The 54363-nt window shown below is 61.9% G+C and carries 60 protein-coding genes and 1 tRNA gene (2 of these 61 running past the window's edge); 24 read left to right on the forward strand and 37 right to left on the reverse strand.

Annotated elements, in window-relative coordinates:
• Nucleotides 1-450: the 5' portion of an ABC transporter permease gene (locus AC07SZ_RS27380; protein WP_494916705.1), read on the reverse strand. It extends 303 nt beyond the left edge of the window; only the first 450 of its 753 coding nucleotides appear in the window; the start codon lies at nt 448-450; the stop codon falls past the left edge of the window.
• A 13-nt stretch (nt 451-463) separates the two neighbouring features.
• Nucleotides 464-1123, reverse strand: coding sequence for an ABC transporter permease (locus AC07SZ_RS27385; protein WP_494916834.1), 660 nt, complete (start codon nt 1121-1123; stop codon nt 464-466).
• Between the two features lie 271 nt (nt 1124-1394).
• Here AC07SZ_RS27385 and AC07SZ_RS27390 point away from each other — a divergent pair, with 271 nt between their 5' ends.
• Complete coding sequence (locus AC07SZ_RS27390) at nt 1395-2342, forward strand: LysR family transcriptional regulator (protein WP_494916706.1); 948 nt, start codon at nt 1395-1397, stop codon at nt 2340-2342.
• Nucleotides 2343-2499: 157 nt separating this feature from the next.
• On the opposite strand, the gene AC07SZ_RS27395 is transcribed toward AC07SZ_RS27390, so the two are convergent.
• Entirely contained in the window at nt 2500-3594 is a 1095-nt protein-coding gene (locus AC07SZ_RS27395) for a site-specific integrase (protein WP_494916708.1), read from the reverse strand.
• Between the two features lie 128 nt (nt 3595-3722).
• Here AC07SZ_RS27395 and dusA point away from each other — a divergent pair, with 128 nt between their 5' ends.
• Nucleotides 3723-4718 carry a tRNA dihydrouridine(20/20a) synthase DusA gene (gene dusA, locus AC07SZ_RS27400; protein ID WP_494916710.1) on the forward strand — a complete coding sequence of 332 codons (996 nt, stop codon included), beginning with the start codon at nt 3723-3725 and terminating at the stop codon, nt 4716-4718.
• A 15-nt stretch (nt 4719-4733) separates the two neighbouring features.
• Here dusA and AC07SZ_RS27405 read toward each other — a convergent pair whose 3' ends face one another.
• Nucleotides 4734-5441, reverse strand: coding sequence for a TIGR02281 family clan AA aspartic protease (locus AC07SZ_RS27405; RefSeq protein ID WP_494916711.1), 708 nt, complete (start codon nt 5439-5441; stop codon nt 4734-4736).
• A 10-nt stretch (nt 5442-5451) separates the two neighbouring features.
• The gene (locus AC07SZ_RS27410; protein WP_010909481.1) at nt 5452-5682 is read right to left on the reverse strand and encodes a DUF1289 domain-containing protein; all 231 of its coding nucleotides are present in this window, start codon (nt 5680-5682) and stop codon (nt 5452-5454) included.
• Between the two features lie 201 nt (nt 5683-5883).
• On the opposite strand from AC07SZ_RS27410, the gene AC07SZ_RS27415 reads away from it, so the two are divergent.
• Nucleotides 5884-6882, forward strand: coding sequence for a nicotinate-nucleotide--dimethylbenzimidazole phosphoribosyltransferase (locus AC07SZ_RS27415; protein WP_056577161.1), 999 nt, complete (start codon nt 5884-5886; stop codon nt 6880-6882).
• A 21-nt stretch (nt 6883-6903) separates the two neighbouring features.
• Here the strand turns inward: AC07SZ_RS27415 and AC07SZ_RS27420 are convergent, their stop codons facing one another.
• Both AC07SZ_RS27420 and AC07SZ_RS27425 read right to left on the reverse strand, forming a co-directional pair.
• On the reverse strand, nt 6904-7431 hold the full coding sequence (locus tag AC07SZ_RS27420; RefSeq protein ID WP_494916712.1) for a GNAT family N-acetyltransferase: 528 nt from the start codon (nt 7429-7431) through the stop codon (nt 6904-6906).
• Between the two features lie 53 nt (nt 7432-7484).
• Entirely contained in the window at nt 7485-9005 is a 1521-nt protein-coding gene (locus AC07SZ_RS27425) for a sensor histidine kinase (protein WP_056577164.1), read from the reverse strand.
• A gap of 76 nt (nt 9006-9081) precedes the next feature.
• Here AC07SZ_RS27425 and AC07SZ_RS27430 point away from each other — a divergent pair, with 76 nt between their 5' ends.
• The 4 genes from AC07SZ_RS27430 (at nt 9082) to AC07SZ_RS27445 (ending at nt 11562) form a co-directional block, all read left to right on the forward strand.
• Entirely contained in the window at nt 9082-9705 is a 624-nt protein-coding gene (locus AC07SZ_RS27430) for a thermonuclease family protein (protein ID WP_056577167.1), read from the forward strand.
• A gap of 31 nt (nt 9706-9736) precedes the next feature.
• Nucleotides 9737-10348, forward strand: a complete 612-nt coding sequence (locus tag AC07SZ_RS27435; protein WP_494916714.1) for a glutathione S-transferase — start codon at nt 9737-9739, stop codon at nt 10346-10348.
• Nucleotides 10288-10962, forward strand: coding sequence for a uracil-DNA glycosylase family protein (locus AC07SZ_RS27440; protein ID WP_056577173.1), 675 nt, complete (start codon nt 10288-10290; stop codon nt 10960-10962). The genes AC07SZ_RS27435 and AC07SZ_RS27440 overlap by 61 nt, the downstream gene beginning before the upstream one ends.
• Before the next feature lie 108 nt (nt 10963-11070).
• On the forward strand, nt 11071-11562 hold the full coding sequence (locus tag AC07SZ_RS27445; protein WP_006205209.1) for an Lrp/AsnC family transcriptional regulator: 492 nt from the start codon (nt 11071-11073) through the stop codon (nt 11560-11562).
• Between the two features lie 11 nt (nt 11563-11573).
• Here AC07SZ_RS27445 and AC07SZ_RS27450 read toward each other — a convergent pair whose 3' ends face one another.
• The 13 genes from AC07SZ_RS27450 to moaA form a co-directional block, all read right to left on the reverse strand.
• Complete coding sequence (locus tag AC07SZ_RS27450) at nt 11574-12140, reverse strand: DUF3299 domain-containing protein (RefSeq protein ID WP_056577176.1); 567 nt, start codon at nt 12138-12140, stop codon at nt 11574-11576.
• Between the two features lie 44 nt (nt 12141-12184).
• Complete coding sequence (locus AC07SZ_RS27455; protein WP_494916715.1) at nt 12185-12568, reverse strand: GNAT family N-acetyltransferase; 384 nt, start codon at nt 12566-12568, stop codon at nt 12185-12187.
• A 150-nt stretch (nt 12569-12718) separates the two neighbouring features.
• Nucleotides 12719-13423, reverse strand: coding sequence for a DNA alkylation repair protein (locus tag AC07SZ_RS27460; RefSeq protein ID WP_494916717.1), 705 nt, complete (start codon nt 13421-13423; stop codon nt 12719-12721).
• 8 nt (nt 13424-13431) lie between these two features.
• Nucleotides 13432-14301: an NAD(P)-dependent oxidoreductase gene (locus AC07SZ_RS27465; protein WP_056577186.1), complete on the reverse strand. Its 870-nt coding sequence runs from the start codon at nt 14299-14301 to the stop codon at nt 13432-13434.
• Between the two features lie 215 nt (nt 14302-14516).
• Complete coding sequence (locus AC07SZ_RS27470; protein ID WP_056577189.1) at nt 14517-15338, reverse strand: ABC transporter permease; 822 nt, start codon at nt 15336-15338, stop codon at nt 14517-14519.
• Nucleotides 15335-16054 (reverse strand): ABC transporter permease, encoded by a 720-nt coding sequence (locus AC07SZ_RS27475; RefSeq protein WP_056577192.1) that lies wholly within the window; start codon nt 16052-16054, stop codon nt 15335-15337. Before AC07SZ_RS27475 ends, AC07SZ_RS27470 begins: the two co-directional genes overlap by 4 nt.
• 80 nt (nt 16055-16134) lie before the next feature.
• Nucleotides 16135-16920, reverse strand: a complete 786-nt coding sequence (locus AC07SZ_RS27480; RefSeq protein ID WP_056577195.1) for an ABC transporter substrate-binding protein — start codon at nt 16918-16920, stop codon at nt 16135-16137.
• A 157-nt stretch (nt 16921-17077) separates the two neighbouring features.
• A complete protein-coding gene (gene mobB / locus AC07SZ_RS27485) occupies nt 17078-17581 on the reverse strand; it encodes a molybdopterin-guanine dinucleotide biosynthesis protein B (RefSeq protein ID WP_065005081.1) in 504 nt (167 codons plus the stop codon).
• On the reverse strand, nt 17578-18204 hold the full coding sequence (mobA, locus tag AC07SZ_RS27490) for a molybdenum cofactor guanylyltransferase MobA (RefSeq protein ID WP_056577201.1): 627 nt from the start codon (nt 18202-18204) through the stop codon (nt 17578-17580). The genes mobB and mobA overlap by 4 nt, the downstream gene beginning before the upstream one ends.
• Before the next feature lie 50 nt (nt 18205-18254).
• On the reverse strand, nt 18255-19175 hold the full coding sequence (locus AC07SZ_RS27495; protein WP_494916718.1) for a DMT family transporter: 921 nt from the start codon (nt 19173-19175) through the stop codon (nt 18255-18257).
• Between the two features lie 181 nt (nt 19176-19356).
• Nucleotides 19357-19716, reverse strand: coding sequence for a hypothetical protein (locus AC07SZ_RS27500; RefSeq protein ID WP_056577206.1), 360 nt, complete (start codon nt 19714-19716; stop codon nt 19357-19359).
• A 137-nt stretch (nt 19717-19853) separates the two neighbouring features.
• Nucleotides 19854-20327 (reverse strand): hypothetical protein, encoded by a 474-nt coding sequence (locus AC07SZ_RS27505; RefSeq protein WP_494916719.1) that lies wholly within the window; start codon nt 20325-20327, stop codon nt 19854-19856.
• A gap of 55 nt (nt 20328-20382) precedes the next feature.
• Nucleotides 20383-21378: a GTP 3',8-cyclase MoaA gene (gene moaA, locus AC07SZ_RS27510; RefSeq protein ID WP_056577212.1), complete on the reverse strand. Its 996-nt coding sequence runs from the start codon at nt 21376-21378 to the stop codon at nt 20383-20385.
• Nucleotides 21379-21573: 195 nt separating this feature from the next.
• On the opposite strand from moaA, the gene AC07SZ_RS27515 reads away from it, so the two are divergent.
• Nucleotides 21574-21927, forward strand: coding sequence for a gamma-butyrobetaine hydroxylase family protein (locus tag AC07SZ_RS27515; protein WP_056577214.1), 354 nt, complete (start codon nt 21574-21576; stop codon nt 21925-21927).
• Nucleotides 21928-21990: 63 nt separating this feature from the next.
• Entirely contained in the window at nt 21991-22602 is a 612-nt protein-coding gene (locus AC07SZ_RS27520; RefSeq protein WP_494916720.1) for a pyridoxamine 5'-phosphate oxidase family protein, read from the forward strand.
• 147 nt (nt 22603-22749) lie between these two features.
• Here AC07SZ_RS27520 and AC07SZ_RS27525 read toward each other — a convergent pair whose 3' ends face one another.
• The gene (locus AC07SZ_RS27525) at nt 22750-23202 is read right to left on the reverse strand and encodes a MarR family winged helix-turn-helix transcriptional regulator (RefSeq protein WP_027028975.1); all 453 of its coding nucleotides are present in this window, start codon (nt 23200-23202) and stop codon (nt 22750-22752) included.
• A 47-nt stretch (nt 23203-23249) separates the two neighbouring features.
• Between AC07SZ_RS27525 and AC07SZ_RS27530 the strand changes: the two genes are divergently transcribed.
• Entirely contained in the window at nt 23250-24161 is a 912-nt protein-coding gene (locus AC07SZ_RS27530; protein WP_494916721.1) for an alpha/beta hydrolase, read from the forward strand.
• 69 nt (nt 24162-24230) lie between these two features.
• Here AC07SZ_RS27530 and AC07SZ_RS27535 read toward each other — a convergent pair whose 3' ends face one another.
• A complete protein-coding gene (locus AC07SZ_RS27535) occupies nt 24231-24626 on the reverse strand; it encodes a rhodanese-like domain-containing protein (protein WP_056577222.1) in 396 nt (131 codons plus the stop codon).
• Nucleotides 24627-24687: 61 nt separating this feature from the next.
• Nucleotides 24688-25302 (reverse strand): TetR/AcrR family transcriptional regulator, encoded by a 615-nt coding sequence (locus tag AC07SZ_RS27540; RefSeq protein ID WP_056577225.1) that lies wholly within the window; start codon nt 25300-25302, stop codon nt 24688-24690.
• 98 nt (nt 25303-25400) lie between these two features.
• Here AC07SZ_RS27540 and AC07SZ_RS27545 point away from each other — a divergent pair, with 98 nt between their 5' ends.
• On the forward strand, nt 25401-26147 hold the full coding sequence (locus AC07SZ_RS27545; protein ID WP_494916723.1) for a 3-oxoacyl-ACP reductase family protein: 747 nt from the start codon (nt 25401-25403) through the stop codon (nt 26145-26147).
• 210 nt (nt 26148-26357) lie between these two features.
• On the forward strand, nt 26358-28238 hold the full coding sequence (locus tag AC07SZ_RS27550) for a L,D-transpeptidase family protein (RefSeq protein ID WP_494916724.1): 1881 nt from the start codon (nt 26358-26360) through the stop codon (nt 28236-28238).
• A gap of 4 nt (nt 28239-28242) precedes the next feature.
• Here the strand turns inward: AC07SZ_RS27550 and AC07SZ_RS27555 are convergent, their stop codons facing one another.
• The 4 genes from AC07SZ_RS27555 to AC07SZ_RS27570 all read right to left on the reverse strand — a co-directional run bounded on the left by AC07SZ_RS27555 (nt 28243) and on the right by AC07SZ_RS27570 (nt 30254).
• On the reverse strand, nt 28243-28725 hold the full coding sequence (locus AC07SZ_RS27555) for a hypothetical protein (RefSeq protein ID WP_056577231.1): 483 nt from the start codon (nt 28723-28725) through the stop codon (nt 28243-28245).
• A gap of 223 nt (nt 28726-28948) precedes the next feature.
• On the reverse strand, nt 28949-29206 hold the full coding sequence (locus AC07SZ_RS27560; RefSeq protein WP_056577234.1) for a PepSY domain-containing protein: 258 nt from the start codon (nt 29204-29206) through the stop codon (nt 28949-28951).
• Between the two features lie 150 nt (nt 29207-29356).
• Nucleotides 29357-29431 (reverse strand) — tRNA-Val (locus AC07SZ_RS27565).
• 139 nt (nt 29432-29570) lie between these two features.
• A complete protein-coding gene (locus tag AC07SZ_RS27570) occupies nt 29571-30254 on the reverse strand; it encodes a phosphoglycolate phosphatase (protein WP_172373771.1) in 684 nt (227 codons plus the stop codon).
• 210 nt (nt 30255-30464) lie between these two features.
• Here AC07SZ_RS27570 and rpiA point away from each other — a divergent pair, with 210 nt between their 5' ends.
• The 3 genes from rpiA to gor all read left to right on the forward strand — a co-directional run bounded on the left by rpiA (nt 30465) and on the right by gor (nt 33294).
• Nucleotides 30465-31196, forward strand: a complete 732-nt coding sequence (rpiA, locus tag AC07SZ_RS27575; RefSeq protein WP_494916725.1) for a ribose-5-phosphate isomerase RpiA — start codon at nt 30465-30467, stop codon at nt 31194-31196.
• Nucleotides 31183-31785, forward strand: coding sequence for a DUF2059 domain-containing protein (locus AC07SZ_RS27580; RefSeq protein ID WP_494916727.1), 603 nt, complete (start codon nt 31183-31185; stop codon nt 31783-31785). Before rpiA ends, AC07SZ_RS27580 begins: the two co-directional genes overlap by 14 nt.
• A 120-nt stretch (nt 31786-31905) precedes the next feature.
• Entirely contained in the window at nt 31906-33294 is a 1389-nt protein-coding gene (gene gor, locus AC07SZ_RS27585) for a glutathione-disulfide reductase (protein ID WP_494916728.1), read from the forward strand.
• A 116-nt stretch (nt 33295-33410) separates the two neighbouring features.
• Here the strand turns inward: gor and mgtE are convergent, their stop codons facing one another.
• From mgtE to AC07SZ_RS27605, 4 genes are all read right to left on the reverse strand, one after another.
• Nucleotides 33411-34775, reverse strand: a complete 1365-nt coding sequence (mgtE, locus tag AC07SZ_RS27590) for a magnesium transporter (RefSeq protein ID WP_494916729.1) — start codon at nt 34773-34775, stop codon at nt 33411-33413.
• Nucleotides 34776-35046: 271 nt separating this feature from the next.
• Nucleotides 35047-36939, reverse strand: a complete 1893-nt coding sequence (locus tag AC07SZ_RS27595) for an ABC transporter ATP-binding protein/permease (protein WP_056577250.1) — start codon at nt 36937-36939, stop codon at nt 35047-35049.
• 492 nt (nt 36940-37431) lie between these two features.
• Nucleotides 37432-38112: a DsbA family oxidoreductase gene (locus AC07SZ_RS27600; protein WP_494916731.1), complete on the reverse strand. Its 681-nt coding sequence runs from the start codon at nt 38110-38112 to the stop codon at nt 37432-37434.
• Nucleotides 38113-38128: 16 nt separating this feature from the next.
• A complete protein-coding gene (locus tag AC07SZ_RS27605; protein ID WP_056577256.1) occupies nt 38129-39946 on the reverse strand; it encodes an extracellular solute-binding protein in 1818 nt (605 codons plus the stop codon).
• 233 nt (nt 39947-40179) lie between these two features.
• On the opposite strand from AC07SZ_RS27605, the gene AC07SZ_RS27610 reads away from it, so the two are divergent.
• Nucleotides 40180-40809, forward strand: a complete 630-nt coding sequence (locus AC07SZ_RS27610; RefSeq protein ID WP_140773822.1) for an invasion associated locus B family protein — start codon at nt 40180-40182, stop codon at nt 40807-40809.
• Nucleotides 40810-40915: 106 nt separating this feature from the next.
• On the opposite strand, the gene hspQ is transcribed toward AC07SZ_RS27610, so the two are convergent.
• Nucleotides 40916-41239, reverse strand: a complete 324-nt coding sequence (gene hspQ / locus AC07SZ_RS27615; protein ID WP_056577259.1) for a heat shock protein HspQ — start codon at nt 41237-41239, stop codon at nt 40916-40918.
• 148 nt (nt 41240-41387) lie between these two features.
• Entirely contained in the window at nt 41388-42602 is a 1215-nt protein-coding gene (locus tag AC07SZ_RS27620; RefSeq protein ID WP_494916733.1) for a UbiH/UbiF family hydroxylase, read from the reverse strand.
• A 70-nt stretch (nt 42603-42672) separates the two neighbouring features.
• Between AC07SZ_RS27620 and AC07SZ_RS27625 the strand changes: the two genes are divergently transcribed.
• The 8 genes from AC07SZ_RS27625 to AC07SZ_RS27660 all read left to right on the forward strand — a co-directional run bounded on the left by AC07SZ_RS27625 (nt 42673) and on the right by AC07SZ_RS27660 (nt 50922).
• Nucleotides 42673-43620 (forward strand): DUF2182 domain-containing protein, encoded by a 948-nt coding sequence (locus tag AC07SZ_RS27625; protein ID WP_494916735.1) that lies wholly within the window; start codon nt 42673-42675, stop codon nt 43618-43620.
• Nucleotides 43617-44231, forward strand: a complete 615-nt coding sequence (locus AC07SZ_RS27630) for a DUF1326 domain-containing protein (RefSeq protein WP_494916736.1) — start codon at nt 43617-43619, stop codon at nt 44229-44231. Before AC07SZ_RS27625 ends, AC07SZ_RS27630 begins: the two co-directional genes overlap by 4 nt.
• Complete coding sequence (gene pcsA, locus AC07SZ_RS27635; protein ID WP_056577267.1) at nt 44228-45046, forward strand: phosphatidylcholine synthase; 819 nt, start codon at nt 44228-44230, stop codon at nt 45044-45046. The genes AC07SZ_RS27630 and pcsA overlap by 4 nt, the downstream gene beginning before the upstream one ends.
• A gap of 22 nt (nt 45047-45068) precedes the next feature.
• On the forward strand, nt 45069-46046 hold the full coding sequence (locus AC07SZ_RS27640; RefSeq protein WP_172373781.1) for a quinone oxidoreductase family protein: 978 nt from the start codon (nt 45069-45071) through the stop codon (nt 46044-46046).
• Between the two features lie 133 nt (nt 46047-46179).
• Entirely contained in the window at nt 46180-47757 is a 1578-nt protein-coding gene (locus tag AC07SZ_RS27645; protein ID WP_494916739.1) for an ABC transporter ATP-binding protein, read from the forward strand.
• A complete protein-coding gene (locus AC07SZ_RS27650) occupies nt 47754-48884 on the forward strand; it encodes an ABC transporter permease (RefSeq protein ID WP_494916741.1) in 1131 nt (376 codons plus the stop codon). The genes AC07SZ_RS27645 and AC07SZ_RS27650 overlap by 4 nt, the downstream gene beginning before the upstream one ends.
• On the forward strand, nt 48884-49804 hold the full coding sequence (locus AC07SZ_RS27655) for an ABC transporter permease (protein ID WP_056577279.1): 921 nt from the start codon (nt 48884-48886) through the stop codon (nt 49802-49804). The genes AC07SZ_RS27650 and AC07SZ_RS27655 overlap by 1 nt, the downstream gene beginning before the upstream one ends.
• A 50-nt stretch (nt 49805-49854) precedes the next feature.
• Nucleotides 49855-50922: a BMP family ABC transporter substrate-binding protein gene (locus tag AC07SZ_RS27660; RefSeq protein WP_056577282.1), complete on the forward strand. Its 1068-nt coding sequence runs from the start codon at nt 49855-49857 to the stop codon at nt 50920-50922.
• Nucleotides 50923-51002: 80 nt separating this feature from the next.
• Here the strand turns inward: AC07SZ_RS27660 and rimO are convergent, their stop codons facing one another.
• The 4 genes from rimO to AC07SZ_RS27680 form a co-directional block, all read right to left on the reverse strand.
• Nucleotides 51003-52316 (reverse strand): 30S ribosomal protein S12 methylthiotransferase RimO, encoded by a 1314-nt coding sequence (rimO, locus tag AC07SZ_RS27665; protein ID WP_056577286.1) that lies wholly within the window; start codon nt 52314-52316, stop codon nt 51003-51005.
• 164 nt (nt 52317-52480) lie between these two features.
• Nucleotides 52481-53167: a TerC family protein gene (locus tag AC07SZ_RS27670; protein WP_056577290.1), complete on the reverse strand. Its 687-nt coding sequence runs from the start codon at nt 53165-53167 to the stop codon at nt 52481-52483.
• A 186-nt stretch (nt 53168-53353) separates the two neighbouring features.
• Nucleotides 53354-53761: a DUF930 domain-containing protein gene (locus tag AC07SZ_RS27675; RefSeq protein WP_056577293.1), complete on the reverse strand. Its 408-nt coding sequence runs from the start codon at nt 53759-53761 to the stop codon at nt 53354-53356.
• Between the two features lie 56 nt (nt 53762-53817).
• Nucleotides 53818-54363 carry the 3' portion of a DUF2161 domain-containing phosphodiesterase gene (locus tag AC07SZ_RS27680; RefSeq protein WP_056577296.1) on the reverse strand. The gene runs 153 nt beyond the window's last position, so 546 of the gene's 699 nt are visible here — the last part of the coding sequence; the start codon falls outside the window, past its right edge — the gene reads right to left on this strand; its stop codon occupies nt 53818-53820.

The raw sequence follows: 54363 nt of genomic DNA on the forward strand, positions 1-54363 counted from the left end.
CCTGAAAGCGATCGGGAAGGTGACCAGGCGAGCGATCTGGAAGCGTTTCAAGCCGAGAGACGTGGCCGCCTCGGTGACACCTTTAGGCACGGACTGGAGACCTCGGCACAGGATCTCGGTGGTGTGTGCCGCGCTGTTCAATGAAAATGTCAGCAGGGCGCACCAGAAGGGGTCTCGCAGGATCACCCAGAATATGCTGGCTCGCACCGCCTCGATCTGAGCGAGGCCGTAGTAGAGCAGGAAGAGCTGAACAAGCATCGGCGTCCCGCGGATCACATAGGTGTATGAGAGCACCGCGAGCGAGAGGCCGGGACGCCCAAACGCGCGGATGAAGGCCAGCGGCACGGACAGAAGAAATCCGGCCGTCAGCGACAAGACCGTCAGGGTCAATGTGAGACCAACGCCCGAAGGCAGAACAACCATTGCGTCGAACATCAAGCCGAGGTTCATGGGTCGCTCCCTCCTACCGGCCGAGTGCCGGATAGCGCCGCTCAGCCAGCCGGATCGACAGCAGCGTGACGGTGGTCAGCGAGAGATAGAGAGCGGAGGCCGCAAGGTAGAAGGTCAATGGTGCGCGCAAGGATCCGGCCCCCACATACGCAACGCGCATGATGTCGGTCAGGCCGACGATCGAAACCAGCGCGGTATCCTTGAAGAGCGAAATCCAGAGATTGCCATAGGCAGGCAGCGCCAGCCGCAGCATCTGCGGTCCGATGACGAACATCCAGCGCTGCCAGGCGTTCAGGCCAAGCGACTTTGCCGCTTCGGTCTGACCCGCTGGCACCGCCGCAATCGCGCCGCGAAACACTTCGGTCGCATAACCGCTGAAGACGACCGAGAGCGCGATAACGCCTGCGGTGAATGCGTTCACCTCCACGTACCGGCCGGCGATCTCGCTGGCGAGCGTGGTTCCGCCGAAGTAGATGAGCAGGATAATGAGAAGTTCTGGTACACCACGGACAACCGTCGTGTAGGCCGTCACCACTGCGTTGACGCGGGGCAGGGCCGTGCCCTTCGAAATGGCCAGAAACAGCCCAAATGCCGTACCCAGGCAGCCGCTCACAAGAGCCAGGCTGATGGTCACGGTGAGTGCGACAAAAAACTGAGTAGTAAAACCACCCATGGGGCGCTTTCCTCGACTCGCAATACCGCAGGATACGCCGGCCTTTGTCACTCAGACCAAGCCTTATAACTCAAGGTTGCGAATTGTTATATTTGTAATTTGGAGTTAATTCGAGATATTGTCTAAATTCTAGCGCTTGAATTTACACACTCAATCTATAACTTTTATTATTTTATCTATAACGCACCGTTATATACTGAGGCTGTTTGTTGCCCTCCAGGTTGGCGCTATCCGCATCCCGGGTGGCGTTATAGGGAAAGGAGCGCGGGGAATGGAGTTGCTGCAGAGCGACCTGAAGCTCCGTCAGCTGAAGGTCTTCCGGGAAGTGTTGCGGGCCGGTTCGACAAGGCGAGCAGCGGTTGCGCTCGGGATAAGTCAGCCGGCCGTCAGTCAACATGTGAAGCAACTCGAGACCACGCTCGGCATCACACTCTTCAAGAGATCAGCCAATCGCATCGTTCCCTTGCAGGAAGCCTGGGAACTCCTGCGAAACGTAGAGCTTGCCCTGACGTCCCTGGATCGGCTGGAAGCGTCGATCTTTGCAATGAAGAACGAGGAAAAGCAGAGGATTGCGATTGCAGCGCCTTCTGTTTTCGGTTTCGTGACCTTGCCCAAGGTCGTGGCGATCATCCACTCAAAGACCGCCTCGAATGTCCGGTCACTTTCGGGAAGCTACGAGCAGATCGGCGAGCACATCCTGGCAGGGCGTGCCGAAATCGGAATCTCGAGGCTGCCCCTGGATCCAAGTCTGTTTGAGTGGGCGCCGCTTGGGTCGGCACGAAACGTATGCATCTTCCATCCCGACCATCGGTTCTCAAAACAGACCTGTATCGAGGCTCAAGACCTGGCAGGCGAAACGATCGTCGATATCGATCCCCAGTTCGCCGCCCACCAAATGAACTTCAATGCCTTGCGCTTCGCCGGCGTTGAGCCAGACATACTGGTGGAATTCGACTGCAACGGTCACGAAGCCGGATACGTTTCGGCTGGCCTGGGCATTTCGATAACCAACGAGATCATCGCGCGTGAGTACGCTGCGTTTCACTTGGGAATAAGGCCAGTGGAGCCGTCCGCGCTCTATCACTACGTTGCGATTTGGCAGAAGGGCCGGACCTTTTCCAGCGCATTGAATGTCTCGCTCGAGGCGATCATCGCTGCGTTTTCCACGGAGCCGCCTGCGGTTTCCTTAGGAAGCGCCAATCTATTGGCGGTCGGCTAGGCTGCCCTCGCAACTCGGATCGTGTGCAGGGTTTCCGGCTGAGATGCGTATATCAACGCAACATCTTCCAATCCTTGCGACCCGTGACAACACCGCTCAATCCATCCTGGATTCGTCGTTGTCCTCCCAGCAACGGCGGATGTCTGGCAAAGTGGTATTAGCCGATTGCTTGCCGCAACTCCGTATGTGGCGGTGTCTGTTGAAGCCTCGCCGCGATCACATGAAGTTGCTCCGGCCTCAAGTGGGTATAGCGGCGGAGCATCTTCCAATCCTTGTGCCCGGTGACCATGGCGACCTGCTCGATGGTGAAGCCAGCTTCAAACAGGCGGCTTGTGCCTTCGTGACGCAGGTCGTGGAAGTGCAGGTCCTCGACCTTAAGTTCATGACAGGCACGTCGGAAGGCGGTTCCGGCCGACTTCCCATTGTAGGGGAAGATGCGTCCCTTTCCCTCAGTGGAGAAACGCTGCTCTTCGAGGATCGCGCGGGCGTCGTAACCACTCACATCGAGGAGCGGGATACGCATGTGATTGCCCTTTTTGTGGCGTGGGTCCTTGCGATCTCGTATCAGCAGGGTGTTGTTGCGGTCGTTCAGGTCCTCCCACGTGGCGTTGCAGATTTCCCCGAGCCGCATGGCGGTGGCGATCGCAAAGCGGATGATCTTGTCGACGGGGATAATCTGGAAGTTGTTTTCTCTGAAGTACCGGATCAGGGCCTCTATCTCGCCAAGTGTCGGCCGCCGATCGCGTTCGTTGCCCTTGCCAACAAGACCCAAGCGGGCGAGGGCGACACGACCAAGTTCCACCGGCTCCGCTGAATAAGGCAGTCCATGCACAGCCGCGCCGTGCACCAGCAATGTCCGGATGTATCCGATGTCTATTCCAACGGTGACAGGTCCGGCGCCTTCCTCGGCTCGTTCCTTGCCGAACTTTATGACCTGTTCGCGACTGAGATCCGCGATGTTGAGCCTTCCGAGCCTGGCTCGTAGCAGGTCCAGGCTGAATGCCTTCGAACGCCCGATCAACTTGCCAACTTCCGTCATATCGGCGATATGCAGGTCGATCAGGTCGGAGACCGTTTTGATCCCGTCCTTGTGCTTGGGAGCAGGCTTCTGACCCAGGTCGATTTCTCGCTCAATTCGGCGCGCCCACATCTCGGCGTCCTTGCGGAGCGAGAAGCTGGTGCTGAGGTAGTGGCCCTTGCAGCGAACCTGCACACGCCACTTGCCGGAAGCCAACTTGTTGATGGTTGCCATGGGTGGTCTCTTTTTCGTGCACGCTGTGTGCACAGGGAGGGGTACAAAATGCGAAAACTGACGGATATCGTGTCGTACAAACGGCGAACGTGTGCACGTTTTAAGGCCCTGAAAATACGAGAAAAAGCGTGATAAATCAAGCCCATAGGATTTCCGTTGCGCCTATGATGGACTGGACAGACCGGCATTGCCGGTTCTTCCACCGCCAGCTAACGAAGCGTGCGCTGCTTTACACCGAAATGGTGGTGGCGGACGCGGTCATCCATGGCGCGCGCGATCGGTTGCTTGGCTTCGATGCGGTGGAACATCCGGTCGCTTTGCAGCTCGGCGGCTCCGATCCGGCGAAACTTGCCGAGGCGGCGCGCATTGGCGAGGCCTTCGGCTATGACGAAATCAATCTCAATGTCGGCTGCCCATCCGACCGCGTCCAGTCGGGGACGTTCGGTGCCTGCCTGATGAAGGTGCCCAACCTTGTCGCCGAGTGTGTCGCGGCGATGAAAGCGGCGGTGACGATTCCCGTCACCGTCAAATGCCGCATCGGCGTCGACGAACAGGATCCCGAGCCAGCGCTCGATACGCTGGCCGACGCGGTTTTCGATGCCGGCGCCGACGCCTTGTGGGTGCATGCGCGCAAGGCATGGCTGGAAGGGCTGAGCCCCAAGGAAAACCGCGACATTCCGCCGCTCGACTTTGACAGGGTTTATCGGCTGAAGGCTGGAAAACCGAGCAAGTTCATAGGCATTAATGGCGGCATTCAGTCGCTTGAAGAGGCGCGGGCGCATCTCGATCAGGTTGACGGCGCCATGCTTGGACGCGCCGCCTACCACACGCCAGGCATTCTGGCCGGCGTCGACGCCGGCTTCTACGGCACAAAGCCCGAGGCGTTCGACTTCGCAGCGCTTATCGACGCGATGGCCGGTTATGCCGCGCGCCACATCGAACAGGGCGGGCGGCTCGGTCATGTCACCCGGCATATGGTCGGGCTGTTCCACGGCCTGCCCGGCGCGCGCCGCTACCGCCAGATCCTGTCGACCGACGCAAACCGGCCCGGCGCCGGGCCTGACGTGCTGAAGACGGCTTTCGCGGCAGTCGGTTTTGGTGGGGCAGCCGCCGAAGCCGCCTGACGGGTTGGGTTAACCTCAGTCCCTGAGGATCATCCGGTCGCCGCGCACGTCGAAGCCTGACAGCGAGCCGATGAAGTTCATGCCGAGCAGGCTTTGGCTCAGCATGCCGGGGGCCGCGACCATCACCGACATGTCCTTGCGCACGATGCCGCCGATCGCCACCGCGTCGGTTTTGACCGCCGCGGCGCGCGCCATGCCGTTGGCTGTCGAAACCGGTATCGTGTAGTTGAGCGCCGCCGGGTTGAAGCCGGCGGCTTGCGCGTCTTCCGATGTCAGCACCGTGCTGGTCGCGCCGGTGTCGACAACGGCGCGCACCGGATTGCCGTTGACCAGGATGCGCGCTTCGAAATGGCCATTGTCGGCCTTGTCGAGGGTCACGGTGGCGTGGCCGTCTTCGATGCCAAGCGCCAGCGGACTGCCGGGAACGAGGCCCGCCGTCACCCGGCTGGCGACGTCCTGCAGTTCGTAGCGATACTGGTAGCCGGTGATCAGGGCGAGCACGATTGCCGCCCAGGCGCCAAGGTTGCGGGCCATCGCGCCCAGCGGGCGACCTGACCGCAGCAGGCCGGCGCCGATCAGCGCGCCGAAGGCGCCAAGCCAGATCAGCCGGCCGAAATCGTAATTTTCCACGCCAAGCGTGCTGCCAGTGGAATCGTTGAGCATGAGCAGGACCGCGCCCACGCCGATCACCGCCATCATAATCCAGAACAGCCGGCTGCTCATCCGTGCCTCGCTAAAGTGCGTCGCGTTCGCGCGCCATGCGGGTGCGGCGCGTTTCCCGGCGCGGCCGGCGCTCGACCGTTTCCAGCCGGGCCGGCAGTTCGGCCATCACATTGCGGCGCGTTTCGGGCGTCATCCCCATCCAGGCGCCGATTTCCTCGCGCGTGCGGCCGCAACCGAAGCAGAAGCCGGTTTTCATGTCGATCGAACAGACAAGGATGCAGGGAGATTCGATGGCCGTCATGACTTTCTCACGAGCGACCCGTTCGGATTCCGCTCTTCCATCTCCACATGGTGCAACGGCAAAGCCAATGCAAGCCCTCGCGATCGCGTCTTCTCAGGCCATCTTTGCGGCAATCAAGGCGGATGTTTGGGGGAGGTTGTGCCGATCACCCAACGCGGCTATGCCGCTCACCAACTCTAGGAATGAATGATTGCTCACGACATGACCAGCGCGCTACCTTTTGACGATTTTCGCAACCTGCTCGACAATTTGCCAGCAGCCGACCTCAAGGCGCAAGCGCGCGTGCACGCGCTGTTCGCCAAGGCGGACAAGCCAGCGCATTCGCTCGGCCGCATCGAGGAGATCGCCGCGTGGCTTGCTGCCTGGAGCGGTAGGGCTCCGCCCGCCGTGACAAGGCCGCTGATGGCCGTCTTTGCCGGCAATCATGGCGTGGTCAGACATGGCATTTCGCCACGCCCGGTGGCGGCGACAGCCAATGCGGTCGAGCTCTGCGCGGCCGGTGGTGCGGCGATCAACCAGATCTGCATCGCCAACGATCTCGGACTGAAGGTGTTCGATCTTGCCTTGCACATCCCCACAGGCGACATCACCGATGATGCCGCGCTTGATGAGCGCGGTTGCGCGGCGACCATGGCCTTCGGCATGGAAGCGATCGCCGGCGGCACCGACCTGCTTTGCCTCGGCGATCTTGGCGTCGGCAATTCCACTGTCGCCGCGGCGTTGTTTGCGGCACTGTTCGGGGGCAGGGGTGTCGATTGGGTCGGCCCGGGATCCGGCGCGGACGCGGCCATGCAGGCGCGCAAGGCGGAGGTGGTCGATGCGGCGCTGGCGTTTCACAGCGACCATCTAGAGGACCCGCTGGAGGTGTTGCGCCGGGTCGGCGGCCGCGAGTTCGCGGCGATAGCCGGCGCCATCCTCGCCGCGCGGATGCAGAAGATTCCCGTGCTGATCGACGGATTTGCGGCAACGGCCGCCGCGGCGGTGCTTTATGCCGCGAACCCCGCAGCGCTAGAGCATTGTCTTCTTGCCAGCCTGTCGCCCGAGCCCGCGCATGCAAGAGCCGCCGAGCTCCTTGGTTTGCGCCCGCTGCTTGACCTCGGCATAAGCCACGGCGAGGGGGCAGGAGCAGCGCTTGGCGCAGGCCTCGTCAAGGCGGCGGCGCTGACCAGTTCGGGCATGGCGGCAGCTGTTCGGGGCTAAGCTCTTTCGGTCGTCGGCGAGTCAACGCCTGAGATTGGGGATACGATAGACGAGCGAGGCATATTTCGAATTGGAGCGGGTCCCTACTACCCGGCCGCCAAGGCCTTCTGCGATTCTTCTGCTTGCCACATTCTCTTCGGCGACAGGGTACTCGAAGCAATCCGGATTGAGTTCCTCGGACGCCCATGCCGCCACGGCAGCAACAGCTTCCCGGCCGATGCCGTTTCCATGAACGTCCTCCCTTATCCAAATTCCGATCTCGGGACAGGCCGTCTTCGCCGCGTGAAGGCCGACAAGCCCCAGGCAGCGATCGTCCGCCAACGAACGCGCGACGAAATGCAAATCCGACCCACTACGGATCGGCTTCAGCCAGGATCTCCATACCTCCGCGAAGGCCGCCGGTGATCGAGGTGGTTCCCATTGCATGAAGCGGGTGATTGCGGGCGTGATGGCGCCAAAGACCTCGTTCGCATCGTCAGCCGTAAACAATTTCAGGCAAAGTCGCTCCGATCTGATTTCAACGCCTCGGGCATCCCAATCTGCGGTCATTGCGGTCTGCGTTCCTCTTCCGGCCGGGCGCCTCACAGGTCGGCAGGGTGTATCTATCGCCGTCGCGCCGCCACTGCCGCGGTCGGCAGTGCCGGCAGCTCTTCCATCACCCGGCTCAGCGGGAAGATGGCAATCGCCTCGGTGCCTTCGCGCAGCTTGGAATGGAGCTCGAATTCGCCGCCATGCATGGCAAGCAGCCCTTGCACGATCGGCAGGCCAAGCCCGGTGCCTTGCTCGGCGCTCTTGATGGCGATCGAGCCCTGGCCGAAGGCTGAAAGCACGATCGGAATCTCGTCCTCGGGAATGCCGGGGCCATTGTCCTTGATCGAAATGTATTGCCCGCCGCCAGCCGTCCAGCCGACGCGGACGCGGATTTCGCCGCCGGTGGCGGTGAATTTTATGGCGTTGGACAAGAGGTTGAGCGCGATCTGGCGCACGGCGCGCTCATCGGCGAACAGACGCGGCAATGTCTGTTCGAAATCCTGGATGACGCGGATGTCCTTGTTGCGCGCCCTCAACTCCATCATATGGCAGCAATCCTCGACGATGTTCAGCAACATCACCGGCTCTTCGTTGAGTTGGTAGCGGCCGGCCTCGATGCGCGACAGGTCGAGGATCTCGTTGATCAGGTCGAGCAGATGCTGGCCGGAATCGTGCACGTCATGGGCGTAGTCGCGATAGGTGGGGTTGCTCATCGGCCCCAGCACTTCGTTCGCCATCACCTCGGAAAAGCCGAGAATGGCGTTGAGCGGCGTGCGCAATTCATGGCTCATCGAGGCAAGGAAGCGCGACTTCGCCAGATTGGCATCCTCGGCCCGCCGCCGCGCCTCGTCCGACATCGATTTGGCCGTCTCGAGTTCGGCGATCAGTGCATCTTTTTCGGAGCGGAACGATAACAGCATCAGGGAGGAGCGGTTGAGTTGACGGGCGACATAGGCGAAGAAAGGCAGTGACACGACAAGCAGCCCGGTCATGATCACCTCTACCGGCATCCACAATTTGGTGCCGACATAGGCATAGAGCGCGACAGGCACGGCAAAGGTCGCCAGCAGTGCTCCGCTGAGCGACGAGGCCATGAGAGCCGTCCCGGCCATGGCAAGCAGCATCACCACCGCCTTGACCACCTGGAACTGGTCGACCTCGCAGGCGGCGCAGCCGAGCAGGACGAACCAGGCCCAGCCGAGGCCGCAAAGGAAGTGGCCGACCAGGAATTCGCGTCGCGTTTGCAAGGGGTTGAGCTCGGAAGCTTCCGTGCGCTCAATGCGCCGGGCCATGAAGGCGACGATGGTATAGCAGGTGAGCGTGAACAGCGCCCAGAGCCCGATCTCGTTGCCGACGCCGGCGAGCCGGCCGGCCGCGGCGATCGCCAGGACCAGCAGCGGGATGGCCACGGCACCGCTTGTCATGGCGCGGGCGTGGAGATTCAGCAGTTCACGGTCGAAATCGGGATTGCCCGCCTGCTGCGAAAGACGGTCGCGCGTCTTGCGCACCGCGCGCGCCACATCGCTGTTGCGATGAGGTTTCCTGCGGTCCACAATGAACTTGTCCGCTGTGTTCGAGCGTTGCAAGGGCATCAAAAACTTCAATTTATGCGTGCAGCGGTTCCAAGGTGTTAAGCTACGTTCGAATGATTAACCAACCGTTTGCCATATGAGCCGTTCCTGGTCGCCAAGATCGCGCAGGCGGTACGCGGCGCCGCGCCCGAGAAGCCTGTGGCGCAAGCTCATGGACTACGGGCTGGCCATCATCATTCTGGGGTTGCTGATCCTGCTGGCGGCGCGCCTCGACCGGGTCGAGACGCGCCAGACAAAAGGCGCGGCCGTCATCAATGACGGCGATTCGATCACGCTCGGCGCCGAGCGCATCCGCATGCGCGGCATCGACGCGCCTGAATACACCCAGACCTGCCGCAGGAACGGCGCCGACTATGCCTGCGGCACGCTCGCGCGCCAGTCGCTGGTGCGCCTAATCGCCGGCAGGCCGGTCACTTGCAGCGGCTGGCAGCGGGATCGTTATGGGCGGCTGCTTGGCGACTGCAAGGCGGGTGACACGGATCTCAACCGCGCCCAGGTCGAGGCTGGCTGGGCGGTTGCCTATGGCGATTTCGAAAGCGAGGAAGCGATTGCTCGCACGGCAAAGGTCGGTATCTGGGCGGGCACGTTCGATCGGCCGCAGGACTGGCGCGACAGCCATCACGGCGAAGTCGTGGAACGAAAACACGGCACGCTGGCGTCGATCGGTGATGCCGTGCGGGAGATTTTTCGCTTCTGGTGAAACGCATCTGGCGGAAGGGAAGGAGGATCGAATGAAGCTGTTCGACGGTGGCCGGGCGCCCAACCCGCGGCGGGTTCGCGTTTTCCTTGCCGAGAAGGGGATCGCGGTTCCAATCGTGTCTGTCGACATGGGCGCGCTGGAGCACAAGAGCCAAACGGTGAGTTCGCGCAACCCTTTACAACGCCTGCCGGTGCTGGAACTTGACGATGGCACCATCATCACGGAATCCGTCGCAATCTGCCGCTATTTCGAGGAGTTGCAGCCCGAGCCGGCCCTGTTCGGACGCGGCGCGCTCGGCAAGGCGCAGGTCGAGATGTGGCAGAGGCGGATGGAGCTCAATCTGCTGAGCAGCGTCGCGCAGGCCTTTCGCCATATCCATCCAGCCATGAAGGAATGGGAAATCCCGCAGATCCCGGAATGGGGCGAGGCCAACAAGCCGAAGGCGGTCGAGTTCCTGAAGATACTCGACCGCGAGTTGGCGAGCCGCGAGTTCGCCGCCGGCGACAGCTATTCGATTGCCGATATAACCGGCCTGATCGCGATCGACTTCATGAAGCCGGCCCGCATCAAGGTGCCGGAGGAATGCACCAATGTGTTGCGCTGGCATCAGGCGACCTCCAGCCGGACGAGTGCCGCCGCTTGAGTGTGGAACTGGATAGCTTTGCCGCGACGGTCCGGGCCTGCCGTATCTGCGTCGAAAATCCCGTCGGCAAACCGCTGCCGCATGAGCCAAGGCCGGTCCTGCGGCCGTCGTCCAGCGCGCGCATCCTGATCGCGAGCCAGGCGCCGGGAACCAAGGTGCACCTGTCAGGCATGCCGTTCACCGATGCCTCCGGCGACCGCCTGCGCAACTGGCTTGATGTGACCCGCGACGAATTCTACGACACCGAGAAATTCGCCATCGTGCCGATGGGCTTCTGCTTTCCCGGTCAGGATGCCAAGGGCGGCGACTTGCCGCCAAGGCGCGAATGCGCACCGGCATGGCGCACGCCCTTGATGGCCCTGATGCCGCGAATAGACCTCGTGCTGACGATCGGCATCTATGCGCAGTCCTGGCACATGGGCGCCGCGCGCCGACCCTCGCTGACGGAAACGGTGATGGACTGGCGTGCCATCTGGGAGAATTCGGTCGGTGCGAAAGTGCTGCCGCTGCCGCACCCGTCATGGCGCAACACCGGCTGGCTGAAGCAGAATCCATGGTTTGAAATGGATTTGCTGCCTTTCCTTCGGTCGGAAATCCGCTATCGCATTGGCTAGGCATTCAGCAAGAAATCACTCGCTTTATTGGCGATTGGCAGAATTTCTTTCTTGTGAAAGCCTCGAATAAGAGGGAATATAGATAAACTATTCCCTCAGGAGCCTCCGATGGACCGCCTTGACCGAAAAATTCTACGCCTCCTGCAGGAGGACGCGACGCTCGCGGTCGCCGATGTCGCCAAGAAAGTCGGCCTGTCGACCACGCCGTGCTGGCGCCGGATCCAGAAGCTCGAGGAGGAGGGCGTCATCAAACGGCGCGTCGCCATTCTCGACCATGAAAAGGTCAATGTGCGGGTCACCGTCTTCGTCTCGATCCGCACCAACTCACACAGCCATGAGTGGCTGCGGCGGTTTTCCGAGGTCATCCAGGAATTTCCCGAGGTGGTCGAGTTCTACCGCATGAGCGGCGACGTCGATTATCTCTTGCGCGTCGTGGTGCCCGACATCGCCGCCTACGACGCCTTCTACAAGCGGCTGATCGCCAAGATCGAGATCCGTGACGTGTCGTCGTCCTTCGCCATGGAGCAGATCAAGTACACGACCGAAATCCCGCTCGACTACATGGTGCTGGACAAGGAATCGGGTGCCAATGCCGCGTGAGCGCCAACCCGTTAGTTCTTCTTCTTGTTGAGGAAACTCCAGGGCGAGGTCACCGGTAGGGCAATGGCGTCCGGCACGGTGTCCACGCCGACAACCTCCGCCTTGCGCACGCTATAGCCGGACTGGATGATGCTGACGCCATCCAGAATGAACAGCTGGCTTTTTTCCATGTCCGGCCTCAGGGCGCCGGTGACGGCTACCGCCTGGTAGGCTTGCGACATCGTGTAGGGGTGGGCTGGCGTGACAAGCACGATCTGGTTGGGCGGTGGCGTCGGCATGTGGCTGCAAGCGCCCGTCCACGGCACCAGCAGGAACTGATAGACAAGGTCACCGTCGCGATCGACCGGCAATGCATAGCCGGCTAATTGTATCGTCTTGTCCTGCAGGCCAAGCGACAGCGTCTCGCCATGGTCGGGCAATTTTGCCGCGATCATCGGCAGGCCGGCGTCTTCGGCAACCGCCTGGCTCGCCGGGCGCAGATCCTTCCAGAAGATGTGAATGGTCTCGGCCGAGGCGCCGGCGGCGCAGAGAGACAGCGCGGCCGCGAGCGTCAGGATTGATTTGAAATGGATGCTCATGCCGCTTCCTTTGCGGGCGAGTAAAGACGCCGTGCCCAATGACGTCAATGCTCGAGCCGCATGACATGTCGGCGAGAACTGGCCATGCCGGTCTCGCGGAAGCCACGCGACGCAAACATGTCGCGAAAACCCATGAAACGGTAGCTCGGCGACGCCTCGGCCACTGGATAGGCCTCAATGACACGGGCGCCCTTGGCGAAGGCATGATCAATGGCGGCATCGAGCAACGCCGAAGCAAGGCCACCGCCGCGCAAGACCCTCGGCACATAGAAGCAGACGATCGACCAAACGCCGCTCTCGCCGTCATCCTGCTGCTTTGAAAGCTTGCGATAGGTCCCGCGTGGCGCGACCGAGCACCAGCCGATCGTCTTGCCGTCGAGCTCAGCGACGATGCCGACCGGGGTGCTCGCATCGATGAGCGCCATCATCTGCCGCTTCTTCCCGTCGCCCTGGACTCGCGGCCGGACCGCCGCCAGGCCATGCACCAGCAGTATTTTGGCGCGCCCGGCCGCTCGAACAAAGTCTCGAAGCTGCCACGGGTCGCCCGCGTCACCTCGGTGAAGCGGATGTTGGCGAGTTCAAACGTTTCTGGCGGCGATCCGCGCGAGCGTTTTGGCATCGGTCAGTTCCTTCACGGCATTCCTACCGTTCCAGCGTGCCGTCTTGTCGGTCGACCGCGCGAGCCTTTCGGCGACAGCAAGGGCAGCGCCGTGCATGGCCATCGATCGCTTGCCGATCGAACGAAGCGCCCAGTTCACGGCTTTCTTCACGAAATTGCGGTCGTCGGTGGCATGCGCCTCGATGATCGGCAGGAAGGTGAGAAAGGTCGCCTCCGGCTCTTTTTTCCGGTGGACGACAGACCAGGCCATCATGGCAAAAGCCGTGCGTCGAACGAATTCCCTTTCATCGGCCGCGAACTCGCTGATCAGTTCCTTCCAGGCGTCGGTGTCGACGAAGAGGTCAGAGACACCGTCGACGATATCCCAGGAATCGAAACTCGACGCCCATTGCCTTGCGTTCGCGGCAGAAAACCGGTTCGGGTCGGCCGTGACGGAAGCGATGAATTGCGCCTCCATAATGCCTGACTCCCACAGCTCAAAAGCGCGCTCATGGTTGCGTTTGATCTTCCGAGCGATCTGCCGCTGGACGCCATGTGGAATTCCAAGCGCGCGTTCGATCCTGATACCGTAGCGCAGCATGCCAAGGCGATTTTCCTCCGAGCCGATCAAGCACAGATGCGCGACGATTTCGTCGGCACTGGACTGGGGCGAAAGCTCGGCCATCGCAAATCCTACTTCTCCAGCCGCGCCAGCAGCGAGGACGTGTCCCAGCGCTTGCCGCCCATGGCCTGCACGTCCTTGTAGAACTGGTCGACAAGCGCGGTCACCGGCAGCCTGGCGCCGTTGCGATCGGCCTCCTCCAGGCAAATGCCGAGATCCTTGCGCATCCAGTCGACGGCAAAACCGAAATCATATTTTCCCGCATTCATGGTCTTGTGCCGGTTTTCCATCTGCCAGGATCCGGCCGCGCCCTTGGAAATCACCTCGATCACCTTCTCGATATCGAGCCCGGCCTTCTTGCCGAAATGGATGCCTTCCGACAGGCCCTGCACCAGCCCGGCGATACAGATCTGGTTGATCATCTTGGTCAGTTGGCCGGCGCCCGCCGAGCCCATCAGCCCGACCATGCGGGCATAGGCGTCGATGACCGGCCTGGCCCTGTCGAACGTGGCCTGGTCGCCGCCCACCATGACGGTCAGCACGCCATTCTCGGCGCCGGCCTGGCCACCGGAGACCGGCGCGTCGAGAAACGAGAAGCCGCCGGCTTGCGCGGCCTGCGCCAATTCGCGCGCGACCTCGGCCGAGGCCGTGGTGTTGTCGATGAAGACCGAACCTTTCTTCATCGATTTGAAGGCACCATCCGGGCCTGTCGTAACCGAGCGCAGATCGTCGTCATTGCCGACGCACGAAAAGACAAAGTCCTTGTCCTTGGCTGCCTCCGCCGGCGTAACCGCAAGGCTGCCGCCATGCTGGCCAACCCATTGCTCGGCCTTGGCCTTGGTACGGTTGTAGACAGTGACGTCGTGGCCACCCTTGTTCCTGAGGTGCCCGGCCATCGGATAACCCATCACGCCAAGACCGAGAAATGCCACGGATGCCATAAGCTTGTCCTTCAGACTGAAAATGGAATTTGCTGCGAAAGCTCTAGAGCAATTCCTGGAAAAATGTGAAGCGGTTTCCCACAGGAATTGCGTCAAAACAAAGAGATAGAGCGGTCCGCCGTTATCGCGAAACGATGAACCGTTCTAGACACTGCGTTCAATTCGTCAAGACGCCCGGCACCCGATCGACTGGTGCAGCCGAAGCCGAGAGCGGCTCAGCGTTTCAGGTGAATGGTGATCCGACGCTCGATCCATTCAACGCCATGGCGCAAGATCTCGACCATCACCAGATAGACGATGGCGACCCAGATATAGGCTTGAATGTCGAAGCTGTTGGCGAAGGCGAGCTTTGCATTGCCCATCAGATCATAAACCGTGATGATGGCGACGATGGCGGACGCCTTGACCATCAGGATCAGTTCATTGCCATAGGGTCGCAAGGCGACAATCAAGGCCTGCGGCAAGACGATCTTGCGCAGCGTTTGCAGTTTGTGCAGGCCAAGCGAGGCTGCTCCTTCCCATTGCCCTCTGGGCACGCTCTCGATTGCGCCGCGCAGAATCTCGGCCTGATAGGCGGCGGTGTTGAGCGCAAAGGCAAACACGCCGCAATTGAAGGCGTCCTTGAAAAAATCCCAGAGGCCAACCGACTGGAGTTCGACGCGGAACGAACCCAATCCGTAGTAAACAAGATAGGTTTGGACCAGCAGCGGCGTGCCGCGGAAGAAATAGACGTAGCAATAGGCGAGGCCGGACAGGATCCGGTTCCTGGACATGCGCCCATAGGCGACAGGCACCGACAGCATCGCGCCCAGCACCATCGATATGGAAACCAGCGCCAGGGTAACGCCAAGGCCTCTCAAATAGGCTGGCGCATATTTGGCGAAGAAGTCGGCATTCCACGCAAAGAAGAGATAGCTGACGATGCCGACGCCGAACAAAATCCACAAGCAGACCAGCGCATAGCCGGCGACACGCTTGCGCGGCCAGCCGCGTGCCCGCGGCGGGGGCCGTTCAACCATGGTGGCCGTGGCGCTCATCGCTGCGCCTCGCGTCGGCCAAGCGAGCGCAGAATCGCGCTGCTTGCAAAGGACGACACTACGGCCAGAGCAAGAAAAACCAGTGCCGCCACACCATAGAAAAGGAATGCGTGCTTGGTGACGCGCGCGGCGGTATAGGCATTGCGCAACGTCTCCGCGAGGCCAACGACGGACACGAGCGACGTGTCCTTGAGCAGGCTGAGCCAGCAGTTTTCCAGTCCGGGAAACGCGATCCGCAACAGCTGCGGCACGATCACCTTGCGCATGGTGAGTCCGTAGGAAAGACCGATGGCATAGCCACCCTCATACTGGCCTTTCGGAATGGCGCGGAAGGCCGACAGGAAAACCTCGCTGGCATAGGATGAGAAGATCAGGGCAAGCACGATCATGCCGGCGACGAAGCTGTTGACGTCGATGGTGGCGTCTGGTCGGAAATACCTGACAAGATGCTGCAGCAGGATCGGCATGCCGAAGAAGAACAGGAAAAGCGTCACCAGCTCCGGCAAGCCGCGAAAGACCGTGGTGTAGATGTTGGCGGCGAGACGCAGCGAAGGCTCTTCGGATTGCTTGCCCAGCGCAATGAAAAACCCAATTGTCAAACCAATGGGAAGCGTCGCCAGCGCCAAGAGAACCGTTACTACCGCGCCATAGGCAATATCGTCACTCCAGCCATCGGGTCCCCAACTGAGAAGTGTCCATATGCTTTGGGCTGGCATTGACGGGTCTTATCTCCACGGCATTTCCAGGACGAATAGAAAGACGGCGGGGAAATTCCCCGCCGTCTTGATCCAGTCTATCAGGACTCGGCGCCGTAGACGTCGAACTTGAAGTACTTGTCGTTGATTTCCTTGTATTTTCCGTTGGCGCGGATGGCGTCGATGGCCTCATTGAGCTTGTTGACCAGGTCGGTCTCGCCCTTGCGCACGGCAATGCCGGCGCCCGGTCCGAAGATCTCGACCGGTTGCGGCGAGGGCTGGCCGAGAATCTTGCAACAGGCGCCATCGGGCGAGTCCAGCCACTGCTGCAGCACGACGATATCGTCCTCGATCGCGTCGAGGCGGCCATTGGCAAGATCCGCCTGCTCCTCGGGGCTGCTCGGATAGCCCTTCACGGTGCTGTCGGTGTAGGTTTTCGAGGCATAGTTGAAATGCGTGGTCGTGGTGGCGACACCGATGGTCTTGCCGGCGAGATCTTCCTTGGTCACGCCCTTCAGCGTGCTGTCTTTCGGCACGGCGAGAGCCGAAGGCGTGTTGTAGTATTTGTGGGTGAAGTCGACCTTTTCCTTGCGCTCCGGGGTGATCGACATCGACGCGACGATGGCGTCGAACTTGCCGGCCTGAAGCGCGGGGATGATGCCGTCCCAATCCTGGGCGACGAAGGTGCACTTGACCTTCATCTGGTCGCAAAGCGCCTGGGCGATGTCGATGTCGAAGCCGACGAGCTTGCCGTCGGAGGTGAGATTGTTGAACGGGGGGTAGGCGCCTTCGGTGCCGATCCGCAGGGTCTTTTCCTGGGCCTGGGCTACGCCGAGCGTCAGCAGCGCGGCCGATGCGGCGAGCGCGATACGCAGTGCAATACGCATGATAGTCCTCTCTTTAGGTCCCGGCCGTCGTTCCGTAACGGCTCTGTGGGGCGGTGCTTTTGACCGCCCGCTGAAGCGATACTCCCACTCTTTCCAAGAAAAAAGCAACTGCAAAACCACCAAAATCGGTAACGGGCTTCTGCCGTTACGTTACATCTCAAGCAACGAGGCCGGTGGTGCGCTCGATGAAGTCGACTATCGATTTTACGTCGTCGAGGTCGAATACCGGCAGGCTCTTGTCCGTGACGGTGAAATCCGCGGCGACGGCGACAATATTGGGATCGTCGGCCGAAAGCGGCGTCCGGTCCTTTGCCGCCAGCCGCCGTGTTTCGATCTTGCGGTGGGACTCGCGCTTGTAGCCTTCGATCAGCACGATGTCGCATGGGGCGAGCCGCGAAAGGATGCCCTCCAGCGGTGGCTCGTCCTCGCCGCGCAATTCGTGCATCAGCGCCCAACGGTTGCCGGACACGATCGCGACCTCCGTGGCGCCGGCCTGCCGGTGGCGAAAGCTGTCGGCGCCAGGCTTGTCGATGTCGAAGTCATGATGGGCATGTTTGACCGTCGAGACCTTCCAGCCGCGCCGCACAAGCTCGGCGACCAGCTTTTCGGTCAATGTGGTCTTGCCGGAGTTTTTCCAGCCGGTGATGCCGAAGATGTTCATGAAGTCATGCTCTGCAACAGGCGTCCGGCCTCGGCAAGATCGTCGGGCATGTTGATGTTGAAGAAAGGATCGAGCCCTGTGGATTGCAGGATCGGGAATTCCACCTCGACATGGCCGTGGCGCTCGATGAAGGCCAGTACCCGCCGGCTATGCTCATCGACCAGGAAATGCCGCAAGGCGTCGCGACAATCGGTGGGCCATAGCGCGAAGGTCGGGTGGAGCCTGCCGGCCGAGGACGCGACGGCAATAGAGCCGGGATGTTCGTCGGCCGCTGACGCCAGGCGATCGACGAGATCAAGCGGCAGGAAGGGTGTGTCGCCGGCAGCGGTGACGACCGCCTTGCAAGGTGTGCTGGCAGCGGCCCATTCGAGGCCGGTCAGGATTCCGGCAAGCGGGCCGGCAAAGCCTTCGACGGTGTCGGCAAGCACGGCCAGTCCGAAACGGGAGAAGCGTGCCGGATCGCCATTGGCACTGAGCGCCAGGGTTTCAATCTGCGGGCCAAGGCGCGACAGGACCTGGTCAAGCACGCAGCCGGCACCAAGCGGCAACAGGCTCTTGTCGCCGCCTCCCATGCGCCGTGACTGGCCGCCGGCCAGAATGATCCCCGCGACATCCCGTTTCATGCCGCCCAGCCTCTACGCCAGCCGCCGGAAATCGCAAGCAGCTTCAAGGGTTAGATTCCGTCCGGCGCCATGGCCGGCCCGGTGCTTTCGGCGACGATCCTTCGCCGGCCGACCAGCCGTTCGCGGTAAAGCGTATAAAGACCCGAGCCGACGACTATCGCCGCGCCGACGATCATCGGCATGTCCGGGAAATCGCCGAAGACGATCAAGCCAAGCAGTATGGACCAGAGGAGCGCGGTGTAACGGAATGGCGCGACGAAGGAGATCTCGCCCGAGCGCATCGCCATGATGATGAACTGATAGCCGACAAGCACGAGCACCGCGGCCAGCGCCAGCAGCGTCGTGCTCTTGACGGTCATCGGCGTCCAGCCACCCATCGGCGACAACAGCGCCGCGCCGACGACGGTCATTGCCAGCGCGGTGGCGGTCGAGACCAGCATCGTCGGTATGACTTGGGGGATACGCTTGGTGGCGAGATCCCGCACGGTGCAACATGCAACGCTGACCAGCGCCACGAGGGAATAGACGCTGAAGCCGTCGAAGCCCGGCCGCACGATGATCAGCACGCCGGCAAAACCGATGGCGATCGCCATCCAGCGTCGCCAGCCGACTGGTTCGCCGAAAAACAGCGCGGCACCCATCGTCACCGCCAGCGGCAGCGCCTGAAGAACCGCCGAGACGCTGCCGATCGGCAAATGGGCCAGCGCCACGAGGAACGACACGGTGGCACCCGCTTCGCCCAAGACTCGGATCGCCACCAATGGCTGCAGCATCAGGCGCGGCTGCAAAAGCGCGCCACGTTGCCAGGCCAGCAAGCCAACGAAGAGTGAGGCAAAAGCCCCCCTGATCAGCATGACCTGCGCCATGTTCATCGATTGCGAAGAGTATTTGGTGATGGCGTCGTTGAGCGTGAAGCCAACCATCGCCACCATCATGAACAACGCGCCGCGAAGATTTGGAGATAAGGGCAAGACATCTACCGATTGCCTGAGCAAGCAAGCCTGTACCAGCCCACCGCGAAACAGCAATGGCAAAGGGCTGTGCCAGAACAGGGAGAATCGCCGTGGCCCGGGTTGAAATCACATTCCGGCTTCGTCACGGATCGTTCCGGGAGGCCGCTCCGCCTCCCGGAACCAACCAGCCTGGGCGATGCTATTTCTTCGGCGTCAGCACTTCGGTGCCGTTGCCTTCCTTGCCCGCGATCGTCCACAGGCCATGCAGCGAGCCGTCCTCCTCGACCTTGTAGACAACGAGGCCGATATCCTTGTCCATGACATAGCCGGCGGAGAATGCGTCGTCATTGCGCATGCAGATACCGTCCGAGGAGGAGCCGCCCGTCTCCCAATGGATCGTGCAGGTCGTCCCGCTGGTCAGCGTGATGGTGGCTTCGCCGCCATAGGCCGAGCCATCGAAGTTGGTGCCGGCGACAGTGTAAGTGCCGCCGATCGACTGCGCTGCCGCGGGCAGGGCGGCAAGCCCAAGCAGAGCCAGCGAAAGCAGAAATTTGTGCATGATGTATTCCCCCAAAAAGCGACAGCCGCTACGAAACGAACGCTAGGCGGGAAACCGTCACCAGTAAATCAGATGGACATTGCAGGCAGAGATTTGTTCGCGGTGTGGCTAAAATGCTCTTGGGCGCGCCGCAGTTTTCATGGCCCCTTGAGGCTGCCGGCGATGGCGCCGACCAGTGGATCATATTTCGACCTGAGAGCCGGCGGGTAATCGATCCAGACCGTGCGAATAACACCATCGCGGCCGAACAGGCGCCGCTCGTAGAAGATCTTTCCATCCTTCGTCCCCGACAGCACCGCCCAGTTCCTGCCGGTCTTGCTATAGGTGACGGTATAGCCGGGTTCCTTGCTTGCCTTTTCTTCCGCGACAAAGCCTCTCGGCGTATCGTCGTCGACATTGAGGATGCCGGAGCAGGTCAGGCCGGCGCCGTCCGCGCTCAACCATACCTGTCCGTCGCCATTTTCGGGCTCGGGCTGACGATCGGTGAAGATCTCGTCGGGAAAGGTGCAGACGGTGCCGAAACGCTCATTCACATAGGTGAAGGGTGCCGCGATTGCGCTGCTTGCTGCAATAGTCGCGAAAGCCACAATCACCGAAAAAAGCCGCCGCATCTGCTGCCCCAAAGCCAATGACCGGGAGCAATCCTTGCACAGATCGACAGGAAGGTCAGCCGCCCGTCACGCTCATATGCCGGGACACCGACGGGCGGCTGGTGCGACGGTCGATGATGAAATCGTGACCTTTCGGCTTGCGGCCGATAGCCTCATCGATAGCATCGGCGACAAGTTCGTCACCTTCGGATGCGCGCAAGGGCGCGCGCAGGTCGGCGGCATCCTCCTGGCCGAGGCACATGTAGAGCGTGCCGGTGCAGGTCAGCCTGACCCGGTTGCAGCTTTCGCAGAAATTATGCGTCATCGGCGTGATGAAGCCGAGCTTTCCGCCGGTCTCGGCGACGTGGACGTAGCGGGCCGGGCCGCCGGTCTTGAAGGGAATGTCGGTCAGCGTGAACTGGCGCTCCAGCGAAGCGCGCAGCAGCGACAGCGGCAGGTACTGGTCGGTGCGGTCGGCGTCGATCTCGCCCATCGGCATGGTTTCGATGACGGTCAGGTCCATGCCGCGGCCGTGCGCCCAGCGCATCATGTCGGGCAGTTCGGCGTCGTTGAAGTCCTTCAGCGCCACGGCGTTGAGCTTGACTTTCAGCCCGGCCGCCTGAGCGGCGTCGATGCCTTGCATGACCTTGTCGAGATGGCCCCAGCGGGTGATCTGGTGGAATTTGTCGGCGTCGAGCGTGTCGAGCGAGACGTTGATGCGCTTGACGCCGCAATCGGCGAGTTCGGCGGCGAAGCGCGACAGCTGCGAGCCGTTGGTGGTCAGCGTCAGTTCTTCGAGCGCGCCGCTGTCGAGGTGGCGCGAGAGCTGGCGCACCAGATGCATGATGTTCTTGCGCACCAGCGGCTCGCCGCCGGTGAGGCGCAGCCGCCTGACGCCCTTTTGGATGAAGACGGTGCAGAGCCGGTCCAGCTCTTCCAGCGACAACAGGTCCTTCTTCGGCAGGAAGGCCATGTCTTCGGCCATGCAATAGGTGCAACGGAAATCGCAGCGGTCGGTGACCGACACTCTGAGATAGCTGATCGTGCGACCAAAGGGGTCGATCATGTTCATGTTCGAGCGTTTCCGTGGCCGTTATCGGCGTCGTTATATACAGCTATGTGATACGATCCAGCCCGCCATTCAAGATACCGCTTCTCGATCTTTGGTAACATCCCGGAGCCGACACGGTGTGTCGGTCGTCTATCAGGACTTTTCCCCTTTCGCGAAGCGGCGTAGGGAAGGGCAATCGATACGGGATGAAACTGCATGACCGCGCCAAAAGAACTCAGGGTCTCCAAGGACCGCAAACTGCTGTCGGTCACCTTTCCCAATCACCAGCCATTCGAATTGCCGGCGGAGCTGTTGCGGGTTGCCTCGCCATCGGCCGAGGTGCAGGGGCATTCTCCGGAGCAACGGGTGACGGTTCCCGGCAAGCGCAACGTGGCCATCCTGAAGATCGACCCGGTCGGCAACTACGCGGTGCGTATCACCTTCGATGATTTCCACGACACCGGGATTTTCACCTGGAACTACCTCCATACGCTCGGCCATGAGAAGGATGAGCGCTGGAATGCCTACCTTGCCGAGCTTGCGGAAAAGGGGCTGAGCCGTGACCGCTAAGCTGGCGTCGTAAAGGCGTCACACATCTGGAGTAGCGCCGGCAAAGATCCGGAGACGAAAAAGATGTCGCTCATCACCACTGTCGAACAGCTTGAAGCGCTCTATGGCTTTCCCGGCGAAGCCTCGCTGGTCAAGGAACTCGACCACCTCATTCCCGAATATGCCGCTTTTATCGAGGCCTCGCCCTTTGTTGCACTGGCCACCAGCGGCCCGGAGGGGCTGGACTGTTCACCGCGCGGCGATCTCGCCGGCTTCGTGCGCATCGTTGATCCCAAGACGTTGATGATGCCGGACCGGCGCGGCAACAACCGCGCCGATTCGCTGAAAAACATCATCAGGGATCAGCGCGTCGGGCTGCTGTTCCTGGTGCCGGGCTCCGGTACGACGCTGCGCATCAACGGCCGCGCGCACCTCACCACGGATGCCGCCCTTTGCGCATCGTTCATGGTCGACGGCAAGGCGGCGCGTTCGGTGACCGTCATCGACGTCGATTCGGTCTATTTCCAATGCGCTCGCGCCATTGTGCGGTCCGAGTTGTGGAACCCGGCGAAACATGTCGACCCGAAGTCGCTGCCGACGCCCGGAAAAATCCTGGAAATCACCAGCCGCAAGAACATCGACGGCGAAACCTATGACAAGGAATGGCCGGAGCGGGCGAAGAAAACAATGTGGTGACCGGTGCACCGACATTCAGGTCAGGCTGGCCTGCAAATGGCGGCCTCCTGCGCTTCCGGTGCTCACGTACTTTGAGTACGCTCCGCTCCGGCTCTCGAAGCCACCATTTTCGGCGCATCCTGACCTGAATCCCGGCCCACCTTGGTGCTAGGCTTCCTTCAGCACATCGTAAATCTTGCGCATCTGTTCGCCGATCATGTCGCACTGTTCCGGTGTCGACTGGCTCATCGCTTTTTCGATCAGCGCCATATGCACTTTCAGCGCCTGCATCAGCAGCGCCTCGCCGGCCTCGGTCAGGGCCAGCCGCAGGATGCGCTTGTCCTTCTCGTCGCCCTCGCGGCGCAGCAGGCCGCGCGTCTCCAGCTGCGGCAACAGCATTGTGATGTTGGAGCGGCCGACGAGCAGCTTGCGTGCAAGGTCGTGCTGCGACATGCCGGGATGGCGGTAGAGGTTCATCAGCACGTCGAGCTGCGCAGGCTTGAGATCCAGCGGCGCGAGCTTCACCGCCAGCGTGCGCTCCAGCACATGGCAGGCGCGCGCCACCGCGACCCAGTTGCGAAAACGCGGGTTGTCCCAGGGCAGCTCTTGTTTATTGTTCATCTTTGAACTATTATGTTCATGCTTGAACGTATGGATGGATTCCCACTATGGCATCATTCGGGCTGAAGGTCATCCGAGGTGTGTTTGGTGCGGCCGAACATATTGCGCCGCGCATCACCGGGCGGGCGGCCTTCGAACTGTTCTGCCGTACGCCGAGCGCCAGGGCGCTGACCGACGCTGAGCGTCGTGCCATCGGCCGTGCCGCTGAATTCATGACCGAGGCGCGCCATCATCGGCTGAAGACGGCGACCGGCTGCGTGGCGGTGCACGAATTCCGGCCGGAGCCGGGCAGGGTGGCTCCCGGCACCGTGCTCGTCGTCCATGGCTGGCGTTCGCGCACCGAATACATGCGTGCATTGATCGAAGGCTATCGCGCCGCCGGCTACAGGGTCGTTTCGCTGGACCTGCCGGGCCACGGCCATTCGCAGGGCCGGCATCTCAACATGGTCAACGCGGTTGACGCGGTGCGGGTCGCCGGCGAATGGTTCGGTCCGTTCGTTGCGGCGGTGGGCCATTCCTTCGGCGGCGCCGTTGCCGCCAACGCCATCGCAGGTTCGGTCAAGAACATTCCGCCGCTGGCGGCCGGGCGTCTTGTGCTGATCGCGGCGCCAAGTTCCTTGCCGGCGATCTTTGCCGACTTCAGCCGCATGCTCAATGTCGGTCCCCGCTCGCAGCTTGCCATGGCGGACCGTGTCGAACACTTGTCCGGCCGGCCCCTGCATGAATTCACCGGCGACCGCCAGCTCGCACAGGCGCCGGTGCCGACGCTTATCATCCACGCGCCTGATGACCGCGAGGTACCGGCTGAGCATGCGAGACGCTATGCCGGCGCCGGCGGTCATGTGCGGCTGCACTGGGCCGACGGGCTCGGCCACCGCCGCATTCTTGCGGACAAGGGCGTTGTCGAACGCGCCGTTGCCTTCGTCGCGGGGAACCACGAGCCGTCATTGCTGCATTGAGCCGCGGTCCTCGTTCCATGCATATCGTTGTCTCAAACCCGGGACCACTTTTGAGCGACATGCATTGGGCTACTTCTTCTTCTCGCCGGGCTCGATCGGCAGTCCGGCCGCCTTCCAGGCTGTGTAGCCGCCAAGGATGTGCTTGACCGGCGTCAGTCCCATGTCCTGCGCGGTCTTGGTGGCGAGCGCCGAGCGCCAGCCGCCGGCACAAAAGAAGACAAAGCTCTTTCCCGAGGCGAAAAACGGCTTGTGATAAGGGCTCTCGGGATCGATCCAGAATTCCAGCATGCCACGAGTGACATGTTTGGCGCCGGGTATTCTCCCATCACGTTCGACCTCGCGAGGGTCGCGCAAGTCGACGAAGATCGTGCCCTCATCTTCGAGCAATCCCGCCGCTTCTTCAGGCGAAACCACTTCGATCTCGGCATTGGCCTCGTCGAGCAGTTCGCGATAACCCTTTTTCACCGTCGTCCCCTCCCGGCCCTTGGTGGCAGGTCCGAATTTCGAGCACACCAGCTTGCGTTTGTCACGCCGCCTCGGTTGCGGCCATCGTCTTCCACGCCGCCATCGCCCCGGCCACGGTCGCCAGAAGGGCGGCGCGCGACGCACCATCCCGCGCCTGGATCGACATGCCATGCTGAACCGTGGCGAAGAAGGTCGCCACGGCACGACAATCGAATTTCGCCGGCAATTCGCCCTCGGCCACGCCGCGCTCGAGGCGCTTGCGCAGGGCTGTGAGGTTTCCGGCGCGACGCCGGCGCAAATCCGCGCAGATGGCTCCGCTGCTTGAGTCCTCGTGCAGTGCACCCAGTGCAATCAGGCAGCCCTGCGGGCGATCGGTCCGCGAATAAGCCTTGGCTGTCTGCCGCAGGAAGTTCTCGATCGCCTTGCATGCCGTCGATGCCTGGTCCAATGCGGCCCAGATTTCCGTTCCTTCGGCTTGCGTGTAATATTCGGTCGCTTCGAGGAACAGCGCCTCCTTGCTGCCAAAGGCGGCATAGAGGCTGGGCGAATTGATGCCCATCGTCGCGGTCAGCTCGGCAATCGAAGTGCCCTCGTAGCCTTTGGCCCAAAAGAGTTCCATCGCGCGCCGCAGGGCCGCGGTTCTATCGAATGTACGGGGACGGCCTCTTTCCGGCATGGCGCTTTTTCTGTGTTGATCGATACATAAATCAGTTACGCAACCGGGCAAGACTGCCAGACATTTATGTATTGATCGATACATAAATGGAGAAACGAATGTCTTCCAGCAATTTGAACGGCAAGGCCGCCCTTGTCACGGGTGGCAGCCGCGGCATCGGGGCGGCGATTGCACGGCGCCTGGCCGCCGATGGCGCGGCCGTCGCACTGACTTATGTGAACGGCGAGGAGCAGGCTCTCTCCGTTATTGCCGATATAGAGGCCAAGGGCGGCCGTGCCATTGCGATCAGGGCCGACAACCGGGATGCCGTGGCGATAGACAGAGCCGTCGATCAGGCCGTTGGTGCCTTCGGCCGGCTCGACATCCTGGTCAACAGTGCCGGCATCTGGCGCGCGGCACCCATCGATACGCTGTCGCTTGCCGATTTCGATGAGACCATGTCGGTCAACCTGAGAGCTCCGTTCATCGCCTCGAAGGCCGCGGCGGCTCATATGGGCGAGGGCGGGCGGATCATCTCGATCGGCAGCAATCTCGCCGAACGCGTCACCGACACCAGCCTCGGCGCCTATTCCGCCAGCAAGGCGGCGCTGGTCGGGTTGACCAAGGCCCTGGCGCGCGACCTCGGTCCGCGCGGCATCACCGCCAATGTCGTCCACCCTGGCTCGACCGACACCGACATGAACCCGGCGGACGGACCGCATGCCGAGCACCAGCGCCAGAAGATGGCCATGCCGCGATTCGGCAAGGCCGACGACATCGCCGGCATGGTCGCGTGGCTTGCCGGCCCTGAAGGACGTTTCGTGACCGGCGCCGCATTGACCATCGATGGCGGCGCCAACGCCTGAGTTTTGCGGAGTTCCCAGGCGGGAGCTGAAACACCCTCGCTCCCGCCGTCACGATGTTGTGAAACCGTTCTGCAACAGGCTTTCCGAAATTTATGAAAGCTTAACGAAATCGGTATGAATCAGTATAGTCGCGCCTTACATCCGCCATGCGGTGAGCGAGACGGTCTAGCGTGCGGAACGGGAACCGGTTGCGACCGGAGCGGGTGATTGATGAAATTCCTCGGAAACAAAGCAACCGCGATGCCGCTGATGGCGATCGCGGCAACGCTCGCCCTGGGCGCGCCTCAAGCCGGTGCGCAAGGGCTTTTCGACATGCTGTTCGGCGGTGGTGTCAGGCATGAGCCGCAAGGGGAATTTCCGCCTCCGCCCAAGCACAAACCCAAGCCCAAAGTTCCTGCTGGCGGCGGCGTAAAGATCAGCAGCCCATCCTATTACACCTACAAGGCCGATAGACTGGTGCGCGTCGACTTCTCGACGCTGTCGGCGGCACCCCAGCCCGCAACGCCGCAGGACGCGGCGTTCGTTCCGTCAGCCACTGGAGCTGCTTTCCACGATGCCATTGCAGGTCTCAGCGACTACGAACTCTATGCCGAGCCCGATATCGCCAAGGCGCTGATCGCGTACTATTCGGCCAATCCGGACTTCATCTGGGTGAGCGGAACCAGCCTCAACAACCGAGCCCAGGATGCGGTTCGGGTGCTCGGCGAGGCCGCGAGCTATGGCTTGACGCCAGCCGACTATACGGTCGACGTACCGGCCGTGAATTCGGCTTCCGTGGACGACGCAGCCAAGCTGAAGGAACTGGTGCGCTTCGAAATGGCGCTTTCGGCGCGCGTCTTGCGCTACGCCCATGATGCCCAGAGCGGCCGTGTCGAGCCCAACCGGATGACCGGCTATTATGATTTCCCGGCCAAGCCGCTCGACATGGTCGGCGTACTGAAGACCTTGGCGCATACGCAGGAAGTGCGCACTTACCTCGAATCGCGGCATCCGCAGAATGCGGAATATCAGGCGCTGCGCGTCGAGCTGGAATCCCTGCAGGCAAGTGCCGAGAACGAGATCGTCGTCGACCCCAAGCTGCTGCTGAAGCCGGGGCAGACCAGCCCCGAACTGCCGAAGCTGCTGTCGCTGATCGCGCGCAATCTCGATGACGACATGGGCGGCACCTATGGCGAGCTCCTGTCGCGGCTGGCGACCAGCGAGGTCTACGTCCCCGAACTGGTGCCGCTGATCAAGGCGGTGCAGGTCAAGGAAGGCATGAAGGGCGACGGCGTCATCGGTCCGCGCACCGTCGCCTTGCTGGCCGGTACCTCGAAGGCCGACAGGCTGCTCAAGGTACAGGTGGCGCTGGAGGAGCTGCGCTGGCTGCCTTCCGATCTCGGCAGCCCGCGTGTCTTCATCAACCAGCCCGCGTTCACCGCCAGCTACATCGACAATGGCGAGGAAAAGCTGAAGACGCGCGCCGTCGTCGGCCGGGTCACCAACCAGACGGCGTTCTTCTACGACCAGATCAAGCAGGTCGATTTCCATCCCTATTGGGGCGTGCCGCAGTCGATCATCGTCAACGAGATGCTGCCCAGATTGCGCAGTGACCCCGGCTATCTCGACCGGGCGGGCTACGAGGTGACGGACTCGCGCGGGAAGCGCATTCCGTCGTCCGCGGTCAATTGGGGCGCCTATGGCGCCAACATTCCCTACAGCGTGCGCCAGCAGCCGAGCGAGGCCAATGCCCTGGGTGAACTGAAGATCCTGTTCCCCAACAAGCACGCGATCTACATGCACGACACGCCGCAGAAATCATTCTTCAAGCAGGACATGCGCGCGCTCAGCCATGGCTGCGTGCGCCTGCAGGACCCGCGCGGCATGGCAGCCGCTGTGCTAGGCACCTCGGTCGACTATGTCGCCGAGAAGCTTAAGCACGGACATTCGACCGAGGATGTCACGCGCAAGATCCCGGTCTACGTCGCCTATTTCACCGCGTGGCCCGACATGTCCGGCAAGGTCGAGTATTTCGACGATGTCTACGATCGCGACTCGCGGCTGAAACAGGCCCTGGACGCGACCGAGGCGGTGCGTTCGCCGTCCAGCTGATCGTTCAGAGTTGCGACAACGGGCGGCGGAAGCCCGCTTCCCGCCCGGCGATCAGCCAGTAGATCAGGCCAGCGACAAGGCCGGCGGCGGCGATGATGCCGATGTCGGCCCATCGCTCCGGGTCCATGTCCTCCGCCGAACTCGGCCAGATCAGGAAGAAGCCGCCCGCGGCGGCAGCGGCGCCGAAGACCATGTGCATCAGGACATTGCGCAACGAGAAGAACTCCGCGATCAGCGCGAAGATCAGCGTCTGCAGCGCGGTCACGACAATCGTCAGGAAATAGATGAACATGCCAAGCGGCGGCACCACCAGGGCGGCGATCGGTGTAACCCCCATGACGTCGAAATACGCCGGCGCGTTGGGCAAGGAACTGAGCGCGGCGTAGATAGCCACCACGGCGACGAGGCCGACCAGTATCGCGACGAGATAGCCAGCCAGCATCATCAGGATGCGCTTCATCACGTGCTTCGCCGTCGCCATGCCCATCCCCCTAAGGCGCAGTCAACCGGTTCAGTCAGCCATCAAAGACGATCCGGCGCAAGGGCAGGCGCCCTTGCCGGCATGCAAGGCTTTCCTCAAACACCAAGCACGCCGATCAGGCGCCGCCACACACACTCCAAGGATAGACAATTTGCGGCACTCCGATCGTCGATCAAGGCGCGTGGAGAAAACGGCAGGCCCGTCGAACGGAGAGTGTCCGGCGCGACTCCTACTTAGGCTCGGCCGACACCGGATCGTAGGTGATTTCGACCTTCGCCTTATCCGACGTGTAGTAGGTGACGGTGTAGGCGCCATTGTCCCAATCGACTTCCTTGACATAGCGGAAGCCGTCGCGCTGCTCGACCTTGGCGATGATCTCCGAAAGCTTCTTGGCATTGGGTGGCGGCAGCGGCTTGTCATCCGCGGCCAGAGCCGGACCGGCAGCAAGAAGAACGGCAACGCTGGTTGCCACGATAAATCTGGACATGGTTTTCCCTCAAGTTTCGACGCAAGGAAACTCGCTGGCGTGGTGGTTGGTTCCAGATGGCCGCGATGCTTGGCAGGTCGCGCTTGCGGACTGCAATTCGCCGGAGCGTCGAAGCAGGGGGCTGAGACTGAAAAACCATTCCGGGGAAAATGGTGGGCGATGCAGGGATTGAACCTGCGACCCCACCCGTGTGAAGGGTGTGCTCTCCCGCTGAGCTAATCGCCCGCTCGTTGCCCGAAGGCCAAGCGAGCCGCGATATAAGGGAGGCCAACCGGTTAAGTCAAGGCGGTGTCTGGCATTCTCACAGCGATCGGATTCTTCACTCTTTCTGGTCTGTTCCGACAGGATGCCGGTCGCTGCCCGCTCAATGTCCAGCGGCGCTGATCAGCCTTTCCGCCAGATCCACGGTCAGCGCATCGAAATGCGAAATTATCGCCGAGGGCTCGAATTCGCGGACGTGGCGGTCGGTGTAGCCGAAATCGACAGCCACCACAGGAATGCCGGCGGCCTTGGCGGTGTCGATGTCGGTCTGCGAATCGCCGACCATCAAGGCGCGGTGGGGATCGCCGCCGGCCAGCCGGATGGTTTCGGTCAGGTGGCGCGGATCGGGCTTGCGGAAGGCGAACGTGTCCTGCCCGGCGATGGCCGCGAAATGCCTGGTCAGGCCGAGCGCTTCGATCAACGCCAGCGAGTTGGCCTGGTATTTGTTGGTGCAGATAGCCAGGAGGTAGCCCGCCTTCTCGAAGCGTGCGATCGCCTCGATGACACCAGGGTAGGGGCGGGACTTGCCGGGAATGTTGTCGGTATAATGATCGAGGAACAGTTTTAGCAGCCGGTCATGCTCGGTGACATCGAGCGAGCGGTGCTGCGCGGCGTGCGCCCGCTCTATCATCACGCGACCGCCATGGCCGACGAAGCGCTTGAAGCCGGCTTCGTCGACGGCCGCGAGCTCACTGGCGGCCAGGCTGTGGTTGAGGCTGTCGAGCAGGTCCGGTGCTGTATCGATCAGCGTGCCGTCGAGGTCGAACACGATTGTCGGGCGAATCATTGTCTGTCCACGCAGGTTTGTACAACTGGCAGGCGATAAAGGCTGGCGCGCGTCAAGGCAAGCAGGGCGGTGGTGGTATGGCCACCAGGGGCTTTGACCGGACCGGCAAAAATGCTAGGAGCCCAAAACACTAAAGCGGGTCGCATGTGGTTCCCAAAACCACGGTTACTTTTGGGCGACATGCATCACATTTCGGGACGGCAAGGCAGCATGGATGCGAGGCAATTGAAGGTCGAGGCCGCGCGGGCGGCTCTTGCCCATGTCGGCGATGGCGTGCGTCTGGGCATCGGCACCGGCACCACTGCCGAAGAGTTCGTACGATTGCTCGCCGACAAGGTCGCGACGGGCATGACTGTCATCGGTGTCCCGACGTCGGAGCGCACCGCTGCATTGTGCCGCGAGCTTGGCGTGCCGCTGTCGACATTGGAGGAAACGCCCGAGCTCGACCTCACCATCGACGGCGCCGACGAGGTCGACCCGGAGCTGACCCTGATCAAGGGCGGGGGCGGCGCGCTGCTGCGCGAGAAGATCGTGGCCGCGGCCTCGCAGCGCATGATCGTCATCGCCGACCGGTCGAAGATGGTCGAGACGCTCGGCCGGTTTCCGCTGCCGATCGAAGTCAACCAATTCGGCCTGCGCGCCACCGAGATCGCGGTAGCGGCGGCGGCTGCAAATCTCGGCCTTTCCGGTCCGATTACATTGAGGATGACGGGAGGCCAGGCTTTTGTTACAGACGGCGGCCATTTTATCCTCGATGCATCTTTTGGCCGCATTCCGGATACAAGAGCGCTTTCGAATGCTCTCCACGCCATTCCGGGCGTGGTCGAGCATGGTCTTTTCATCGGGCTGGCGTCAGCGGCCATCATCGCCGGTGGCGACGGCATCCAAACCGTCCATGCCGCCCGAAAACCAGGGAGTTCTACCGATCATGATGTTGCATAACCGGGTTCGCGGCCTTTGCGTCGTTCTGGCGGCCTCGGCCGTTTTCGCCTTCTCCTCGCCGGCGTTCTCGCAGGACGTCACGGAATCGCACCTGAAGGCGGCCCGGGCGGCGGTCTCGGCGATCCATGCGACCGATCCGTTCGACAATATCCTGCCGCAGGCGGCAGCCGCGCTCGAATCGCAGCTCATCCAGAAGAACCCGGACATGCAGGAGCTGATCGGCAAGACCATCAACGAGAAGGCACTGGCGATGGCCTCGCGCCGCGCCGATCTCGAGAAGGAAGCGGCCCTTGCCTATGCGAAGGTGTTTTCCGAAAAAGATCTCAACGACATCGCGGCCTTCTACGGCTCCGAGGCCGGCAAGAAGCTGCTCGACAATGGTCCGGCCGTGACGCGTGATTTGGTCAAGGCAGCCGACATCTGGCAGAACGGCCTGGCCCGCGATCTCGCCCAGCAGGTCGGCGAAACGCTGGCCGCGGCCGCCAAGGCCAAGGCGCCGGCTGCACCGGCGCCCGCTGATGGGGCTGCTCCGGCGGATGGCGCCGCACCCGCCGATGGTTCGGCTCCTGTTGACGGCACGCAGAACTGATCCCGCGTTTTCAAATGTGGCCTTGCGGCCATCTGTGAAGCCCGGCTTGTCCGGGCTTTTCTTTTGGCCTTTGGCGGCCTACCTGTCACCCACATTTTCCGACGTTCAAGGAGCTGCCTCATGGCCGGTTATGATTACGATCTCTTCGTCATCGGCGGCGGCTCCGGCGGGGTAAGGGCGGCACGCGTTGCGGCGGCACTCGGCAAGCGCGTCGGCATCGCCGAGGAATACCGCTTCGGCGGCACCTGCGTCATCAGGGGGTGCGTGCCGAAGAAGCTCTATGTCTACGCCTCGCAATTTCCGGAGCATTTCGCCGACGCGGCCGGCTATGGCTGGACGGTGCCAGAGGCCAGTTTCAACTGGCAGACACTGGTCGCCAACAAGGATCGCGAGATCAGCCGGCTGGAGGCGATCTACAAGAGGAATGTCGAGGGCGCCGGCGGCGAGACCTTTCATTCGCGGGCGATGATCGTCGACCCGCACGTGATCCATCTTCTGGGCGAGGACCGCACCGTGACCGCCGACCAGATCCTGATCGCCACCGGTGGCCGTCCCGCGGCGCATCCGGCGCTGCCCGGCCACGAACACTGCATCTTCTCCAATGAGGCTTTCGATCTCAAGGCGTTGCCGAAGGCGATCATGATCGAAGGCGGCGGCTACATCGCTGTCGAATTCGCCAACATCTTCCACGGCCTCGGCGTCGACACAACCCTGGTCTATCGCGGCAAGGAGATTCTCAGCCGCTTCGACATGGATCTGCGTCACACCCTGCACGAGACGATGGAAAAGAAGGGGATAAAGATACTCTGCCATTCGGTGACCGAACAGGTGCGCAAGCGGCCGGATGGCCGGCTCGACGCCCTGCTGACCAGTGGCAAGACACTGACGGTGGACCAGGTCATGCTGGCTATCGGGCGCATCCCCAACACCGAGAACATGGGCCTGGAAGGCGTCGGCATCGAGATGACCTCGACCGGCGCGATCAAGGTCGACGATTATTCCCGCACCAATGTCGACAATATCTGGGCGATCAGCGACGTCACTAACCGCGTGCAGCTGACGCCGGTGGCGATCCACGAAGCGATGTGCTTCGTGGAGACGGCGTTCAAGAACAACCCGACCGCGCCCGACCACGAAACGATCGCGACCGCCGTCTTCTCACAACCGGAAATCGGTACGGTGGGCTTGTCGGAAGACGAGGCGGTCAAGCGTTTCGCGGATATCGAGATCTACCGCGCCAGCTTCCGCCCGATGCGGCATACGCTGTCGGGCCGCGACGAAAAGATGCTGATGAAGCTGGTGGTCGACGGCACTTCCCGCAAGGTGCTTGGCGCCCACATTCTTGGGCCGGATGCGGGCGAGATGGCGCAACTGCTCGGCATCCCGCTGAAGGCCGGTCTGACCAAGGATGATTTCGATCGCACAATGGCCGTGCACCCGACCGCGGCGGAAGAGCTTGTCACCATGTACAAGCCAACCTACCGCGTGAAGGACGGCCAGCGCGTCTGATTTCGCCCGCCGGAAGCGCGGCCGTCGAGGGAGCAATCAACCCCGGTGACCGCCAGGCATTGGATCTGACGGTGGGGTTCCGACCAACGCGGCCACGGCCAGCGGCGGAGGGAGTGCTAGAGCAGGGTGCCGCGCAGGATGACGAGCGCCACCGAGAAGTAGATCACCAGCCCGGTGACATCGACCAGCGTCGCGACAAATGGCGCCGATGCGCTGGCGGGATCAAACCCGATCCGTTTCAGGGCGAACGGCAGCATCGACCCCGAGAGGGAGCCAAAGGTGACGATGCCGACCAGCGCTGTGCCAACCGTCGCTGCAATCAGCGGCCAGTGCGGGCCGTAATCGTAGAAACCGAAATACTGCCACAGCGTGATACGGCAGACACCGACAACGCCAAGGATCGATCCCAGCACGAGGCCGGTCGGCAATTCTCGCAGCGCAACCCGCCACCAGTCGCCGAGGCCGATCTCGCGCAGTGCTAGCGCGCGGATAACCAGCGAGGTCGCTTGCGAGCCGGAATTGCCGCCGGAACTCATGATCAGCGGGATGAAAAGGGTGAGCACGATCGCCTTCTCCAACTCGCTCTCGTAGCTCTGCATGGCGTTGGCGGTGAGCATTTCGCTGAGGAACAAGGCGCAGAGCCAGCCGGCCCGCTTCTGGATCATGGCGAGGAAGCTCATCTTCATGTAGGGCTCGTCGAGCGCCTCCATGCCGCCGAAGCGGTGCACGTCCTCCGTCGTTTCCTCGATCATCGTATCGATGATGTCGTCGATGGTGACGATGCCGAGAATCTTGCCATGGTCGACGACCGGGACGGCGAGCAGGTCGTATTTGGAGATCGTCTGCGCCAGGTTTTCGCGATCGGTCAGCGGTGTGACCGTGACCGGCATGCGGTCCGGCGCCACCGACAGGATCGGATCGTCCAGCTCACCGGTGATGAGCCGGCGCAAGCCGGTCGACCGCACCAGAAGGTGCGTCTGCGGATCGACGATGTAGATCGCGTAGACGGTTTCGCGCGTCCGCTCGACCTTGCGGATATAGTCGAGCGTGCGCCCGACGGTCCAGTCCGAGGGAACGCTGACGAACTCCGTCGTCATGATCGATGCGGCGCTGCCTTCGGGATAGCCCAGAATGGAAAGCAACGTCGCGCGCAACGGCGGCGCCAGCGCGCCGAGCAGTTCGGAGCGTGCCGGCTCGTCGAGCTCGCGCAGGATGTCGGCCGCCCGGTCGACAGACATGGCGGTGAGCAGCTTGCTTGCCTTGGAGCGGGGCAGGGCCTCCGCGAGTTCAGGCGCACTCTCGAGTTCGGGCTGATCGAAAATCTCGACCAGCCGCTCGAAGGGTACGGCGCAAAGCAGTTCCGTCGCGGTTTCACGCGATTCATGGTTGAGAGCCTCGACCACGTCGGCGACATGGTCGTTTGCAAGGATGCGGGCGATGGCGACGGCCTCGTCGTCCGCTACAGGGAAGAAATCGTTCATGGCTCACTCCTTGCCGTCCGGCAGGACATGAACCATTCAGGTCACGTCTAGGCGGACGGCGGTTGCGTTCGACTAATACTGTCGCCAGGCATGGCGCGGTGACCTTTCTGCTTGCGGGTTCGCGTTTGACTATCAGCAAGCCGGCGCAACATAGGAGCGCGCCTTGCCGAGTCAATCGCGGTGACGATGGAAAACGGTGCCTGATCGCTCCGATCGCGACACTGTGATCGCCGACTGCCGTTTTGTCCGGCAAGTCGAAGTGAATGCATCGTTATTTCTGTTTCAGCCGACGCGAGAAACGCAACCATTTGTCTTCGACCGCCCGTGGCTGGGCCAGGATCGTGGTGAGTTCGACGGGCAGGGTCGGAACCAGCGGCTTCTTGGTGGCGACACCGTCGGCGATCATGACGAGCGAGTGGTAGAACTCGGTGCCGGCAGCCGATCTGGGCGCTACCGCCTCATGCATGACGCTGATCACCGTGACATCGGGGCAATTGTCCTTGATCGCCTGGTGGAAGGCAATCTTGCCCTCCGGGTCGAGCGCACCGGTCGCCTCGTCGAGGAACAGGAGGCCCGGCTGCTGCAGGATGATGCGGGCCACCACCAGCTTCTGTTTCTGGCCGCCCGACAGGACCTGATCCCAGCTTTTGCCCTCGCGGTTTTCATTGGCCATGTGTTCGATGAAGTCACCAAGGCCAGCCTTGTGCAGCGCCGACGCGACTTGAGCATCGCCGTGGTCGTGTTCGGAGCCCGGCAGGCAGACCAGCTGTTTCAGCGACACCTGCTGCAGCTTGACCTCCTGGGCGGCATAGAAACTCTTCACTCCGTCGGGGAAGACGATGGTGCCGCGGCCATAGGGCCAGAGGCCGTTGATCGCCTTTATCAACGAGGTCTTGCCGCAGCCGGATTCACCTTTCAGGAACGTCCACTCGCCGCGCCGGAAGCGCAGGTTCGCGGCGCTGAGGAACGGCGTCGCATCCTCGCCCTGATGCGCCAATTCGAGTTTCTGGATGGTCAGGCCGAAAACCGGATTCTGGCTGGCATAGTGGAAGTCCGAGCGGCCGGTCTGGCTGTAGAATTCCTGCGGGTGCTGGACGTTCTCGATGGCTCTCGCCAATTCGGTGACACGCTGGCTGTTGGCACGCAGCGTGGCGATGGCAGGCATGACATGGATGAACCACGAACACTGGCTGATAAGTTGGGCGACCATTTCCGAGCCCGTGATGTAGCCCTTGTAGTCCAAGCGGCTGTGGATGAAGGGCACGAGCCCCGGCGCATAGGCCACGATACGGGCGCCGACGAAATTGTAGATCAGTTCGAACGACATATAACTGGTGTTGACGACATTCAGCCGGCCCCACGTGCGATCGATATCGATGTAGAGACGGTCGTGCATCATTTTCTGCACGTCCTCACCGTGCGACGCGGCGACATGGAAGCTGCGGCGCAGGAATGTCGTCAGCTCGCCGCGATAGCTGCCCTCGGCTTTCTGCATGCGGATATTAAGTCGTTCCAGCAGGCTGCCGAGCTTGACGGCGATCCAGGTGTTGAGCGGCACGTAAGTGGCAACAGCCAGAAGCGCGAGGACAGCGCTGCCATAGCTACCCAGGAACTCCAGGCCTTTGACCTCCACCGACGACTGGATCAGGTTCTGACCGATAAAATAGAGCGAAGTTGCCAGGCCCAGCACGCCCATAGCGAGACCTATAGCGCCGCCGGTCATGTCCTTGATCGATTCCTGGATGCGCTGGTCGATGTTGTCGGGCGTGACGGCGCCGCCGGCCACGGACCCATGCTGTGCATGGAAATGGGTATGATTGCCGTCGAGCAAGGCCTGGTTGAACTTGCCGTTTAGCCAGCCACGCCATTTGCGGTGCAAGGTCGCGGAGACGAGATTGCGCACGCCGGTAAAGCCGACGTCCTTGAGAACGACCAGCAACACCAATATGCCGGCATTGGTCAGGATGGTCTCAAGCGGGCGGGTATTGGCGGCATCGTGGAGAAAGGCAATCGAATTGACCAATTCGCCGGAAGCCATGGCAAACCAAACGCTGGCCTTGCTGGATAGGGCGGTCAACAGCGCGATGACGATGGTCAGCGTCCAGGCTTCTTTCCACCGATCCGACAGCCAGTAGGCCCGCATCAGCCCCCAGAAACTGCGCATCGAGGATACCGGCGTCAAATGCGACGGCCCTGTGGCGCCGCTGTGTAGTCCATCCGGTACTGACTCCTGCGATCGTCTGCCGATCCGAATCACGATCCCGCCCAAACCTTTTTTGTTTTGTTACGGATGGTAACACCAATTGATCATTTTCCATTAATTTTTGTAGAGGGGCGGCCGGATAAAGGGCGCCGGCCGTGTCGGCAAGGCAACAGAGCGGGTTTCCAGGACGTCGCGCGCAAGCCTGCTGAAAAGCGATTTAATATAATGATATCATTTGTTTACCGGGTGCGATGACGTGGCACACACACCTTCCCCAGGGGAAGGTATTCACACGATTTCGTGACCTTGTTTTGGCTTGTTGGATTTGCCGATTTTTCATTGCAGGCTAACCAGATTCCGGAAAACAGCCCGTCACAATGTGTCAACGGCCCTGTCCCAAAGGCCGAACAATGACCTGAAAAAGTCTCCGCGGCAGGCGAAGGGAATGACAGGTCAGCCGACTGTGTCCAGCTCGCCGCGGGCCTTGGCCGCCGCCACCTCACGGATGGCATCGGCCAGCGTGTCGACGTCCTGCGCGCCCATCACGGCATATTTGCCTTCAAGCAGAAAACACGGCACGCCTGATATGCCCATGCGCGAAGCCGTGGCGATCTCGGTGCGCACCTCTTCGACATCGGCGTCGGTCGGCAAGAGCGTCGCCACCACGGATGCGTCCATGCCGGCCTCGCGGGCGGCTTCGACCAACACGGCATGGTCGCCAATGTTGACGCCCTCCTCGAAATTCAGCTGGAACAGGCGGCGGACCAGTCTGTTCTGCACCGCTTCACTGGCGGCGCCAGCCCAGCGGATCAGGCGGTGCGCATCCAGCGTGTTGGGCGCCACCTTGATGGCATCGAAGGCAAAGGAAATGCCCTCGGCGTCGCCAAGCGGTTCGATGCGGGCATGGATCTCGCGAATGCGCTCGTCGCTGCCGAACTTGGCCAGCATATACTCCCGGCGGTCCTTGCCCTGCGGCGGAATGGTCGGATCGAGCTGGAACGGCCGCCAGCGTATGTGCACATCTACATCACCGGCCGCGGCAACCGCCTTGTCCAGCCGCTTCTGACCGATGAAGCACCACGGACAGACGACGTCCGACACCACATCAACGGTTATGGCGTTCGCTTCGCTCATCTCGATCTCCGGATTTTCAGTTCGGTTTGCGCCACCATGTCGGCAGCTGATAACCGAATATGGGCGTCTTCCGCGGATGTTCCAGATAATTCCAGTACGCCAGCCACTGCTGCGTGTTGTACTGCATCGGCACCATATAGTTGCCCGAGATCAGCAACCGGTCGAGAACGCGAACGGCGGCGACATAGTCCTCCTTGGTGTGTGCGTTCAGCATGGCGTCGATCGCGGCATCGATTGCCGGGTCGGCGACACCGGCAAGATTGAACGATCCTTCGGTCCTGGCCGCAGTGGACGACCAACGCCCGATCTGCTCGATGCCCGGGGACAAGGAATTGTTGAAGCCGCTCGAGCCGACCAGCACCTCGAAGTCGAAACGTTGCTTGCGCGACTGGATCTGGTCGCCGTCCAGGCTGCGGATGCTGACGTTGATGCCGATCTTTTCCAGTGTGCGCTGGTAGATGCCGGCCAAGCGTTCTTCGTCCTGCGAAGCGGTCAGGATCTCGAATCCGAAAGGTTTGCCGTCAGAATCGAGCATTATGCCGTCCTGCACGCGGTAACCGATGCTTTTCAGGAGATCGAAAGCGGCCTTAAGCACCTTGCGGTCCTGGCCTGAACCGTCGGTGACCGGCGGTTTCCATGTACCGTCCATGATTTCGGCCGGCACGCGGCCGGGGTAGGGGGCCAGCAACGCCCTTTCCCTGTCGTCGGCCGGGTGGCCAAGCGCGGAGAGCTCGGAATTCTGCCAGTAGCTCATCGTGCGCGTGTATTTGCCGCCGAACAGGTTCTTGTTGGCCCATTCGAAATCGTAAAGCATGCCGAGCGCGCGCCGAACCACCGGGTTGGAGAATTTCGGCAGCCTGGTGTTGAACAGGAAACCGGTCACGACAGGCGGGATGCCAGTGTCGAAAGTTTCGGAAACCACCTCACCCCTGTGGAAGGCGGGAAAGTCGAGATCGCGCTCGCGCTTCACCGGATCACCGTCGTCGTCGATGGCGCAAAGGCCCTTCTTGAAGGCTTCGAGCTTGGCGTTGGCGTTGAGGAAATATTCGATGGTGATCTGGTCGTAATTGTCGAAGCCGCGCTTGGCGGGTACGTCCTTGCCCCAGTAGTCCGGATTGCGCTTGAAGACGATGCGCTGGCCGGGCGTCACCTGCGCGATCGTGTAGGGTCCGCTGCCGATCAACGGCTTCAGCGTCGTCCTGTCGAATGTGTCCATGTCAAAGGCATGCTTGGGGATGATCGGCGTCAGCGCGATGATCAGGGGAAATTCGCGATCGGCCTTGTCGTTAAAAGTGAAGCGCACGCTGTGGTCGCCGGTCTTTTCGAGCTTGGCGATCCTTGCCATGCGGTCGCTGTAGGGTGGGCGGCCCTTTTGCGTAAAGGCATCATAGGTGAACAGCACGTCTTCCGGTGTCACCGGCTGTCCGTCCGACCATTTGGCCTTTGGGTTGAGATGGAATTCGATGCTCTTGCGCTCCGGGTCCATGTCGGCGGTATCGGCGAGCAGCCCATAGAGCGTGAAAGCCTCATCCGCGCTGCGCTGCATCAGCGGCTCGAAGACCAGATTGCCGAAGATCGTGTCCATCATGCCGCGCGCGGTCGTACGCAGGCTTTTCAGAATGAAAGGGTTGAGGTTGTCGAAGCTGCCGACGACGCAATAGGTGATGCTGCCGCCCTTCGGCGCGTCGGGATTGACGTAGCTGAAATGCGCGTAGTCCGGCGGCAGGGCCGGTTCGCCCTGCATGGCAATCGCGTATCTTGGCTCCGACAGCGCCGGCAGCGACAGGGTGAGAAACGATATCGCGGTGATCAGCCAAACAAGAACGCGGCCCATGACCGTCTCCTTAACAGGTCGGCTTGATGATTCGGTGCGCACCCTAGCATGAGGCAGCTGCGTGCCGGCCAATGGTGTCATCAAGAATTACAAGTGAGCGGGCTGGATTCGGCACCGCTTGCAGTGTAACACGCCGTCCGAAGTCATTCTGTTGCCTCATTTCGGCAACAGGTAGCTGGACCACGCGGCGCAGAGAAGCCGGTTCCGGGATCATTTGAGAGGAAATGCACGACATGACGAGCCTGAACAGCAACGCGTACCGCCTGTCGGTCATGGCCGCTGGCGTGATCGGCTTTCTGGGCGCAGGACTTCCCGCGGCTTCCGCGCAGCAACAGCAGCAGATACCTCAGGGCTGGTTCAAGGCCTGCACCAAGCAGGAAGACGTCGATATCTGCAACGTCCAGAACATCGTCACCGCCGGCAACGGCCAGCTCGTCACCGGTGTCAGCCTGATCGAACTCAAGGGCAAGGTTAACCGCAAGGTATTCCAGGTCACAGTGCCGACCGGCCGCCTCGTGCCTCCCGGCATCGGCCTGCAGATCGACACCGGCAAGGCGCAGAAGCTCGACTATGTCATCTGCTTCCCCGATCGTTGCGTGGCGGAAGTGCCGCTGACCGACCAGCTCGTCGCCTCGTTCAAGAAAGGTCAGGGTATCACGCTGACCTCGATCAATTTCCAGAACCAGGCCAACCCGATCAAGATCGCGCTGCAGGGCTTCAGCGGCGCCTATGACGGCCCGCCGCTGCAGCAGTCGGACATCGAGGACCGGCAGAAGAAGCTCCAGGATTTCGTGGCCAAGAACAACCAGGACTTCGCCAAGAAGCTCAAGGACGAGCAGGACAAGGCGAAGACCGCCAACTGATCACCGGCATCCGGCCAAGACCGGTGCCAAAGAAAAAGCGGGGCCATGCCCCGCTTTTTTCGTTCCCGGCGTGAATTTTCCGGCGGACGGCTGGAGTGTCGGACGGTCAGTGCCTGGACTGCCGTTTCGGCTCGTAGCGTCCATCCGGCTTCTTGTCGAACATCTCCTTGATCTGCGGGTGGCGAACGGGCTCGCCCGACCGGTCCTCGAGCAGATTCTGCTCGGACACATAGGCTATGTATTCGGTTTCCGAATTCTCGGCGAGCAGATGGTAGAATGGCTGATCCTTGCGAGGCCGCACGTCGGCGGGGATGGCTTCGTACCATTCGTCTGTGTTGGCGAATTGCGGATCGACGTCGAAAATGATGCCCCGAAACGGAAACAGCCGGTGGCGAACCACCTGTCCGATCGCGAATTTGGCCGTTTTCATCGTACTCACCACTGAATTCCTTGACTTTATTTGGCGCAGACTCCGAGTCAATTCAATCCTGAAGCGTCTGAGCGTCTTCAAGCTACGCAGAATTCGGCGCAAAGGTTTTGATTGATGTCGCGATGTCGCGATAAAGTCCGCAAGATCGCTACCGCTGCCGCGCCGGCTTTCGCAGGCCACCCACAAGTGCTGCAAAGCCGCTGCCTGGACGAAGCCCTTCGCGCATGAAGAAGGCGCGGAGCGGCGCAAAACCGCCGAGCACGCCCAGACCAGCGCCCCGCGCGATCTGCGCCGGCAACATGTCGGAAAGCAGCGACATGTTGAGCAGATTGACTGCACCGCTGCGCGCCAGAATATCGGGGCGACGCTTGAAATCGTAGGCGGCAAGGGCCTTGGCCCCGCCGGGATCCTCACGATTTTCGCTCGCAATACCAACCAGGTCGTCAATATCCCTGATGCCAAGATTGAGGCCTTGCGCACCGATTGGCGGAAACACATGCGCGGCTTCGCCGACAAGTGCGACCCTCTCTCGCGCGAAGCGCAGGGGTGTCACGGTCGAAAGCGGATAGATCTGCCTGCCCGGTTCCACGGTGACCCGACCCAGCATTGACTGCATCTGCTGCTCGACCCGCATTGAAAGCGTTGCGTCATCCAGGGCGGCAAGCGCCTTGGCTGTCTCGGGCTTAACCACCCAGACGAGACTTGAGCGATTGCCTGGCAGCGGAACCTGGGTGAACGGGCCTGTCTCGGTGTGGAACTCCGTCGAGGTGAAGGCATGGTCTCGGCTGTGGCTGAAATTGAGCACGAGCGCGGCTTGCGGGTAGGAGCGTGCGGCAGTCGAGATATCCGCCGCCTCGCGGGCGGGCGATTGGCGTCCATCGGCGGCGACCGCCAGCGACGCGCCAACCTCACTGCCGTCGGCGAGATCGGCGCGGGCCTTGTCGGCGCCGAGATGCCAGGCGTTGACCATCGACCTGCGCCATTCGATCCCGGAATGCGCGGCCACCTTGGCGGCAAGCGCCGGGCCAAGGACGCTGTTGGGCAGGTTCAGTCCAAACTGCTCCTCGTCGATCTCGGCGGCGCGGAAGGTGACGACGGGACTACGGATCAGCCGGCTGGTCGCATCGACGATGCGCATGACCTTCAACGGCGCGGCCATGGGTTTGATGTCTTCGAGGAGATCAAGCCGCTCAAGCACTTTCAGGGCAGGGTTCATCAGCGCCGTGGTGCGGCCATCGGGGGCCGACGCCTCGGGCCCGACAAGTGTCACTGGAAAGCCGGCATCGGCGAAAGCGAGCGCTGCAATCAGCCCCGCAGGCCCGGTGCCGGCAATCAGTATGCGCGCTGTTTCCTGATGCTCCAAGATCGGCTTCCGGCTTATGATGCGAGGCGGGTCACCAGACCTGCCAGTGGATAGGCATATAGGTCAGATCATGCCGCTTGATCAACGCGGCGATTCGGCCCATTCGGGTGTCATGACCGGCCACCAGGACGATTTCAGCCATCTCGACCGCGCCGGCCGCGCCATGGCAAATGTCGCGCGCAACCCGCGTTTGACGGTCAACATCGTCGTCGGCGCCGGCATCGCATTCGCCTGGCTGTTGCTGGGGGCGATGGCGATTCGCGGCGCCGAGGTCCGAGGCGGCGCGCCCGGCGACACCCTCCTGCACGGCCTGCCACAGCTGCCGCTGCCCGATTTCCTGGAGCGGTTCTTCGCGCTTTGCCTGTCGCCGGCGCCGCTGGACGCAAGCATCGGTTTACGCGCTGTTGCGCTTGTCGTGATGTGGTTCCTGATGGCGATCGCCGCGATGCTGCCGTCCGCGGCCCCGATGATCCGGACCTATTGCGAGATCGCCGATACAGCCCGGATCAAGGGCGAGCTGGTCGTTCATCCTCTGGTGCTGGTTGCCGGCTATCTCGGCGTCTGGCTCGCTGCCTCGATGCTGTTTTCGGCGCTGACGCTCAGCGTGCACACAGTCGCCGCATCCAGCGAGATCTACGATCCAGTGCTTGGGATTGCCGGCGCGCTCGCATTGCTGGTTGCTGGCCTCTATCAGTTCAGCGGCCTCAAAGAGGCCTGCCTGAAGAAATGCCGCAACCCGTTCTCGATCCTGTTTTCGAACTGGAGCGCCAAAGCCGGCAGCGTCTTCCGGCTCGGTGTCGTGCAAGGCATCTGGTGTTTCGGCTGCTGCTGGGCGCTCATGCTGGTGATGTTCGCCGTCGGCGTGATGAACATCTTCTGGATGGCGCTGATCGGCGTGTTCACCCTGATTGAAAAACAGATGACGGGCAGTCTTCCAACCCGACTGGCCGGTGCGATACTGCTTGTCTGGGCAGCCGCGCTGCTAGTAGTCTCGCTTTCAGTGGGGGAAATTCGATGACAGATCAGGGCTGGGCAATGAAAGGAGAGCTCGTACTCTCCTGCAATTGCACGGTTTTTTGCCCTTGCGTGCTGTCGCTCGGCAGTCACCCTCCGACCGAGGGCTATTGCCAGACCTGGGCGGGTTTCCGTATCGATGCCGGTCATTTCGGCGAGGTCGACCTGTCAGCCCTCAACCTTGGGCTGATCATGGAAATCCCCGGCTATATGAGCCGAGGCAACTGGACCGCCGGCTTGTTCATCGACAAACGCGCCTCGATCTATGCGGTCAAGGCCTTGACGAAGATCTTCACCGGCAAGGCGGGCGGGACCACGTCGCTGCTGTCGATCCTCGTTGGAAAATTCCTGGGTGTGGAACAGGCGCCGATCACCTATGAGACCCGGGACAAGACGCGTATCTTCCAGATACCGAAGATCATCGATGGCGCCGTGACGCCAATCGCCGGCAAGGATCGCGAGAAGGATACGGTGATCACGAATTCCGAATACTGGATCGCGCCGGAGATCATCGTGGCGAGGTCCGACAAGAGCAAGATGCGGGCCTTTGGCCGCAACTGGAATTTTGCTGGCCGCTCGGCCGAAATCTGCAAGCTGGATTGGCGGGGCCCGTGAGCAAGAACACAACGGCCAGAAAGGCCGCCAAGAAGATCGCGGACCGGATTCCTCGACCGAAGAAGAAGGTCACCTGGCCGCAGGCAAGGGCGTTCTCCGTCCACCTGCTGACCGCGTCAGGCTCGTTCCTTGCGTTCCTGTCGCTGGTGGCGGCGAGCGAGGAGCGCTGGACGGCAATGTTCTGGTGGCTGGGACTGGCGCTGTTCGTCGACGGCATCGACGGGCCGATCGCCAGGAAGCTCGAGGTCAAGGAAATCCTGCCGACCTGGTCGGGCGAACTCCTCGACAACATTATCGACTATGTGACCTATGTGCTGATTCCGGCCTTCGCGCTCTACCAGCGCGGCTTCATGGGCGAGGGCCTGTCGTTCCTTTCAGCCGCGATCATCGTCGTTTCCAGCGCGATCTATTATGCCGACACCGGCATGAAGACGAAGGAGAATTTCTTCAAGGGCTTCCCCGTGGTCTGGAACATGGTGGTGTTCACGCTGTTCGTCATCGAACCGGGACAATGGGTGTCGTTCGCTGTCGTGGTGGTGGCTGGCATCCTGACCTTCATCCCGATCAATTTCATCCATCCGGTGCGGGTGGTGCGGCTGCGGCGCATCAATCTCACAATGACCCTTTTGTGGTGCGCCTTCGGCGCGCTCGCGCTTGCGCAGGCGGCTCTCGCAGCTTTCTACGATCAGATCGGCGTGCTGGGCGAACAGGTCGGTACTTTCACCAAGATCGGCATTACCGTTACCGGGCTTTATCTGGCCTGCATCGGCGGCATCATGCAGTTCTTTCCAAATCTCGGTGCCAAGAAGGCCTGACCAGCCAGAGGAATCCCAATCCATGTCCAAAGCGATCCGTATCCACGCCCATGGCGGTCCGGAAGTTCTGTCCTATGAGGACGTCGATCCCGGCCAGCCGGGTTCCGGGCAGATCCTGGTCAGGCATACGGCCATCGGGCTCAACTTCATCGACGTCTATCATCGCTCCGGTCTTTATCCGCCGCCCGGAGGTTTTCCGCTTGTTCCGGGCAGCGAGGCCGCCGGCGTGGTGCTGGAGGTAGGGCAGGACGTCGATTGGCTGAAGCCCGGCGACCGGATCGCCTATGCCGTGACGACAGGAGCTTATGCCGAAGAACGCGTCATCGATGCCAGCCGGGTCGTCAAGATTCCGGATGGTATCAGCGACGAACAGGCCGCCGCGATGATGCTGAAGGGCATGACTGCCGAATATTTGCTGCGCCGGACCTTCAACGTGAAAGCGGGTGACACGATCCTGTTCCATGCCGCGGCCGGCGGCGTCGGGCTCATTCTCGGCCAATGGGCGAAACATCTCGGCGCGACCGTGATCGGCACGGCAAGCTCGACCGACAAGATCGAGCTCGCCAAGGCGCACGGCTTCGACCATGTCATCAACTACAAGGAGCAGGATTTCGTCGCCGGCGTCGCCGCCATCACCGGCGGCAGGAAATGCGACGTCGTCTACGATTCGGTGGGCAACGACACATTCCCGGCTTCGCTCGACTGCCTGAGGCCGCTCGGCATGTTCGTCAGTTTTGGCCAGTCGTCGGGACCGATCCCGCCATTTTCCATGTCGCTCTTGGCGCAGAAGGGCTCGTTGTTCGCCACAAGGCCGACGCTGTTCGTCTACAACGCAAAACGCGAGGACCTCGATGCCTCCGCAGCCGCGCTGTTCGACGTGGTTCTCAGCGGCGCCGTCGAGATCAAGATCAACCAGCGCTATGCGCTGAAGGATGCGGGCAAAGCACATTCGGATCTCGAAGGCCGCAGGACAACGGGGACGACTATTCTCGTTCCTTAGTCACGCCTGCCTTGTTATCCCTTGAATTTCCGCTGAAATTCTTGAAGCTCTTTCAAGACGCGTGCCGCTTTGCGTTGAGAGCCGGCGGCGCCTACCATGCTTGCGGGAACACAGAACATATCTGGCGAACCAGATGGGAGGCACTGTGAGTGCAGATCATGATGGGGCGAACCTGCTTGAGGTTCGTGGCCTGACCAAGATATTCGGCACGCTGACCGCGTGCGATCATGTCGATCTCAACATCGCCAAGGGTGAAATCCACGCGCTGCTTGGCGAGAACGGCGCCGGCAAGTCGACGCTGGTCAAGATGCTGTTCGGCTCGCTGGAGCCCAATTCCGGTGAGATTTTCTGGAACGGCCAGGCGGTGCGCATCACCAGCCCGGGTGCCGCCAAGAAGCTCGGCATCGGCATGGTGTTCCAGCATTTTTCGCTGTTCGAGGCGCTCACCGCGGCCGAGAACATCGCGCTGTCGCTCGATGACGGCTCGCCGATCAGCAGCATTGCCGCGAAGGCGAGGGCGCTTTCCTACAGCTACGGCCTGCCGCTCGATCCGGACTCGCTGGTCGGCGACCTGTCGGTCGGCGAACGCCAGCGTATCGAAATCATCCGCTGCCTCCTGCAGACGCCGCAGCTCATCATCCTTGACGAGCCAACCTCTGTGCTGACGCCGCAGGAAGCCGACAAGCTGTTCGAGACGCTGGAGCGGCTGCGCGCGGAAGGCAAATCGATCCTCTACATTTCGCACCGGCTGGAAGAGGTCAAACGCATCTGCGACCGCGCCACCGTGTTGCGGCACGGCAAGGTGGTCGGTCACTGCAATCCGCGCGAGGAGACAGCAGCCTCGCTCGCCCGCATGATGGTCGGCAACGAGGTGCAGGCGGTGGTGCGTGCACCGGTCGAGGGGATCGAAACCGCGCAGCCGCTGCTCGAGATCCGCGGCCTCAGCCGCAAACCGGCGACGCCGTTTTCGATTCCGCTCAAGAACATCAGCCTGAATGTCCGCGCCGGCGAGGTGATCGGCATTGCCGGTGTTGCCGGCAACGGCCAGGGGGAGTTTTTCGAATCCGTTTCCGGCGAGGTCTTGCAGCAGGATGCCGCCTCGGTGCGTATCCGGGGCAAGGATGCAGGTGGTCTCACCATCACCGGACGGCGCCTGCTTGGTGCCGCCTTCGTACCGGAGGAGCGCCTCGGCCATGGTGCCGCGCCGCGCATGAAACTCTCGGAAAACCTTTTGCTGTCGCGCCACGCGACCGACGGCACAGCGTTTGTCGGCGCTGGCGGAATGGTCAAAAGCGGCGCCGTCTACGCTGCCGCGCAACGCATCATCGTGGCGATGGATGTGCGCAAGAGCGCGCCGGATCCGGAAGCGGCCGCACTTTCGGGCGGCAATCTGCAAAAATTCATCGTCGGCCGCGAACTCGACCGCCGCCCAAGCGTCATGGTGGTCAACCAGCCGACCTGGGGCGTCGACGCCGGTGCGGCCGCCCATATCCGGCAGGCCTTGATCGAGCTGTCGCGCAGCGGCTCGGCGGTTCTGGTGATCAGCCAGGATCTCGACGAATTGTTCGAGATATCGGACGCGATCGCGGTCATGCACAATGGCGAATTGTCCAAGCCGATGCCGATCGCGGAGGCGACCTTCGAGAAGGTCGGCCTGCTGATGGGCGGCGCCGAGCCGGGCCACGCCGAACATACGCTGGAGACGGCATGATGCGCCTTGAACTCGTCAAACGCCCGCAGCGCTCGGCGCTGTTTTCGATGCTGTCACCCTTCATCGCCTTCGCGCTCACCATTATCGCCGGCGCCATCATGTTCGCTCTGCTCGGCGTCAATCCGCTGACGGCGTTCCGGATCTACTTCATCGAGCCGATCAGTCAGGTCTGGCAATTGCATGAGCTGGCGATCAAGGCGGCGCCGCTGATCCTGATCGCGGTCGGCCTGTCGGTCTGCTACAAGGCCAACATCTGGAACATCGGCGCCGAAGGCCAGTTCATTTTCGGCGCCATCTTCGGCTCGGCCATTCCGGTCCTGTTTCCTCAGTTCGAAGGCCCGCTGGTGCTGCCGCTGATGCTTCTGCTCGGCATGGTCGGCGGTGCCGCCTATGCGGCGATCCCGGCCTTGCTCAAGACCCGGTTCAACACCAACGAGATCCTGACCAGCCTGATGCTGGTCTATGTCGCCCAACTCTTCCTCGACTGGCTGGTGCGCGGCCCATGGCGCGATCCGCAGGGCCATGGTTTCCCGCAGACGATCCAGTTCGGCGATTCGGCAGTCCTGCCGGAACTGATGCCGGACGCCGGACGCGCCAACTGGGGTTTTGTCTTCGCGCTGGTTGCGGCGGTGCTGATCTGGATCCTCATGGGCCGCATGCTCAAGGGCTTTGAGGTCCGCGTGCTGGGCTCCAGCCCGAGGGCAGGGCGCTTCGCCGGCTTCGGTCTCAGCCGCATGGTGTTCTTCGCCTTCCTGCTTTCGGGCGCACTGGCCGGCCTTGCCGGCATTTCGGAAGTCTCCGGCGCCATCGGGCAATTGCAGCCGGTGATTTCTCCCGGCTATGGCTTCACGGCCATCATCGTGGCGTTCCTCGGCCGCCTCAACCCGCTCGGTATCGTCGCCGCGGGCCTGGTTCTGGCGCTGACCTATCTCGGCGGTGAAGCGGTGCAAAGCGCGCTTGGCATTTCAGACAAGGTGGCGAGGGTGTTCCAGGGCATGCTGCTGTTCTTCGTGCTTGGCTGCGACACGCTCATCCACTACCGCATCCGCCTGATCGGCCTGGCGTTGACCAAGCCGCAGGGCGCGGCACAGCTCGAAGCCGCGCCGAAGTTGAAGGAAGCCCGCTGATGGACATCACCGTCAACATCCTCCTGACCATCGCCACGGCGGCGACGCCGCTCTTGATCGCGGCGATCGGCGAACTGGTGGTCGAACGCTCCGGCGTGCTCAATCTCGGCGTCGAAGGCATGATGATCATGGGCGCGGTCGGCGGCTTCGGGGCCGGCTACCTGACCGGATCGCCCTGGATCGGCCTTCTGGCGGCAATCGCCATGGGCGCGCTGTTCTCGCTGCTGTTCGCCGTCATGACGCTGTCGCTGGCCACCAATCAGGTGGCGACCGGCCTGTCGCTGACGCTGCTTGGCCTCGGCCTCTCCGGCATGATCGGAACGAGCTTCGTCGGCCAGCCTGGCGTCAGGCTGCCCAATCTCGACATTCCCGGCCTCAGCTCGATCCCGGTCGTGGGCAGGCTGCTGTTCGGCCAGGATCCGATCTTCTACATCTCGATCGCGCTGACCGCCGCCGTCATGTGGTTCCTGTTCAAGACGCGTACTGGCCTGACGCTCCGCTCAATCGGCGACAGCCACGTTTCGGCGCACGCGCTTGGCATCAAGGTCATCCGCTACCGCTATCTCTCGGTCATCTTCGGCGGCGCCTGCGCCGGTCTGGCCGGCGGCCATCTGTCGCTGGTCTACACGCCGCAATGGGTCGAGAACATGACCGCGGGTCGCGGCTGGATCGCTCTGGCGCTCGTGGTGTTCGCCTCGTGGCGGCCGTGGCGGGTGCTGGCCGGCGCCTACATCTTCGGCGCGGTGTGGATCGGCCAGCTTCATGCACAGGCTTTTGGCATTCCCGTGCCCTCGCAGATGCTTTCTTCTCTGCCCTATCTGGCAACCGTCGTGGTTCTCGTTCTAATCTCGCGCAACAAGCGTCTGACGATGATGAACACGCCGGCATCCCTGGGGCAGCCATTCGTTCCGGATCGTTGACAATAATAACAAACGGGAAGCTCCAAGGCTTAACACAGAGAGGTAACACGATGAAAAAACTGCTTATTGCCCTGATGACGACGACAGCGGCATTGTCGCTGGCCGCGTCCGCGGAGGCTGCCGACAAGTTGAAGGCCTGCTGGGTCTATACCGGTCCGATCGGCGATTTCGGCTACTCCTACCAGCATGACCAAGGCCGCCTTGAGGTCGAGAAAGCGCTCGGCGACAAGGTCGAGACCGCCTATCTGGAGAACGTCTCCGAAGGGCCCGATGCCGACCGCGCCTTCGAGCGCCTGGCACGCGAAGGCTGCAAGATCATCTTCGGCACGTCGTTTGGCTTCATGGACGCGGAAGTGAAGGTCGCCAAGAAGTTTCCCAAGGTGATGTTCGAGCACGCCACCGGCTACAAGACCGGCGACAATCTCGGCATCTACAATGCCCGCTTCTACGAAGGCCGCTACGTACTCGGCCAGATCGCCGCCAAGGAATCGAAGTCGGGCGTCGCCGGCTACATTGTTTCCTTCCCGATCCCGGAAGTGGTGATGGGCATCAACTCCTTCATGCTGGGCGCGCAGTCGATCAACCCGAACTTCAAGGCCAAGATCGTCTGGGTGAACTCGTGGTTCGACCCGGGCAAGGAAGCCGACGCCGCCAAGGCGCTGTTCGACCAGGGTGCCGACATCATCGTCCAGCATACCGATTCGACCGCTGCCCTGCAGGTGGCCGAGGAGCGCAAGCTGCACGGCTTCGGCCAGTCGTCCGACATGATCAAGTTCGCGCCGAATGCGCAGCTGACCTCGCTGACCGACGAATGGGGGCCGTATTACATCAGCCGCGTGCAGGCAGCCATCGACGGCACCTGGAAGCCGGACAATGTCTGGCTCGGCATCAAGGACGGCGCGGTGAAGCTCGCGCCCTACACCAACATGCCCGACGATGTGAAGGCGATGGCCGAGACGACCGAGAAGAAGATCGCCGGTGGCTGGAACCCCTTCACCGGACCGATCGCCAAGCAGGACGGCTCGGCGTGGCTGAAGGACGGCGAGGTCGCCGACGACGGCACGCTGCTCGGCATGAATTTCTACGTGAAGGGCGTCGACGACAAGCTGCCGCAGTAAGCGCGGCGCACCACGTTTCAAAATAGGAAAGGGCGCCGCGAGGCGCCCTTTTTATGTGCCCGGAGAAACGGTAGGGAGGCTCAGACAGCCGAACCGTAAAGGTCATAAGCGTCGGCACGCTCAATCTTCACCGTGACGATGTCGCCGGCACGCATAGGGCGGCGCGACTGGATGTGGACCGAGCCGTCGATCTCGGGCGCGTCGTATTTGGTGCGGCCCTTCGCCGAGGTGCCGTGCGCCTCGTCGATCAGCACCGGCAGGCGCTTGCCGACCTTCCTGGCCAGCTGCGTCGCCGAAATCTTCTGCTGGCGCTGCATGAAGCGGTGCCAGCGTGCTTCCTTGACTTCCTGCGGAACCTGTTCGAGGCCGAGGTCGTTGGAACGGGCGCCCTTGACCGGCTCGTATTTGAAGCAGCCGGCACGGTCGATCTTGGCCTCGTCCAGCCAGTCCAGCAGCATCTCGAAATCCTCGTCCGTCTCGCCGGGAAAGCCGACGATGAAGGTCGAGCGGATGGCGAGATCGGGGCATACGTCGCGCCAGCCGCTGATGCGTTCGAGCGTCTTTTCGCCATGCGCCGGACGACGCATGTTCTTCAGCACCTGCGGCGAGGCATGCTGGAACGGAATGTCGAGATAGGGAAGGATCTTGCCGTCGGCCATCAGCGGGATGACGTCGGCGACATGCGGGTAGGGGTAGACATAGTGCATGCGCACCCAGATGCCGAGCTTGCCCAGTTCTTCCGAGAGATCGAGGAATTTCGCGCGCACTTCGCGATCGCCGAACATCGACGTCTGATACTTGATGTCGATGCCGTAGGCACTTGTGTCCTGCGAGATTACGAGGAGTTCCTTGACGCCGGCCTTGGCCAGTTTTTCAGCTTCGCGCAGCACATCGGCGGCCGGGCGCGAAACGAGATCGCCACGCAGGGCGGGAATGATGCAGAAGGTGCAGCGGTTGTTGCAGCCTTCCGAGATCTTCAGATACGCATAGTGGCGCGGCGTCAGCTTGACCCCTTGCGGCGGCAGCAGGTCGATATAGGGATCGTGCGAAGGCGGAGCTGCCTCATGGACGGCCGCCATCACGCTCTCGTAAGCCTGCGGTCCGGTGATCGCCAGCACGTTGGGATGCTTCTCGCGGATCACGTCCGGCTCGGCACCGAGGCAGCCGGTGACGATGACCCTGCCGTTTTCGGAAAGCGCGGAACCAATGGCATTGAGCGACTCGTCACGGGCGGAATCCAGGAAACCGCAAGTGTTGACCACAACGAGATCGGCACCATCATGCTTGCGGGCGATCTCATAGCCTTCGGCGCGCAGCCGCGTGATGATACGCTCGGAATCCACGAGCGCCTTCGGGCATCCAAGGCTGACAAAACTGACGCGAGGGGCGGACATAGGCTGGTTTCCAATGGGGGTACGGGCCGAACGCTGATCCGGCCTCAAATCGCTGTAAATGTCGGTCTGTGGCGCGTGGCTGAAGCCAATACGCGCGGCGCAATAGCATGGCTTCCGCAATCAAGCAAACCGGCCGACAGGCCGGTCCGGGCCATAAGGCTGCCTCAGTGGCCTCCGGACCCGAACCAGGGTGCCAGGAAAGCGAAGTGTTCGGGGAATTGCTGCACGGCCCCGTCAAGCAGCATTTTGACCGCGACATAGAGGATGATCACCAGGCCCAGATAGGCAATCCAGCGGTACTTGTGCAGCAGGCGCGCAACGAACGAGGCGGCAAAACCCATCAGGGCGATCGACAGCGCGAGCCCGACAATCAGCACCGTCGGATGGTTCATGGCCGCGCCGGCTACCGCCAGAACATTGTCGAGCGACATCGAAACGTCGGCAATGACAATCTGCCAGGCCGCCTGCGAGAAAGTCTTGCTTTGCCCCTTGCCGCCGATGACCCCATCCTTGTTGAAGTCGCCGTTCGACAGCGCTTCCGTTGCGTCACGCTCCTGCTCGTGGCTGACGCGCAATTCGCGCCACATCTTCCAGCAGACCCACAGCAAGAGCAGGCCGCCGCCGATAAGCAACATCGGCCCGATGGTGAGCAGCCATTGCGTGATCAAGGCGAAGAAAATGCGAAGGACGGTGGCCGCTGCGATGCCGACGAGAATGGCCCGTTTGCGCTGGCTGGCCGGCAGTCCGGCCGCGGCGAGGCCGATGACGATGGCATTGTCGCCCGCAAGCGCAAGATCGATGGCGATGACCTGAAGAAGGGCCGATAGGCCCGCGGCGGTAAATATTTCCATCGACCTGGAAGCCCTTCGCCGAGTGTTCGTCGTCGACTATTCCGACGGGCCTAAAGGCATGGTCCGCTGCCGTCAAGGCGCCGCATTGGACAACGCTGGAAAACCACTTTCGTGGCAGTGGCATTACAGGAGATTTTCAGCCGCCGCCGGCTCGTGAACCGAGGCCGATACAAGCCAGCGAAAAAACTAGTCGTAGAGATTGTATTTTGCCCAGTCGGCTTCCGGAATCTCATCGCCGATCCGGTAGCGAAGCTGGAGAACTTCCATATGGTCCGGCCCCGTCTGGCATTTGAACTTCAGCCGGTACCATTGCCCCTTGCTGCGGAACGCCGCACCGGGGCTCCTGATCGCATCGGCGCTCATCTCAGGCGTGGCGAAGGCGTAGGCGACAACACGGTCGGCCTTGAACTTGCGATCGTCGTGGGTGATCCGGTCCAGGACTTCAGCATCGCACCGCTGCTCGAGGCGTGTTTGCGGATCAAGTTTCATCAGCCCGGCACGCAAGGCGTTGTCCATCGCGCTGGCCGGGAAAGCTAGCGTCAAGGACGCCATGGCCATCATGCAGAGTGTCTTCATGGGCGGGACAAGCAGCATGTTTTGTCTGAAAAATCAACCAAGAGGGGCGCTTCATGCCGGGCAAGCGGCCGCATTCAGGGGGTCGACGCAATCAAAATCTCGTGTCGGACATCCTCGTGCGAGGCCTGCGGCCAACGCACCAGCGAGGCGCGGCCGGCATCCGTGAGATCATAAAGGCCGCGGTCCACGCGCGCGAACCAGCCATAGACGTTGTGCTGCAGGATTTTCGGGGCGATCGGCGTCAGCGCCTTCAGATCGCGCGGCCGTTTGGGGCCGTGGACAAGCGCGGCGGCACAGGTGAGGGCGCTCTGGCGGTAGGCGGTCATGATCGGATTGCGCGATCCTCCGCCCGCGACAGGATCGCCGCGGCGGCGCTGGTGTTCGTCGACAAGGCGAGAGCGTCGCCGGGCATTCCTGCGTGGCTCAGGCGCGGCCGGGCTGACAAGCACTTCGACCTTGTCATTCGCGGTCACACCAAGCAAACCGAAACCGAGCCGGCGGCAGAGGTTGCGGAACCGGGCGTCGCTTTCGCGTCCCTTGCCCCGTGCCGACATACGCGCCGCCAGCCACACTTCGTCGCAAGCGGCCGCGCGGTCGACACCCTGCAGCACCAGTTCGAG

The sequence above is a fragment of the Mesorhizobium sp. GW821-FHT07A06 genome (assembly GCF_059419085.1).

Excerpts from the sequence above, each read along its gene's own strand:
- AC07SZ_RS27545 (WP_494916723.1), top strand. The coding sequence starts at position 25,401 with ATGTCTTCCAGCAATTTGAACGGCAAGGCCGCCCTTGTCACGGGTGGC.
- AC07SZ_RS27405 (WP_494916711.1), bottom strand. The coding sequence starts at position 5,441 with ATGAGCAGCCGGCTGTTCTGGATTATGATGGCGGTGATCGGCGTGGGC.
- AC07SZ_RS27625 (WP_494916735.1), top strand. The coding sequence starts at position 42,673 with ATGCCGCTTGATCAACGCGGCGATTCGGCCCATTCGGGTGTCATGACC.
- AC07SZ_RS27390 (WP_494916706.1), top strand. The coding sequence starts at position 1,395 with ATGGAGTTGCTGCAGAGCGACCTGAAGCTCCGTCAGCTGAAGGTCTTC.
- AC07SZ_RS27420 (WP_494916712.1), bottom strand. The coding sequence starts at position 7,431 with ATGACCGCAGATTGGGATGCCCGAGGCGTTGAAATCAGATCGGAGCGA.
- AC07SZ_RS27425 (WP_056577164.1), bottom strand. The coding sequence starts at position 9,005 with ATGCCCTTGCAACGCTCGAACACAGCGGACAAGTTCATTGTGGACCGC.
- AC07SZ_RS27550 (WP_494916724.1), top strand. The coding sequence starts at position 26,358 with ATGAAATTCCTCGGAAACAAAGCAACCGCGATGCCGCTGATGGCGATC.
- AC07SZ_RS27610 (WP_140773822.1), top strand. The coding sequence starts at position 40,180 with ATGACGAGCCTGAACAGCAACGCGTACCGCCTGTCGGTCATGGCCGCT.
- AC07SZ_RS27460 (WP_494916717.1), bottom strand. The coding sequence starts at position 13,423 with ATGGCCGAGCTTTCGCCCCAGTCCAGTGCCGACGAAATCGTCGCGCAT.
- AC07SZ_RS27480 (WP_056577195.1), bottom strand. The coding sequence starts at position 16,920 with ATGCGTATTGCACTGCGTATCGCGCTCGCCGCATCGGCCGCGCTGCTG.
- AC07SZ_RS27385 (WP_494916834.1), bottom strand. The coding sequence starts at position 1,123 with ATGGGTGGTTTTACTACTCAGTTTTTTGTCGCACTCACCGTGACCATC.
- AC07SZ_RS27670 (WP_056577290.1), bottom strand. The coding sequence starts at position 53,167 with ATGGAAATATTTACCGCCGCGGGCCTATCGGCCCTTCTTCAGGTCATC.
- AC07SZ_RS27500 (WP_056577206.1), bottom strand. The coding sequence starts at position 19,716 with ATGCACAAATTTCTGCTTTCGCTGGCTCTGCTTGGGCTTGCCGCCCTG.
- rpiA (WP_494916725.1), top strand. The coding sequence starts at position 30,465 with ATGGATGCGAGGCAATTGAAGGTCGAGGCCGCGCGGGCGGCTCTTGCC.
- AC07SZ_RS27570 (WP_172373771.1), bottom strand. The coding sequence starts at position 30,254 with ATGATTCGCCCGACAATCGTGTTCGACCTCGACGGCACGCTGATCGAT.
- AC07SZ_RS27465 (WP_056577186.1), bottom strand. The coding sequence starts at position 14,301 with ATGGCATCCGTGGCATTTCTCGGTCTTGGCGTGATGGGTTATCCGATG.
- AC07SZ_RS27555 (WP_056577231.1), bottom strand. The coding sequence starts at position 28,725 with ATGGGCATGGCGACGGCGAAGCACGTGATGAAGCGCATCCTGATGATG.
- AC07SZ_RS27440 (WP_056577173.1), top strand. The coding sequence starts at position 10,288 with ATGCACCAATGTGTTGCGCTGGCATCAGGCGACCTCCAGCCGGACGAG.
- AC07SZ_RS27435 (WP_494916714.1), top strand. The coding sequence starts at position 9,737 with ATGAAGCTGTTCGACGGTGGCCGGGCGCCCAACCCGCGGCGGGTTCGC.
- AC07SZ_RS27415 (WP_056577161.1), top strand. The coding sequence starts at position 5,884 with ATGACCAGCGCGCTACCTTTTGACGATTTTCGCAACCTGCTCGACAAT.
- AC07SZ_RS27520 (WP_494916720.1), top strand. The coding sequence starts at position 21,991 with ATGTCGCTCATCACCACTGTCGAACAGCTTGAAGCGCTCTATGGCTTT.
- AC07SZ_RS27655 (WP_056577279.1), top strand. The coding sequence starts at position 48,884 with ATGGACATCACCGTCAACATCCTCCTGACCATCGCCACGGCGGCGACG.
- AC07SZ_RS27430 (WP_056577167.1), top strand. The coding sequence starts at position 9,082 with ATGAGCCGTTCCTGGTCGCCAAGATCGCGCAGGCGGTACGCGGCGCCG.
- AC07SZ_RS27445 (WP_006205209.1), top strand. The coding sequence starts at position 11,071 with ATGGACCGCCTTGACCGAAAAATTCTACGCCTCCTGCAGGAGGACGCG.
- rimO (WP_056577286.1), bottom strand. The coding sequence starts at position 52,316 with ATGTCCGCCCCTCGCGTCAGTTTTGTCAGCCTTGGATGCCCGAAGGCG.
- AC07SZ_RS27450 (WP_056577176.1), bottom strand. The coding sequence starts at position 12,140 with ATGAGCATCCATTTCAAATCAATCCTGACGCTCGCGGCCGCGCTGTCT.
- AC07SZ_RS27600 (WP_494916731.1), bottom strand. The coding sequence starts at position 38,112 with ATGAGCGAAGCGAACGCCATAACCGTTGATGTGGTGTCGGACGTCGTC.
- AC07SZ_RS27525 (WP_027028975.1), bottom strand. The coding sequence starts at position 23,202 with ATGAACAATAAACAAGAGCTGCCCTGGGACAACCCGCGTTTTCGCAAC.
- AC07SZ_RS27470 (WP_056577189.1), bottom strand. The coding sequence starts at position 15,338 with ATGAGCGCCACGGCCACCATGGTTGAACGGCCCCCGCCGCGGGCACGC.
- mgtE (WP_494916729.1), bottom strand. The coding sequence starts at position 34,775 with ATGAACGATTTCTTCCCTGTAGCGGACGACGAGGCCGTCGCCATCGCC.
- hspQ (WP_056577259.1), bottom strand. The coding sequence starts at position 41,239 with ATGAAAACGGCCAAATTCGCGATCGGACAGGTGGTTCGCCACCGGCTG.
- AC07SZ_RS27540 (WP_056577225.1), bottom strand. The coding sequence starts at position 25,302 with ATGCCGGAAAGAGGCCGTCCCCGTACATTCGATAGAACCGCGGCCCTG.
- gor (WP_494916728.1), top strand. The coding sequence starts at position 31,906 with ATGGCCGGTTATGATTACGATCTCTTCGTCATCGGCGGCGGCTCCGGC.
- AC07SZ_RS27640 (WP_172373781.1), top strand. The coding sequence starts at position 45,069 with ATGTCCAAAGCGATCCGTATCCACGCCCATGGCGGTCCGGAAGTTCTG.
- AC07SZ_RS27595 (WP_056577250.1), bottom strand. The coding sequence starts at position 36,939 with ATGCGCAGTTTCTGGGGGCTGATGCGGGCCTACTGGCTGTCGGATCGG.
- AC07SZ_RS27410 (WP_010909481.1), bottom strand. The coding sequence starts at position 5,682 with ATGACGGCCATCGAATCTCCCTGCATCCTTGTCTGTTCGATCGACATG.
- AC07SZ_RS27395 (WP_494916708.1), bottom strand. The coding sequence starts at position 3,594 with ATGGCAACCATCAACAAGTTGGCTTCCGGCAAGTGGCGTGTGCAGGTT.
- AC07SZ_RS27560 (WP_056577234.1), bottom strand. The coding sequence starts at position 29,206 with ATGTCCAGATTTATCGTGGCAACCAGCGTTGCCGTTCTTCTTGCTGCC.
- AC07SZ_RS27530 (WP_494916721.1), top strand. The coding sequence starts at position 23,250 with ATGGCATCATTCGGGCTGAAGGTCATCCGAGGTGTGTTTGGTGCGGCC.
- AC07SZ_RS27630 (WP_494916736.1), top strand. The coding sequence starts at position 43,617 with ATGACAGATCAGGGCTGGGCAATGAAAGGAGAGCTCGTACTCTCCTGC.
- AC07SZ_RS27455 (WP_494916715.1), bottom strand. The coding sequence starts at position 12,568 with ATGATGGCGCTCATCGATGCGAGCACCCCGGTCGGCATCGTCGCTGAG.
- mobA (WP_056577201.1), bottom strand. The coding sequence starts at position 18,204 with ATGAAACGGGATGTCGCGGGGATCATTCTGGCCGGCGGCCAGTCACGG.
- AC07SZ_RS27515 (WP_056577214.1), top strand. The coding sequence starts at position 21,574 with ATGACCGCGCCAAAAGAACTCAGGGTCTCCAAGGACCGCAAACTGCTG.
- AC07SZ_RS27645 (WP_494916739.1), top strand. The coding sequence starts at position 46,180 with ATGGGAGGCACTGTGAGTGCAGATCATGATGGGGCGAACCTGCTTGAG.
- mobB (WP_065005081.1), bottom strand. The coding sequence starts at position 17,581 with ATGAACATCTTCGGCATCACCGGCTGGAAAAACTCCGGCAAGACCACA.
- AC07SZ_RS27650 (WP_494916741.1), top strand. The coding sequence starts at position 47,754 with ATGATGCGCCTTGAACTCGTCAAACGCCCGCAGCGCTCGGCGCTGTTT.
- AC07SZ_RS27475 (WP_056577192.1), bottom strand. The coding sequence starts at position 16,054 with ATGCCAGCCCAAAGCATATGGACACTTCTCAGTTGGGGACCCGATGGC.
- AC07SZ_RS27505 (WP_494916719.1), bottom strand. The coding sequence starts at position 20,327 with ATGCGGCGGCTTTTTTCGGTGATTGTGGCTTTCGCGACTATTGCAGCA.
- AC07SZ_RS27580 (WP_494916727.1), top strand. The coding sequence starts at position 31,183 with ATGATGTTGCATAACCGGGTTCGCGGCCTTTGCGTCGTTCTGGCGGCC.
- AC07SZ_RS27605 (WP_056577256.1), bottom strand. The coding sequence starts at position 39,946 with ATGGGCCGCGTTCTTGTTTGGCTGATCACCGCGATATCGTTTCTCACC.
- AC07SZ_RS27660 (WP_056577282.1), top strand. The coding sequence starts at position 49,855 with ATGAAAAAACTGCTTATTGCCCTGATGACGACGACAGCGGCATTGTCG.
- moaA (WP_056577212.1), bottom strand. The coding sequence starts at position 21,378 with ATGAACATGATCGACCCCTTTGGTCGCACGATCAGCTATCTCAGAGTG.
- AC07SZ_RS27675 (WP_056577293.1), bottom strand. The coding sequence starts at position 53,761 with ATGCTGCTTGTCCCGCCCATGAAGACACTCTGCATGATGGCCATGGCG.